The organism is Mesorhizobium sp. YIM 152430 (assembly GCF_029210365.1).
Lineage (GTDB): Bacteria > Pseudomonadota > Alphaproteobacteria > Rhizobiales > Rhizobiaceae > Aliihoeflea.
In genome coordinates, this window is record NZ_JARGES010000027.1 from 159,218 (window position 1) to 216,289 (window position 57,072).

A 57,072-nucleotide genomic window follows, 5' to 3' on the forward strand; every position below is an offset into this window, starting at 1 on the left:
GCTGACGCGAAGCGGCCGCGGCTTGGCGAAGAGTTCAGTGAAAATGCCCATGGATCGTCTCCGAAGTTTCGATCCTCCCGACTGTGAAGATGGCATCCGCGGCGCATGTCGTGCAGTGCGATTAATGCAGGGCTGCCATGCGGGCCGAACAGTCCGGGTGGGAACCTTTCTTAGGAAATGCCGGTTATCATCGACGTAACGATAAACGGCTGGGAGGCCACGATGTCCGGCGTGCGCGCCAAGAGCTTCGGCGATCTGCTCGACGATCTGATTTCGAGCGAAGAGGCGGAGCGTTTCGACGTCGGCCGGGCGCCGTCCTTGCAGGGCGACCTTCTCGACCAGATCGAACGGATTCAGGCATCGAACGCGCCCCTGTTCGAGCCGGCGGCCCGCCAGGCATATCACGAGCCGGTCCTGGCACCGGAAGTCATCGAAGCGCTCGATACGCTGATGCCCGAACTGTCGACCGACCCGCGAGACATCGCGCTCGAGCTCGGCATCGGCGGTCTGCGCACGATCGCCGATCTCGACCGCGCGCGTCGCCGTTTTGCCTTCGAGAACCACCCCGACAGGCTGGCGCCGCATCTTCGTGCGCGCGCAGCCGCGCGCATGGGCATCGCGAACGGGTTGATCGACACCGCCAAGAAGACGATGGCCGAGTAGCGGATTTCGGCAGATCGGCAGTCGGCACTTGCGACGCGTATTGCCCGATTGCCGACTGCCCCAATCCCTACCAGCTACCCGTATTCGCCATCGAAGCCCAGGGCTCCGCCTTTTCCTTGGCCGGGCCCTTCTGCAAAAGTTCGATCGAGATGCCGTCCGGCGACTTGATGAAGGCCATATTGCCGTCGCGCGGCGGGCGGTTGATGACGACGCCCTTGTCCGCGAGTTTCTGGCACGTCTCGTAGATATCGTCGACCTCGAAGGCAAGGTGGCCGAAATTGCGGCCGCCCTGATAGGTTTCGGGATCCCAATTGTAGGTCAATTCCAGTAGCGGTGCCTTTTTCGACTTGCCGGCCTCAACATCTTCCACTGCGGCAAGAAAGATCAGCGTGAACCGGCCCTGCTCGCTTTCGATGCGGCGAACCTCCTGCATCCCAAGTTTGTTGCAGTAGAAATCGAGTGATTCATCGACGTCCTTGATGCGGACCATCGTGTGCAAGTAACGCATTTCGCTATCCTTTTCATGCAGTCGGTCGATTTTTGGCCGGTGCGTTAGATATGTCCCCGACCGCGCCTTGGCAACCGCGCGACAACATGCCGTGCGAAGTGTCTTGCCAGTATTTCGCCATCCTTGCGACGAAAAAGCCACAAACGGCCCTTGCACCGACCCGAACGCCCGATGTTATCTTAGACGTCAAGAATCAGGTGTGGTGTATCTTGGAAAGGGTCGGGCATGGGGGAAAATGCCTCATCGGCGGGGAGCTTGGCGACGAAGGCGAACGCAGCCGACAGCGAAGGCGAAACGCCGGAACTGATCGAGGCTTCCGGTGCGATCAAGTGGTTCGACGTGGCCAAGGGGTATGGCTTCATCGATGCCGACGATCCCGCGCTCGGCGACATCCTGATCCATGTCACCTGCCTGCGCCGCGACGGCTATCCCACGGCCCTGGAAGGTGCGCGCGTCACCTGTATGGTCCGCCGCGGCGACCGGGGGCTTCAGGCATTCCGCATCCTTTCCATGGATGCGTCCACGGCCGTTCATCCATCCGAACAGCCGGGCGACCGAACCCATGTCGCAGTCGTCGCTGAAAGCGGGCTGGAGCGGGCGCTGGTCAAGTGGTTCAACCGCACCAAGGGCTTCGGTTTTCTGACGCGCGGCGAGGGCACCGAAGACATTTTCATCCACATGGAAACCCTTCGACGCTACGGGATTACCGAGTTGCGCCCCGGCCAGGTCGTGCTCGTGCGCTTCGGGCGCGGCGACAAGGGCCTTATGGCTGCCGAAGTTCACCCTGATATCGGAACTTTGCCGGTCGCGCATTGAAGGCTGTCCAGCCGCCATGCGGACCCGAAGCCGCAAAGGATCATCCGTGAACGCACGTATCGCAGCCATCGCCCTATCGCTCTTCCTTGCCGGTGCGCCTCTTGCCTTGACGCCGCCTGTCGCCGTCGCGCAGGAAGCGGTTCAGGGCGCACCGATGGAATTGCCCGTCGATGCCGCTCCGCTCACCTTCGAGGCGGATGGCGAGACGGTGTCCTTCGAAATCGAGATCGCCGATACGGCCGAGCGCCGCGCGCGCGGCCTGATGTTCCGCACCGACCTGCCGGAAGACAGGGGAATGCTTTTCGTATTCGAGGAGACGCGCCCGGTCGGATTCTGGATGAAGAACACGCCGTCGCCGCTCGATCTCGTCTTCATCGGCGAGGACGGACGGGTGATCGACATCCTTCCCGGCGAGCCGTTCTCCACGGCGTCGATCGCCCCCGATGGCCCGAGCCGTTTCGTGCTGGAACTCAACCAGGGAACGTCGCAGCGCGTCGGCCTCGCCCCTGGGACGCGCCTCAATCATCCGGCGATCGACGAGGTCGCAGGCAATTGAACCTCCCGCGTATGATGCAGCACTTCCAACATGACGGTTTCGACATCGCCTTCATCGACGAGGGCGAGCGCGACGCCGATCCGATCCTGCTGATCCACGGCTTCGCCTCCACCTACCGCATCAACTGGGTGCAGCCTGGCTGGGTCCAGACGCTGACGGGCGCGGGTTACCGGGTCGTCGCCTTCGACCATCGCGGTCATGGCGAGACGGCGAAGAGCTACGCCACGACGGACTACACCCCGTCGGCAATGGCTTCGGATGCCGTGGCGCTGCTCGATCATCTCGGCATTTCCCGCGCCCATGTCTTCGGCTATTCGATGGGCGCGCGCGTCTCGGCCTTCCTCGCGCTCGAACATCCGGGCCGCGTCGCGACGCTCATCTTCGGTGGTCTCGGCATGGGAATGGTCGAAGGCGTCGGCGACTGGGATCCCATCGTCGATGCGCTGCGCGCGCCGTCGCTGGCTGATGTCAGCCACCCGCGAGGGCGTATGTTCCGCGCCTTCGCCGACCAGACCAAAAGCGACCGCGCGGCGCTGGCGGCCTGCATCGAGACCTCCCGCCAGGAATTGTCGCCGCAGGATGTCGGCCGTATTGCCCATCCGACCCTGATCGCGGTCGGCACCACCGACGACATTGCCGGCGATGCGCATCGCCTCGCCGGTCTGATGCCGCAGGCCGAAGCTTTCGACATCGTCGGACGCGATCACATGCTGTCCGTCGGCGATCGCACGTTCAAGGCGCGGGCACTGGAATTCCTGAAGGAGCATCCCCTGTGATTGACGAAGCGGCCATCGCCTTTCGCGGCGCGGAGGACAATCGCCTCGCCGGCTCGCTCTGGGACGGCGGCGGCAAGCCCGTCATCCTCCTCCACGGCGGCGGGCAGACCCGGCACGCCTGGCAGAAGACGGCGATGCGGCTTGCCGACAGGGGAATGCGCGCGATCACCATCGACATTCGCGGCCATGGTGAAAGCGACTGGGTGGCCAGCGGCAATTACAGTTTCGCCCATTATGCCGGCGACGTGCGTGCGCTTTGCAATACGGTCGGCCGGCAGTTCGGCGAGACGCCGTCGATCGTCGGCGCATCGCTGGGCGGGCTCGCCTCGCTGCTCGCCGAATGCCGTGACGGTCCCTTGATGGACGCGCTGGTGTTGGTCGATATCGTGCCGCAGATGAATCCGGCCGGCGTCGCCCGCGTGATCGGCTTCATGGGGTCGCGCATGGACGAGGGCTTCGGTTCGCTGGACGAGGCGGCGGACATGATCGCCGCCTATCTGCCCAATCGCAAGCGCCCTCGCACGCTCGACGGGCTCGCCAAGAATTTGCGCCTGGGCGACGATGGCCGCTTTCGCTGGCATTGGGACCCCGCCTTCATGCGCGGTCCCGCCAGCATCGACGCCGATGCACGGACCTTGCTGGGCGATGTCCTCGGCCGGCTGCCGCAGCTCGACCTGCCGATCCTCCTCGTGCGCGGAATGCAGTCCGAACTGGTCGATGAGGCCGCCGCGCGCGCCTTCGTCGGCGAGGCGAAGAATGCCCGCTATGTCGATATCGGCGGCGCCGGCCACATGGTCGCCGGCGATCGCAACGACGTCTTCTCGCAGGCCGTCATCGACTTCTTCGACGCCCAGTCGGCCGCCGCTTCGACTTCGTAGAGCGTTCGTCCGGTTCTCAGGACCAGATGTTCTTGTCGATCGCCGGCGCGGCAAAATTCGCGTTTCCCCTGAAAATACGCCCGACGCCGTTAGCCGGACCTTAACCGAATCTGCAACTGCCTGAACGGGTTATCCACTCCGTTAATCTTGTTGGGCCAGGGTCGGCAGCACCAAAGCGGGGATATTCCAATGGTCAGGTTCTGGCGTTCCGAGGCCGGCAATTTCGGCATCATGACAGCGGTGCTTCTTCCGGCCTTGCTGGCCGGCGTCGGCGTTGCGGTGGACACCGCGAACATCATCAACGCGAAATCGCGGCTTCAGAACATCGTCGACGGCGCGGTCCTCGCCGCCTCGCGCGAGAATGCCTCCGACGCCGAACGCGAGCGCCTGTTCGATGACTTCGTTTCGAGCCAGATCGCCGGTTCGACCATCAGTTCCACGGTCACTGACCTGACGACACGCGAGGGGTTGAACTATGTCGAGGTCACCGGCCGCGTCGATGCCAAGGTCAGCCTGTTCCTGATGAACCGTTTCGGCAGCGACAGCGTGACGGTCTCGGCCACCTCGTTTCGCTCGACGAAAACGCTCGAGATCGCCATGGTCCTCGACAATACCGGCTCGATGGGCCAGGCCGGCATCAATGCTCTCAAGAAAGCTTCGAAGGCGCTGCTCGATGCGGTCGAAAGCGAGGGCGACCCTCGCCAGGACGTGCGGATCGGGCTGGTTCCGTTCGTCACGGCCGTCAACATCAAGGGCGAGGGGTTCGACGAATCCTGGATCGATAAGCACGGCGCCTCGATCTATAATGGCTGGAACTTCATCACCGATCCGATGCGCACTGCGCGCCAGACGCAAAATTCCATCGAGCGCCGCGCTGATCTGACCGACGCCCAGCGTGACGCGGTTGTCGCCAATTGGTCGCACTTCAAGACGGGTTGCTCGATCAATGGAAATTCGCAGGATGCTCAAGACATGCGCGCCATGTGCGCACGGGTGAAAAAGTATCCGCACCACATGCACCTGTTCGAGCAGGCCGAAATCGAATGGAAGGGCTGCGTCGAAGCACGCCCGATCCCCTACAATTTCGATTTGACGCCGCCGGACCCGGCAAGGCCCGACACCCTGTTCGTGCCCTATTTCGCTCCGAGCGAGCCGCGAGCCCGCATGACCAGCGGCGGCAATGACGGCTCGAACTTCAACAATGCCTGGCTCGATCACAAGACGAGCCACGACCAGTCCAAGACCGCCGATCAACATCTGATCCAGCGCTCCCCGATCAAGTACATGTACAAGGACACGCGCCTTGAAGTGCGCCCGACGAAAAGCGTGCAGGAAAATCCGAACCTGACGCTCGGGCCGAACCGCGCCTGCCCGACGCCGATCGTGCCGCTGACCAAGGACATGGCCAAGGTCCGCGCCGGCATCGATGCGATGCAGTTCTGGAACGGTTCGGGCACCAACATTTCCGAGGGTCTTGCCTGGGGCTGGCGCGTTCTGTCGCCGGAAGCGCCCTATACCCAGGCCGCGCCCTTCGGCAGCGACAGCGTGTCGAAATTCATGGTCCTGATGACGGACGGCACCAACGTCTCCTTCGGTGCGAGCAACACGATTAACAAGTCCGACTACGGTTCCTATGGTTTCCTGGGCACGAAGGGCGCCAACAACGCGGCCAGCCGCATCGACGGTAAGACGAGCCAGGGCGAGGCCGAGAAGGTGCTCAACACCTGGACCGGCAACATGTGCGCGCAAATGAAGAGCCAGGGCGTCGAGGTCTTCACCGTCCTCTACAATGTCACGAATGCGGCCGTGAAGACCCTGTTCGAGACGTGCGCCAGCAGGAAGGAAAACTTCCACATGGCCAGCAACACCACGGCGCTGGAAAAGGCGTTCTCCGACATCGGTCGCTCGGTGGCTGCGCTTCACCTGACCCATTGAGGCGTGGCGCGGAACGATACGATCTTTTGCGCATTTCTTCAGGTTGAACGCATCGTTTGATCCGGGGGAGTGCCATGACCGTCCGCGAGTTTCGCCGCGAGCGAATTTCGAAGCCGATTTTCGGATGGGCGAAAGGCGTCATGCCGCCCATTTCCGAAACCGAACGCGACGCGATCGATGCCGGCACGGTCTGGTTCGACGGCGAGATTTTCACCGGCACGCCCGATTGGGACAGGCTGGTCGCGATGCCGCCGGCAAGCCTGTCGTCCGAGGAGCAGGCTTTCATGGAAGGCCCCGTGCGCGAGCTTTGCGCAATGGTCGACGACTGGAAGCTCGTCTGGGAAGACCGCGATCTGCCGAAGCCGGTTTGGGATTTCCTGCGCGAAAAGAAATTCTTCGGCATGATCATTCCGAAGAAATATGGCGGGCTCGGCTTTTCGAACACCGCCCATTCGGAAGTGGTGCGGACGATCTCGTCGGCAAGCGTGACCGCCGGCGTCACGGTGATGGTGCCGAACTCGCTCGGTCCGGGCGAACTTCTGATGCATTTCGGCACCGAGGAGCAGCGCGATCACTGGTTGCCGCGCCTTGCCGACGGGCGTGAAATTCCCTGCTTCGGTCTGACATCGGCGGAAGCCGGCTCCGATGCGGCGGCGATGACCGATACCGGTATCGTCGAATATGGCGAGCATGAGGGCGAGCGCGTCCTCGGCATCCGCCTGAATTTCGAAAAGCGCTATATCACGCTCGGCCCCGTCGCGACGGTCATGGGGCTCGCCTTCAAGCTGTCCGATCCCGAAAATCATCTGGGCGGCGGGAAAGATCGGGGCATCACCGTTGCGCTGCTGCCGACCTCGACGCCGGGCGTCAGCCATGGCGATCGGCACGTCCCGCTCTTCACCTGGTTTCAGAACGGGCCTTTGTCCGGCAAGGATGTGTTCATCCCGCTGGAATGGGTTCTTGGCGGGCCCGAGCGCGTCGGGCAGGGCTGGAAGATGCTGATGACGGCGCTTGCGGCCGGGCGCGGCATCTCGCTGCCCTCGCAATCGGCGGCCTCTGCCGCCATGTGCGCGCGGGCGACCGGTGCCTATGCGCGCATCCGCACCCAGTTCAACGTTCCCATCGGCAAGTTCGAAGGCATCCAGGAACCGATGGCCGAAATTGCCGCGAATGCCTATCAGATCGACGCCGCGCGGCGGCTGACGGTCGCGGCGCTCGACGAGGATCACAAGCCCTCTGTCATCTCCGCCATCATGAAGTTTCACGCGACGGACCGGATGCGCCGGTCTGTCGAACATGCGATGGACATTCACGGCGGCAAGGCCATCATCGAAGGACCGAAGAACTATCTGGGGCCGCAATACCGGTCCGTCCCGATCGGCATCACGGTCGAGGGCGCCAACATCCTGACCCGCAACCTGATGATTTTCGGACAGGGCGCGATCCGTTCGCATCCCTATATGCTGAAGGAACTGCTGGCATTGTCCGATGAGGACGAAGCACGCGGACTGGAAGAATTCGACCGTCATTTCTGGGGCCATGCCGGGCATTCCGCGCTCAATGCGCTGAGGGCATTCTTGCGCGGCTGGACGGGCGGACTGGTTGCGCCGGCTCCGCGCAAGGCGGCACTGTCCGGTCACTGGCGCCAGCTTTCGCGCTACGCCGCCGCCTTCGCGCTCCTCTCGGACCTGTCGCTGCTCACCCTTGGCGGGGCGCTGAAACGCAAGGAGATGCTGTCGGCCCGGCTCGGCGATATCCTGGCCGAACTCTATCTCGGCGCCGCCGTTCTCAAGCGCTTCGAGGACGAGGGTCGACAGGAGGCCGACAGGCCGCTCGTCGATTTCATCATGACGCGCGGGCGCCAGCGCATGGGGGTTGCCTTCAAGGGCGTCCTTGCCAACCTGCCTGCGCGCTGGGCGGCTTGGATGGTCCGGGTCCTCGCATTCCCGCTCGGCGTGCCGAACCCCGAGCCGAGCGACGCCGCGCGCACGCGTCTTGCCGAAATGCTGATGGAGCCCGGAGCGCAGCGTGACCGGCTTGCACCCGACCTTTATCTTGGCGAAGGCCATGAGACCCATGCCTTGAAGGATCTGGAACACGCTTTCGAACTCCTCGCCAGCGTGGCCCCCATCGAGAAGAAGCTGCGCGATGCAAGGATAGGCGAGGTCGAACGCGCCGTTGAAACGGGCTTGCTCTCCGCCGACGAGCGCCGGCGTCTCGTCGAGGCGCAGGAGGCGGTGGCCAAAGTGGTCGCGGTCGACGCCTTCCCCATGGCCGATGTTTCACCGCTCTTCCGTCAGCACGATACTCAGGAGAAGAGTGATCTTCCCCGCGAGGCCGCGGAATGATCCACGGGCGAACGGAGCGTTGACACCGACGCCAAAACCGACGACCAAGAACTTGGGATCGGGTGCAGCCGCAAGGCCATCGAGGGGATATGCGTGTCGGCGCGAGACGGCGAAACTGACGGGAAGCGGCGTGACTTGCCGGAGGCATTTCATCGCCCGCTGGGAGCAGGCACGTTCGACTGGGATCTGACGGCGCTCGGCGCGCGGTCCGATTGGTCGCCCGCGCTTGTTTCTGCCTGCGACATCGTGCTGGCGTTGAACGCGCCTGCGCTCATTCTCTGGGGGCCCAAGCTCCGCCTCGTCTACAATGACGCCGCGACCGCGCTCATCGACCAAAGCCTCTATCCGACTCATCGCGGCGTGACGCTCGACGCGCTCGACCCGCAGATCGAACGACCGTTGCGCGAACTGGCGGAGACCGTTCGTCGAACGGCTTCGCCCGCCGGATTGTCGTTCGAGCGTGACGTCGTCGATTTGACGGGTATGGTCGCGCGGCAGTTCGCGGCGACGGCTGCCCCCATCGGTGACGGAAGCGTCCCCGTCGCGGGCATTCTGGTGACGCTGCTCGCGGATTCGGCTCCGGCCAGGCACGCGCCGGCTGCCTCGCCGCGTCTCGTGGACCAGGTGCGCCAGTTGGCGAACGGGTTGCCGCAGATGGTGGCCTTCATCGACACGCAGATGCGCTACACCTTCCGCAACGACGCCCATCGCCGGGGCGTTGCCCGTCCCGACGAACAGGTCATCGGCAGGACGATTGCCGAGGTGCTGGGCAGGCGCGCCTTTGCCGACATGCCATCACATGCGCAGGCCGCGCTTGCCGGCCAACAGGTCTCCTTTCCCACCGCGATCCCGCAGCCGGACGGACGGGTGCGCCATATAGAATCCGAGTATGTGCCCTATCGCGGCGAGGACGGCAGCGTTGTCGGCTTCTTCGCTGTCGTGCGGGATGTCACCGCAGCACGCGAGGCGGAGCAGGAGTTGATCCGCAGCCGCGAGCGCTCCCGCCTCATCCTCGACAGCGCGGTCGAATACGCGATCATCCTGATTGACGATTCCGGGCGGGTCCTGTCCTGGAACAGCGGCGCCGAACGTCTCCTGGGCTATTCTGAGGAAGAGATCATCGGAACCGATGCGGCGATCTTCTTCACGGCGCAGGATCGCGCGCAGGGTCTTCCGCAAAAGGAGCGCGCGCTGTCGCGTGCCACGGGACGCGCGTCCAACGAGCGCTGGCACGTGCGCAAGGATGGAACCCGCTTCTGGGGGTCTGGCGCCATTGTTCCGCTCGCGCGTGGCGGTGCGGGTGGTTTCCTGAAAATCCTCCGCGACCGGACCGAAGAGCGCGAGGCGCACGAGGCGACCTCGAAGGCGCGACAGCGCGCCGAATTGATTGCCGCCGAACAGGCAGCCCTGCTCGGTCAATTGAGTGAAGGCGTCATCGTCACCGATCCGAAGGGGCGCATCACCTTCATCAACCGGTCCGCCGCCGAAATCCACGGCGTCGCCCATCTTGACATTTCGCCGGACGAATATGCCTCCCGGTTCCAGCTTTTCCGGGAGAATGGCGAACCCTATCCCTCGAATGAACTGCCGCTTGCCCGCGCGGTGCTCAAAGGGGAGAGCGTCATCGAGGCGCGCTGGCGCATCCGCCGTCCCGACGGCGTCGAAATTCTGGCCATCGGCAGCGCCAAGCCGGTTCTCGGACCGGGCGGCGAGACGATCGGCAACGTGCTCACGATCCGCGACGACACCGCCAGGCAGGCGGCGGAGCAGGAACTGCGGGAGATTTCCCTGCGCAAGGATCTGGCTTTGTCGGCCGGGCAGATGGGCGTTTGGGAATGGAATGCACTGACCGACACGATGATCTGGGACGATGCGCAGTTCCGGCTGTTCGGCGTCTCGCCGGAAAACTTCGAGCCATCTTTGGCCTCCTTCCGCGAACTGACCATCGGCGAAGACTTTATGGGCATTGTCGACGCCGCCGAGCGTGATGGGCCGGCCGGGCGCATGGTCGAGGTCGATTTCCGCATCCAGCGGCCCGATAACGGGGAGATCAGATGGATGGGCTCGCGAGCGATCGCCATGCGCGACACGGCTGGAAGGCTGGAGCGCATGGTCGGTGTCAATTTCGACCTCACCGAGCGCAAGCGCGCCGAGGAACGCCGCAGCCTCCTGATCAACGAACTCAACCATCGGGTGAAGAACACGCTGGCGACCGTCCAGTCGATCGCCTCGCAGACCTTTCGCGGCCATGACGTGGCTCGCGACCTGCGCCAGCTTTTCGAGGCGCGTCTGGTGGCGTTGTCCAACGCGCATAACGTCCTGACCCGCGAAAGCTGGGAGGGCGCGCCGCTGTCGGAGATCGTGGCCCAGGCGATCCTACCCTTCGTTCAGAAGGACGCGCCGCGCATCCATTCGGGCGGCCCGGACGTGCGTTGCTCGACGAAATCCGCCCTGGCGCTGGCGATGGCGCTGCACGAACTTGCGACCAACGCCGTCAAATACGGTTCGCTGTCCAGTCCCGAGGGCCATGTGCGGGTCGGCTGGTCCGTCGACCGCGCCGAGGGGCGCTTCGACCTCGTCTGGCACGAACAGGATGGACCGCCGGTCGCCCAGCCGACGCGCCAGGGATTCGGCTCGCGACTCGTCGGGCGCAGCCTTGCCGGCGAGCTTGGCGGCGAAGTCCGCCTCGACTTCCGCCCCGATGGCCTGCGCTGCACCATCAGCGCGCCGCTTGCCGAAATCGGTACGCTCGTCTGAACCGCCGATATTTCAGCGATGCTGCAACCACCGCCGGGCCGGGCGCGTTTTGGGAGCGACGAATTCCAACAGGAGGCTCCCATGCCGGAAAACGAAAAGAAGCGTCATCTCGACATCGACAAGGAGGCCGAGAAGAAGCGTCGGGAAGAGGAATTGCAGGAGGGTCTGGAGGACACGTTTCCCGCGAGCGATCCCGTATCCACAACCGGATCGAGCATCACCGGCGCGCCCAAAAAGGAAAAATCGGACAAGAAATGAGCTGAAAACCGCTCGAAACGAGCTGGCTTTCGCGCAGAATCCCGATCTTTGAGCTCAAAAAGGCGGCCTTTGAGCCGCCTTTTTCGCGTTCGGGAGCCTAATAATCGCGTTCGAAGAACACGCCGAGGCTCGAATCCCCGTCCGACCCGACCGCCCCGCGCGCCTTCAGTTCGTCGGTGATGTCGAGATTGATCGTGCCCCGCGCCGTGCCGCCGGCGCCCGCTTCGACGCCCAGATAGATGTTGTCCTGGATATACCGCCCCGCCCGGACGGCGGCGTTGCCTTCGCTGTCGGTGACGATGTCGAGATCGTCGAGGCCGGTCGCGCTGCGCAGGCTGCCGAGCAGCGACGAGTTGCCGCCGCCGGCTAGTTCGGCCGCCGCCGCGGCGAGTTGGGCGATCTGGAAGGCGGAGAGTTCGCTCAAGGATCGGTTGAAGATCAGCCGTGCAAGCACTTCGTCTTCCGGCAGTTGCGGGGAGGAAGAGAAGGAGATGTCGAGGTCGGAGACGCGCCCGGACACTCTGATGAACACGGTGGTTCCGTCGCTTTGCGAACTCGCGACGAAGTTCAGCACCGGATCGAGATCGCCGACCAGCGTGATCGTGCCTTCCTCGAACTCGATGCGCTGGCCGAGAATGCTAAGCCGGCCGCGGATCAGCTCGAACGCGCCGACCGGCTGGACGTTGGTGACAGGACCCAGAACCCGCACGCTTCCGCCGAGTTCGGCGTCGAGGCCGCGCCCGCGCACGAAGATCTGGTTCGGCGCATTGACCGTCACATCGAGCTGGATGACGCTCGGCCGCGCGGTCGGGACCGGCGTGCCGTCATTGGCGCGCGCGCGTTCCAAAGTCGCGGCGACGCCGGGCGGCGGGTTGCGGTGGATGACGTCGATGCCGGCCGCGCCGCCGCCGAGATTCTCGGGCACGGAGATTTCCGCCCGCTCGATATTGATCGTGCCGGAAAGCCGGGCATCGGCGGCGAGCGGGCCGGTGAAGGCGAGGTTGCCCGAGACGGTCGCGGCGATCAGATCGCCGTCATTGTAGCGGGCCTGGTTGAGGGCGATGGTGATATCGGCGGGCAAGCCTTCACCGAGCGAGATCGTGCCGCCCGCGGTGACCGTGCCGCCGGCGCCGAGCGTCGCATTGGCCGACTGGATGGTGATCGTCTGGCCGTCGATGCTTGCCGAGACATTGATGCCGCGCAGAGAAATATTGGTCTCGGGGTCGACGATCTGGGCCCCTTGCGTCGAAACGGCGCCGCGGATCTGCGGGTCGGAGATCGAGCCGGTGACCTGGCCCTGGAGGCCGACGGTGCCGACGAGCTGCGTGCCGCGATCGATCAGGAAGCGGTTGGCGAGCGATAGCGGCGCTTCGCCGGAAAGGTTGACCGCGAGACCGGCGCCCTGAAGCGGGACCGTGCCGCTCGCGGAGAGGGACAAGCCCTGATTGCTGGAGACGTTGACCGAGGAGAGGGTGACCGTTTGATTGGCGAAGTTGCCGGCGGCGGTGGCGTTGAGCGCGCCGATACCGGCCTCGCTGAGGGGCCTCGCCGAAAGGCCGGAGGCACTGAGATTGAACGCGGCCTGCGGGTCGGACGTCGTGCCGGTCACGCGCGCGGTGCCGGACAAATTGCCGCCGAGATTCTGGTCGGGAACGACGGTGTTCAGGATGCCGAGCGGGAAGGCGGCAAGGGTAACGTCGAGCGCAAGCTGACCCTCGCCCAGCGGTGCGGAGCCGCGAACGCTCGCATCGAGTCCTTCGGGACTGGTCGCGCGGGCGTCGACATTGAGCCGCTCGCCGGAGGTGGTGCCGCGCGCGGTGACGCCGAGCGAGGACAGGCCGGCATCCCGCAAGGCAGCGGCCTGCAAGGCGGTTCCGCGAATGTCGAAGGCGACATCCGGCTGGTTGCGCGGTCCGGTGACGCGCGCGGTGCCGTCAATGGTGCCGCCAAGTTCGAGATCGGGGCGGACGGTGTTGGCGATCGACAGGGGCAGGGCGGCGATCGTCACGTCGAGGTCGATCCGTTCCGCGATGCGGCCGGTGGCGTCGATGCTGCCGCCGCCGACATCGAGCGCGAGCGCGTCGATGGTGATCGTCTCGCCGATGACGGTAAGGCTCGCCGGCTGGCGCAGGCGCGCGGCAAGCTGACCCTGCGCAAGGTCGATGCGCGTCAGGGCAAGGCGGAAGCCGTCTCCCTCGGGCGTCAACGAGCCTTCAGCGGCCGCCGTGGTGCCATTGTCGAGGCGTGCATTGGCGGAAAAGTCGGTTGCCTCGCCCCGCCGGCTGGCATTGGCCTGAAGCGTCGTCACGTCGACGCCGCCTGCCGAAATTCCGCTCGCATCGACCGAACCGTCGATGCGCGGAACGCCGAAGAGATCGTCGATCGCTGCCTGGATTTCGGCCGCTTCGATGCTGGTCTCGCCGAGCACGAAATCGTCGATCGTGCCTTCGAGCGTCGCGCGCTGTTCGTTCTCGACAGGCTCCAATCCGATGGACGCCTGAACGGTGCCGGATGCTTCCTGAAGCGCGAGCGCGGCGAGGGTGGAGATGTCGGCGGCATCGATGTCGAGCGAGCCGGTGAGGAGACCAGCCGAATCCTGCACCACATTGCCGGTCAGCCGCGCACCGCCTGCGGTGAAGACGAGGTCGGTCAGTCGCCGTTCTTCCTCAACGAGCGCTATGGCGGAGGAGAGGTCGACGCGCACGCCGTCGAGGAACGCGCTGCCCGCCAGCGAACCATCGAGGTCGCTTCCCTCCAGCGTGCCTTCGAAGGCGATGGCAGCATCGCGCAACTGCTTGTCGGCGAGGCGGCCGGACGGAACCGTGACGGATGTCGTCAGATTGATCAGCCCGTCGCTGCCGGCCGCGCGGCCTTCGGCTGTCAGCGCGCCGGAAGCCTGCGGCGAAACGAGCGCGAGATCGGTCAGGCCGAAGCGGAAATCGAAATCGGCCGCGCCCGTCGCATAGGTGCCATCGGCGAGCAGATCGAATTGCTGGTTTTCGACGCGCAGGTCGTCGGTAACGAGGCCGTTTTCTCCGCGTTCGATGCGTCCCGCGATTGTGGTGCGCCCGCCCATCAGATTGTCGGCGGCTTCCTGGTCGATACGCAACTCGTCGATCGTGCCGTCGAGCGTCAGGTTGAAGCCGCCGGAGATCGGCGCGACGCTGCCTCTCGCATCAAGCGCCAGCGCGCCGGAAAGATCGCGGCCGGCAAGGCCGGAAAAGGGGGCGAGGCTCGACGTTTCGACCCCGATATCGCCATCGAAGACGTATGCAGCGACCGTGCCGGCAAGGCGCAGGATCAGCGCTTCGGCCTCGATCTGCGTATCCGACAGGACGAGGGGCTGCGAGCTCGCCCATTGGCCGGAGGACGAGAGGTCGATGCGCGTGCCAAGCGCCTGGGCGATTTCCTCGTCCGGAGAGGTGACGCCGTCGATGGCGCCCGAAAGGTCGAAGGTGATGCGCCGGTCGTTCGGCTGGTCAAGGTTCTGCGCGAGACCGGAAAGATCGAGTTCCATCGTCTCGGCGGCAAAGCTTGCCGTGTCGAGGCCGCGAATGTCGAGCGACCCCGACCAGTCGTCATCTGCGCCCTCGCCATAGGAGAGCGTGAGCGACGCGCGCTGAACGGTGGTATCGCCGCCGGGGACCGGCAGGACGACGACATCGCCGCTCGGGTCCTCGACGGACGCGTCGATGGCAAGGCGACGCAGAAAGCTGTCTGCGGTCGTCTCCGCCGATGCCGAGAGCGCGAGAGCTGCACTTTGGAGGTCCAGTGCGTCGAGACGGAACCCGCCTTCGGCGCGGATGAAACCCTGCGCTTCGAGCGAGGTTTCCGCGCCGAAGAAATCGCGGAACTGCGCGGGGATCAACTGTGCAACCGGACCGGACAGCCGGGTCGAAAAGCCCCGTCCGCCACGCCCTTCACGCAGGATCGCGACGCCTGTCAGAATGCGTTCGTCGTCGGCGTCGAGCGTCAGTTCGACATCGAGATTGTCGAGTTCGCCATTGCCCGCCAGCGTAAGGTCGACCGGAGGCTTTCCCTCGATATTGAGAAGATTGGCGACGATGCCGTTTTCCGGCTCGCTCAATGAAAGATCGAGATCGACGATTTCGGTCGCGTTGGAATAGATGAAGGAGAGGCCGAGCTGGCCACCCGGCCCGTCGAGGCGCGTGACGTCGAGCGCGGTGTCGATCGAGCCGTCTTCAAGTCGAAGGCGGCCGGTGAGCGACAACTCGGATTCGAGTCCGAACACGGCCGGGCCGAAGGTCGCCACCGGTATTTCGAGACTTTCCAGATTGATCGCGACGGGCAGTTCGGGGACGGCGAAACCGGAGGATTCGGGCGGCGGCATTCCTTCCTCGGGAACCGGCCGGCGGATGACGTCAATCCGGTCGGCCCGAAGCGATGCGATTTCGAGCCGCTGACGCAGGAGGAGGGCGGTGCGGCTCCATTCAATCGAGGCATTGGTGATTCGCAGCCAGACGCCCTCGCGGTCGGCGACGGTGATCGAGGCGATCCGCGCATTGGACGACAGGGCGCCCTGAATGCCGCTGATCTGGATCTGACGGTTCGGCGTCGAAAGCTGGTTCTGGATGAAATTGGTGAAGAGCGAACGCGTCTCCGCTTCCGTTTCCTGCGCGCTGGCGGGGACCGCGAAGATGAGACATGCAAGGGCGACGAGAATTCGGATCAAAACGCCTGTCCTATCCCAACATAGAAGGCGACGGACGGATCGCCCGGCCTTGGATCGAGCGGCACCGCGACGTCGAGGCGGATCGGGCCTAGTCCGGTGAAGTAGCGCAGGCCCGCGCCGACGCCGATGCGAACGTCCTCGTTGAAATCGGGCACGGAGTCCGCGCCGACGAGGCCGGCATCGGCAAAGCCGACGAGCCCGATCGTATCGGTCACCTGCGCGCGTGCCTCGATGGAGCCCTCGATCAGCGACTTGCCTCCGACCACCGTGCCGAATGGACCTTCGACGCCGATATTGCGGAAGGCATAGCCGCGCACGGAGCCGCCGCCACCTGCAAAAAAGAGCTTGTCCGGCGGGGTTTCGCCGATCGACGGACCGACCAGCGTGCCGACCTTGGCGCGGCCGGCGAGGACGAAGCGGCTGTCCTGGCCGAATCCGTAATAGGTGCGCCCTTCGAGCGTCGAGCGGAAGGCGGCGTTGCCGTACTGAAACTCGTAGAAGGGTTCGACCATCGCTTCGCCGAAATAGCCCCGTGTCGGGTTCGGCACATCGTCGCGCGAATCGAAGGTGAGCGAGCCGAACAGGCCGGCGGTCGTGAACTGGCGCGTTCCGAAGGCGTCGTCCTCGAATTCGGCATGGCTGGCATTGACGGCGAAGCGGCCGGCCAGTTCCTCGGTGAAGACGTGGGAAAAGCCCGAAGTCGCGTCGACGCCGGTGCGGGTATAGGTGTCGAGCACCTCGCGCGTGCCGAAAAGGGAGGCGAAATAGTTGGTGTCCGGCGTGAAGACGCCGGGCTTTTCGAAACTGACCCCGACGCGATAGGTGAAGTCGCGCGGGTCGAATCCGTCACGGTCGAGCGACCTGCCGATGCCGGCGACGCGCGCGTCGAAACGCAGGCGCTCGGCGCGGCCGAAGAGATTGCGGTGCAGCCAATAGGTCTCGAAACCGAGGCCGTCGACCGTTGAATAGGAGCCGCCGATGCCGAAGCGGCGCAGTTCGCGCTCCTGCACGATGAGGTCGATCGGCAGGAGCCCGTCCGGGCCGATCGCATCGGCCTCCTGGAAGCGCGAGGCGCGGAAGACGTCGAGGCGGGCGAGCCGTTCGCCCGCGCGCCTGATGTCGTCCGGATCGTATTCGCGACCGAGCGGCAGCCCGGCCATGAAGGCTACGAACTCGGGGTCCATCCGTTCGGTGCCCTGGACCGTGATCGGGCCGTAATACGCCTTGCGGCCGGGCTCGAGCGTGATGCGGGCATTGACGATGTCGGCATCGTGCGCCGCTTCGACGCGGCGCTCGACGATTTCGGCCTTCGCATGGCCCTGCTGGCGCCAGGCCTCGACCGACAGACGCTCGGCGCGCAGGATGGCGGTGGAGCGGGCGACCTCGCCGGGCGCATAGCCTTCGTCGCGGGGGTCGTCGACCTCGTCGCGAAAGCTTTGCGGAGGCGGCGCCTCGTTGATGATCGACGCTTCGCCGAAACGGAATTCGGGGCCGGGGTCGATGGAGACCACGACGGTCGCAGGATTGGCGAGCGGCGTGTCGGGTGCGATGTCGGCCGCTTCCCGGCCATCGATGCGGATCGAGATGGTGCCGCCATAGCGGCCCTCGGTGTAGAGCGCGGCGAGAAGGCGGCGATAGTCGCCGCGCGCCTTGGCGAGCAGGCCGCCGGCACCCGAGGCCGGCTCGTCGCGGTCGTTCCAGAGCGTGGAGGAATTGCGCAGCTTGCGCTCGAGCGCGGTCTCGGCATCGAGCACGGTGACTTCGGCGGTATAGTTCTGCGGTTCGCCGATGACCTCGACCTCGTCGGCATCACGCGACCCGAACAGGCCGAAGAAGGCCGAGGCGCTGGAAACCTGCGTCATCGCGGTTGCAACCGCCAGCGAGGCGACAAGGAGCCGGTGACGCATCCCGAATTGTCCTGACACGGCTACTCCCCGAACTCTGCGACTGCCGGACCGCGAAGTGTTGAGTTCCCCCGGCGATCCGTCCGTTCAACGCCACCAACTCCGGCCGAGGCCAAGCTTGTGATATTGATAATGAATTCCTAACAAATCGCGACCAGTCGCGCCGATGCAACCTATCGGCTAGGTCCGCTCCTGTCCAATCGACAGCGTTGCGCCGAGGTCACAGGACGTATCAGAACGTCAGGAACATTGGGCGTCGGGAAGACTTTTGAGGGCGTGAACGGCTGAAGGAATTGACGTCATGCCAGCGAAATCGAAAGCCCAGCAAAAGGCCGCAGGAGCGGCGCTTTCCGCCAAGCGCGGGGATACCAGGAAGTCCGAATTGAAGGGCGCGTCGAAGCAGATGGTGGATTCGATGAGCGAGCGGCAACTGGAAGACCTCGCCGAGACGAAGCGCAAGAAATTGCCCGACAAGAAATCGTGATCGTCAGGCGACGTCGAGGGTGATGCCGTTCGGCGCAGCTTCCAGCGCGTCGAGAAATGCCTGCTGCCATGCGAGCGCGTCGCCCTCGGCAACGCGCCTGTAGAGCGCGGCGTGGCGTTCGAGGCGCTCCTCGATCGGCATGGTCAGGGCGCGGTCGATCGCCGTCGCCATCGCGTCGATGTCGTAAGGATTGACGATCAGCGCCTCGGCCAGTTCCTCCGCCGCGCCGGCGAATTTGGACAGGATGAGAACTCCCGGATCCTCCGGGTTCTGCGCCGCGACATATTCCTTGGCAACGAGGTTCATGCCGTCGCGCAGCGGCGTCACGAGCCCGGCACGGCTGACGCGGTAGAGCGCGGCGAGCTTCTCGCGCGCGACGGATCGGTGGATGTAGCGGATCGGCGTCCAGTTGAAATCGGCGAAGCGGCCGTTGATCGAACCGGACAGCGATTCCAGTTCGTGGCGAATGTCGGCATAGGCGTCGACATCCTCGCGCGTCGGCGGCGCGATCTGGAGGAAGGTGACCTTCTTCATGTGCTCGGGATAAAGATCGAGCAGGCGGCCGAACGCCTTCATCCGGTCCGGCAGCCCCTTGGAATAGTCGAGCCGGTCGACGCCGATGATCTGCTTGCGGTCGAGCACCATGCGCCGCATCGTGTCGACCTGAACGTCGTCGGCGGGCGAGGCGGCAAGTTCGGCGAAAGCTTCGGTGTCGATGCCGATCGGGAAGCAGGCAAGGTGCAGATCGCCCGCCGGTCCCGACATGCGCCCGTCCGCAAGCGGTGATAGCTGCATGTGGTCTTCGGCATAGTGCGCCAGATTGGCGACGTCGGTCTGTGTCTGGAACCCGACGAGGTCATAGGCAAGAAAGCTGTCGGCCAGCCATTTGTGACCGGGCGCGGCGGCAAGAACCTCCGGCGGCGGGAAGGGGATGTGGAGGAAGAAGCCGATCCGCTGCGTGCAGCCGCGCTTGCGCAACTCGGAAGCGAGCGGGATGAGGTGGTAATCGTGAATCCAGATCGTGTCGTCGGGCTTGAGCAGCGGTAGCAGGGCCTCGGCGAAGCGGCGATTGACCTTCCGGTAGCCGTCGAGGAACTCGGAGTGAAAATCGACGAGATCGAGCCGGTAGTGGAAGAGCGGCCACAGGACCGAATTGGCAAAGCCGAGATAGTAGTTGGCATAATCGTCCGGCGTCAGCGGGATGGTCGCCATCGAGACGTTTCCAGCTTCGGTCAGTTCGGGTGGGGCCTCATTGGCGTCCCCGCGCGTCTCTCCGCTCCAACCGACCCATAGCCCGCCCCGGCGCTTCAGCGCATCGGTGAGCCCGACCGCCAGTCCGCCCGACTGTGTCGATTTCGTCAGGTCCGCGACCCGGTTCGAGACGACCACCAGTCTTCCCACTTTCAAAATCTCCCTTGCTTGCCGTAAAGGCCAAACCCGTCAGGCGGCCGATTGATCCATTCGGCATGGCGATGATGTGCGCATGGTTTTAGCAACATCTCGTGTCGATGCAAATTTAGGCAAAAACAGCCAGCCGATCGAGCCAGATGCGGAACTGATCCGGGTCGTCCGCCCGCCAGCCTGCGGCCGTCTCGCCCGGTCCGATCTTGATCGCGATGCCGTCGAACTCGCGCATGGCCGCGAAGCCGAATTCGTCGGTAACGTCGTCGCCTGCGAAGAGCGGCACGCGTCCGGCGAACGGTTTCTCAGCCATGAAGGCGCGGATCGCGTCGCCCTTGTGGGCATGTCCGGCCTTCACCTCCACCACCATCTTGCCATGCAGGATGTCGAGACCTTCGAGGTCGCCGAGAACGTCATGGATTTTCTCGGCGATCGAACCGGCCAGATCGGGCCGGCGCCGGTAGTGGAAGGCGACGGAAGCCGGCTTGACCTCGATCATGGTGTCGGAAAGGTCGAGATGGAGGCGTGTCAGGCGTGCCTGCGCCTCGGCGAAGAGCGTGGCGTCGTGTTTCGTGTTATGCAGTGTTCCGTCGAAACTGCGGCGCGACATGCCGTGAACGCCCGCCACCGGCAGGATGAGCGGGGCGACCAGCGCGTCGATCTGCGCGATCGGCCGTCCCGTCACGATGGCGACCGCTCCCGATGTCCGGCTTTCGAGCCTGGCCAGGGATTCGGCCGTCTTCGGTGGAAGATGAACGTCGTCGGGATGGTCGACGATATCGGCAAGCGTGCCGTCGAAATCGAGGAAGACGGCGAGGCGCTCCGGCGCACAGGGAATGCCGAGGTCAGTCAATGGTCTCGTTGAAATGATGTTCACCCTTCGTTGAAGTCGCGGAACACGCGCCCGATCAGAGACGTTATCCGGCCATATAGGCAACACAATTCGAATACCAACGGGGCCGGCCACCAGCCGGCAGGGCACAAGATGACTTATTTCGAACGAGACATTCTCGACCAGTCGAAGGTCGTCGAGATCAGCAATGACGAAAATGGTGGACCGACGGTTCGCCTCACTCCGGCCGATGCGCCCAGCATCATGCTCGGTGACGGACGGGATTACGGATCTGGACCGGATATGAGCAACGGATTCAGCTGGCGGCCGACGATCATCGTGACGGGCGTGGTGCTGGTGATCTTTATCGCCGCGGCATTCTTGTAGGGTGTGTTGAGATTCACGTCTGTAGGCAGGGCCGAAACCGGATGGAGGAACGCGTCGTGACGAAAATCCCGATGGCAGCCATGATGATGGCGGCAATGATCGCAGGCGCTGCGGCGCAGGGGCGGCCGGACAGCCGCCAGATGTCGTGTGCGCAGGTGCAGGACCTGATCGTGCAGAGCGGCGCTGTGGTGCTGACCACGGGCCAGTTCACCTATGACCGCTATGTCGCTTCGCGCCAGTTTTGCAGCCATCCGAACATTCCAGTGATCGACTCGATCCAGACGCGGGATGCAAACCATTGTCCGGTCTATCGGTGCGGCCAGGATTTGTTCCTGTTCGACGACTGACGCCTACACCCGCACGCGTTCGGAGGCCGGGTCATACATCGGCTTGAGCGAAGCGGTTGTGGCGTAACGAATGCCGGCCACCTCGATCTCGTAGGTCGAGGCCAGAATGGCTTCGCCCGTCTCGTTCCGGCATGGCACATAGCCGAGGCCGATCGCCCCGCCCAGATGATGGCCATAATTGCCGGACGTGATCGTGCCGACGATCTGCCCGTCACGCACGATTGCCTCATTGTGGAAGAGCAGCGGCTGCGGGTCTTCCAGCCTGAACTGGACGAGCCGGCGCGACAGGCCGGCTTCCTTCATGCGCAGGACGGCCTCGCGGCCGATGAAGTCTGCCTTGGCCGGTTTCACGGCAAAGCCGAGCCCGGCTTCGAGGACGTGATCCTCGTCGGTGATGTCATGGCCGAAATGGCGGAACGCCTTTTCGATGCGGCAGGAATCGAGCGTGTGCAGGCCGCACAGTTTCAGGCCGACATCGGCGCCGGCCTGTTCGATCGCCTCGAAGACATGGGCGGCCTGGTCGGTCGGGACATAGAGTTCCCAACCGAGTTCGCCGACATAGGTGACGCGGTGGGCGCGGGCGAGGCCCATGCCGATCTCGATTTCCTGATATGTGCCGAACGGATTGGCGTCGTTCGAAAAGTCGTTCGGGCTAACCTTGGCGATGAGGTCACGCGATTGCGGCCCCATCAAGCAGAGCACCGCTTCGGCGGCGGTGACGTCGGTGATGACGACGAACTCATTCGCGAGATGCCGGCGCAGCCAGGCGAGGTCGCGCTGGAGGGTCGCGCCGGGCACGACGAGGAAGAATGCCGTTTCTGAGAGACGCGTGACGGTCAGGTCGCTCTCGATGCCGCCGCGCGCGTTGAGCATCTGCGTATAGACGATGCGGCCGGACTCGACGTCGATGTCGTTGGCGCAAAGGCGTTGCAGGAAGGCGCACGCGTCGCGGCCTTCGATGCGGATCTTGCCGAAGGAGGTCATGTCGAACAGGCCGACATTGTTGCGGACCGCCAGATGCTCCTCGCGCTGGTTGTCGAACCAGTTCTGGCGCTGCCATGAATAGCGGTAGTCGCTCTCCTGGCCCTTGCGGGCGAACCAGTTGGCGCGTTCCCAGCCGGCGACCTCGCCGAAGACCGCGCCGCGCGATTTCAGATGTTCGTGGATGGGAGAGCGCCTGACGTTCCGCGCGCTTTCCATCTGGCGATAGGGGAAGTGGTCGGCATAAAGGAGGCCGAGCGTTTCTGACACGCGTTCGCGCAGATAGGCCCGGTTCTTCTGGAAGGGCTGGGCGCGGCGGATGTCGACTTCCCAAAGATCGAAGGGCGGCTCGCCGTCGTTCATCCACTGGGCGAGCGCCATGCCGGCGCCGCCCGACGAGACGATGCCGATGGAATTGTAGCCAGCAGCGACCCAATAGCCGGCAAGTTCCGGCGCTTCGCCGAGATAGTAGCGGTCGTCGGGCGTGAAGCTTTCCGGCCCGTTGAAGAAGGTGTGGATGCCGGCGGAGGCCAGCATCGGCATCCGGTTGACGCCCATTTCCAGGATCGGCTCGAAATGCTCGAAATCCTCCTGCAACTGGTCGAAGCAAAAATCCTCGGCGATGCGCTCGCCGACCGGCGGCCAAGCCTTGGCCTTTGGCTCGAAGGCGCCGAGCATCATCTTGCCGGCGTCTTCCTTGTAATAGGCGCATTCGTCGGGAACGCGCAGGACGGGCAGGCGGCCGAGACCGGAAATCGCCTCGGTGATGAGGTAGAAGTGCTCGCAGGCATGGAGCGGGATGGTGACGCCCGACATGGCGCCGAGATCGCGCGCCCACATGCCGGCGCAGTTGACGACGATATCGGTTTCGATCGTGCCGCTCTCGCCATTCCCGTCCCACGAGACGCCGGACACGCGGCCGTTCTCCTTGTGGACGGCGGTGACCTTGACGTTCTCGGCGATGGTCGCGCCGTTCTGCCGCGCGCCTTTTGCCAATGCCATGGCGATGTTGGCGGGATCGGATTGGCCGTCGAGCGGCAGGTGGACGCCCGCCTTGACGCCGTCGATGTTGAGATGCGGGTACATCTCCTTGACCTCGGCGGGCGAAATCTCGCGCACGTCGACATCGAAGGCGCGCGCGAGGGAGGCTTGCCGGAAGATCTCTTCCTTGCGCTCGTCGGTCAGCGCGACGGTGATCGAGCCGACCTGCCGCATTCCGGTGGCGACGCCGGTCTCGGCCTCGAGTTTCGTGTAGAGATCGGCGGAATATTTCGCCAGCCGCGTCATGTTGCGCGAGGCGCGAAGCTGCCCGACGAGGCCAGCCGCGTGCCAGGTCGTGCCGGAGGTGAGTTGCTTGCGTTCCAGAAGCACCACGTCGCGCCAGCCGAGCTTCGCCAGATGATAGGCGACGGAACAGCCGGAAATGCCGCCGCCGACGATGACGGCGCGGGCGCGGGCGGGGAGGGTGGTCACGCCGCGTTCCTCTTGTACCCGGCGACGAAGCGTTTCAGCCGGACAGCGGCGTCGCGCAATATGTCGTCGGGCTGTGTCAGGCTGATGCGGATATGGCCGGCGGCGGCTTCGCCGAAGCTGGAGCCCGGCATGACGGCGATCTTTTCGGCTTCGAGCAGCGCCCACGCGAACGCCTCGCAGTCGGGGTCGACGGCGGAAATGTCGAGCATCACATACATGCCGCCTTCCGAGCCGCGCACCACGATGTCGTTGGCCCCCGCGAGTGCCTCGAGAAAGACCGCGCGGCGCGCGCCGTAGCGGGCGGCGATGTCGTCGACGCCGTAGCGGTTTTCCAACGCCTCGATCGCCGCGCGCGAGACGAAGTCCGGCAGGCCGTAGGTGGTGACCAGATTGAGGTTGATGAGGAGCGAGATCATCGGTTCGGGGCCGGTCAGCCAGCCGATGCGCCAGCCGGTCATTCCATGGCTCTTGGACATGGAATTGATGACGAGCGTGCGCTCTTCCATGCCGGGCAAAGCGCGGGGGGAAATATGTTCGCGTCCGCCGGTGATCGACCAGTAGACCTCGTCGGAGAGGAGCCACAGATCGTGGCGGATGCAGATGTCGGCGAGCCTTTCGAGGCTCTGGCGGGTGTAGATCGCGCCGGTCGGATTGTTGGGCGAGTTGATGAGAATCGCGCGCGTGTTCGGCTCGATCGCCTTTTCGATGGCGTCGATGTCGGGCTGGAAACCGTCCTCGGCGCGCGTTTCGACGACCGTGAATCCGGCGCCGGCGGCGCGGAACGTGCCGGGATAGGTTGCATAATAGGGCGCGACGACGATGGCGTGGCTGCCCGGATCGAGCGTCGCGGTTACGGCGGCGAAGAGGGCGGCCTGGCCGCCGGGTGTCGCAAGCACCTGGTCGGCCGTCGTCGCGATGCCGGTGGACTCTGTCGAGACGGCGGCCATCGCGCGGCGCAGGCGCGGCATTCCCGGCAGATTCGTATAATGGTGATGGCCGGCGCGGACCTCGCGCACGCACGCCTCGACCGTCTCGTTCGGCGTGTCGAAATCATGGTCGCCGACCGAGAGCATGGTGATCGCCTCGCCGGCCTGCTTGCGCGAATAGGCCGAGAAATGGACCTCCCAGCCATCCTTGCCGGAGGGGATGATGCCGGAAATGCGGGTGGACGGGGTGGGCATGTTTGAACCTTCAGGCTTTGAGTCTGGCGTTGGTCGGGTCCCAGAGGGGCGCGTCGCCGTGGACCGTGGCGGCGAAGCGCTCGCCGAAAATCTCGACCTCGACCGTGGTGCCCGGTTCTGCACAATCCGGACGCAGCATGGCAAGGGCGATCGACTGGTCCACGCGATGGCCGAAGCCGCCCGACGTCGTTTCGCCGACGATTTCGCCTCCGTGCCAGACGATCGACATGTAGGGCGCATCGCAGGGGCCGGGGGCGTCGAGGGTGAGGATGGCAAAGCACCTTGTGACGCCGCACTGTTTCTCGAAGGCCAGGGCCGCCTTGCCGAGGAAGTCGGGTTTGTCCCACTTCACGAAACGTTCGAGACCGGACTGGAGGACCGAATAATCGGTCGAAAGGTCCTGCTTCCAGGTGCGATAGCCCTTTTCGAGGCGCAGCGAATCGAGCGCGAACATGCCGAAGGGCTTGAGACCGTGCGCCTGGCCGGCCTGCCAGACGGCATCGAAGAGCGGAGCGGTGTCGTCGGCCCTGGTGTGGATTTCCCAGCCGAGTTCGCCGGCAAAGGAGACGCGGACGAGCTGGCACCAGTGGCCGGCGATCTGCGCGGATTGGTGGGTGAGCCAGGGTTGCGACAGGTCGGCATCGGTGATTTCGGACAGGATGGCGCGTGACGCTGGGCCGGTGAGGATCTGGCAGGAGAAGGCGTCGGTGACGTTTTGCAGCGATATCGCGGAGCCTTGCGGCAAATGGTTCGACAACCACTCGAAGTCGTGTCGTTCGGCTGCGGCGGCGGTGATCAGGAAAAAGAAGTCGTGGCCAAGCGCCATGATCGACATTTCGGTGACGAGCCGGCCGTTGGCGTCCGCGAAATAGGCAAGGCCGATGCGGCCGGGCAATGGGACATTGCCGATGACGAGTCTCGAGAGCCAGTCGCGCGCGCCTTCGCCCTCGACGCGGTAGCGGGAGAAGCCGGGCAGATCGAGGATGCCGGCGGCGTCGCGGACGGCGTGGCATTCCTCGCGGATGCGCCGGTGCCAGGGGCCGTCGCGCCCGAAGGTCTGGGTTGCGGCTTCGGATGTGTCGTCGCCGGGTTGCGCGTACCAGTTGGCGCGCTCCCAGCCATTATAGGTGCCGAACTGGGCGCCGAGCGCGGCGATGCGGTCGTGGATCGGTGAGAGTTTGCGGTTGCGGCCGGCCGGCCATGCGTGTCGCGGGAAGTGGATCGCGTATTCGTGGCCGTAGACCTCCATGCCCTTGGCCACCGCATAGTCGGGCGCGGCGGCGAAGGCGGTGAAGCGGCGCGGGTCGCAGGACCACATGTCCCACTCGGTCGCGCCTTCCGTGACCCATTCGGCCAGAACCTTGCCCGCGCCGCCCGCCTGCGCGATGCCGAAGGTGAAGACGCACGCCTCGAAGGCGTTCGGCAAGCCCGGCATCGGCCCGATCAGCGGATTGCCGTCGGGCGCATAGGGGATCGGTCCGTTGATGACCTTTGAAAGACCGGCGGTTCCGAGGATCGGCACGCGCTTGACGGCGTCGTCGAGATACCATTCGAGGCGGTCGAGATCGTCGGGGAAAAGCTGGAAGGAGAAGTCGTCCGGCATCGGATCGGCCTCGCTCGCCCAGTGCGCGCGACAATTGCGCTCGTAGGGGCCGAGATTCATGCCGGTCTTTTCCTGCCGCAGGTAATAGGAGGAATCGACGTCGCGCAGCAGCGGCAGCTTGCGCCCGGCCTCCTTCGACCATGCGGCGAGTTCGGGGATTTCCTCGAACAGGATGTATTGATGGCTCATCACCATCATCGGCACGTCGCGGCCGAACATGCGGCCGACTTCGCCAGCGCGATAGCCGGCGGCGTTGACGACGAATTCGCAGGCGATCTCGCCTTTCGCCGTTTCGATCTTCCATAGGCCGTTCTCTCGGCGAACGCCGGTAACGGGGCAGAAACGGGCGATCTTCGCGCCCCTATCGCGCGCGCCTTTCGCCAATGCCTGCGTCAGTTGCGCGGGATCGATGTCGCCGTCGTTGGGATCGTAGAGCGCGCCTTTCAGATCATGGGTTTCGAGGAAGGGATAGCGCGCCTTCAGTTCATCGAGCCCGAGAATGTCGATCTCCATCCCCTGATGGCGGCCCATCGATTTGACGCGCGCGAATTCCTGCATCCTCTCCTTCGTGTGGGCGAGGCGCACCGAGCCGGTGACGTGGTAGTTCATCGGATAGCCGACTTCCTCGGCCAGACCACGATAAAGCTGCGCCGAATAGCGCTGCATGTTCATCACCGACCAGGACGAGGAGAAGGTGGGAACGTTGCCGGCGGCGTGCCAGGTGGAGCCGGATGTGAGTTCGTTCTTCTCCAGAAGCACGCAGTCGGTCCAGCCGGCTTTCGCCAAATGAAAGAGCGCGGAAACGCCGACGGCGCCGCCGCCGATGATCACCACACGCGCCTGACCTGGCAATTCGCTCATCGTCTCCCCCTTTTTGACGGAAGGGTGCAAGGGGCGGTGGAAAAGGCAACAGCTTTCGTCATGCTGGCTCAAAGGATTTGCGCCCTGGCATGGCATGGCCTATGCGGGGCACGCAACCCCGGCGAACCGGGCGCGTCCGCGGTTGAGTCGCGCCCTGCAACGCAAGGAATCTCGGATGCTGGCTCCGGACATGAAGACTTCCGTCATCGATGAATCCGCAATCGTCGACGAGGCGATCAATTCGCGCAAATCGGTGCGTGCCTTTCTGCCGACGCCGGTCGACGAGCAGACGATCCGCGACATTCTCGAAATCGCCGCGCGCGCGCCGTCGGGAACGAACATGCAGCCCTGGAAGGTCTATGTCGTAACCGGCGCGAAAAAGCAGGCCGTGACCGATGCGATCCTGAATTCGGGAATCCGGGCCGAAAAGATCGCCTGGGACGAATACAAATATTATCCCGACCAGTTCTTCGAACCCTATCTGTCGCGGCGGCGCGCCGTCGGTTTCGCGCTCTACAGCCTGCTCGGGATCGGCAAGCGCGAGGTGGAGCGGATGCGTGCGCAGCACGACCGCAATTTCTCGTTCTTCGATGCGCCTGTCGGCATGATCTTTACCATCGACAGGCGGCTGAACATGGGGTCGTGGATCGACCACGGCATGTTCCTGCAATCGATCATGATCGCGGCGCGGGGCCGGGGACTGCATACCTGCCCGCAGGCAGCCTTCGCACCCTATCACCGCCAGATACGGCCGCTGCTCGACATTCCCGAAGAGGAAATCATCGTCTGCGGCATGGCGCTGGGGTTCGAGGACGAAACGAAGCCGGAAAATACGCTGCGGTCGGAGCGGGCGCCGTTGGAGGAGTTCGTTTCGTTCGTGCGGTGAGGGCTCCCGTTGAGAATTGGCGCTGTTCTGGACGAAAAAGCGAATTATTCGACCGTATAGCCGAATTCTTCCGCGCTGGCGCAGATGAGGTGCCAGAAGGAGCGTGCGAAGGAGCGGTAGACATAGAGTTCGAAGCGGTCGGCACCGGTGCGCTGGAGCAGCGTGAAGACGTCGTGGTGCGCGGTGGATTTCGCTTGGCCGACGGGGAAGGCGTCGATCGCGAAATCGAGTGCGAAGAGCTTCGACAGCACCCGCTCCGCCTTTTCGCCTTCGATGGAGATGGCCGTGCGGCCATGCGACAGATCGCAGACCGTGCCCAGATCGGTGCCGATCTTCTCGCGCAGGGTTTCACCGATGCCTTCGATCTGATCGACGACGAGCCAGCGGCCGGGGGCGAAGCCGAAGGCCGAGCGGTTTTCCTCCGCATGTCCCGTTCCCGGCGCTTGAGCGAGGCTGAAACCCGTCGCATCCCTGATCGCCGCGCGCATCGCATCCTCCCGGCCGGGCCATGCGGCGAGTTGGACGATGGAGCCGGGCCGGGTTTCGCAAAGCGTGACGGCCGAGCCGCCGTCGCGGTCGCCATGGGCGCCCCGGCGATAGACGGGTTCGAGCGGCGAGACGATATCAGCCATGCATACGGCTCCCTTCCGGATCGAAGAAGTGGTGGCTGACGATCTCGACCGGGCCGAATCGGTTGCGAACGGGGTCGGAAACGTAGGCGCGCTGGCCGTGACGGGCCTTGCCGCCCTTGACGATGGCGAGTGCGATATATTTGCCGAGTGCTGGCGAGAAGCAGAAGGCGGTGATATGGCCTATGGACCCGCGCGGCTCTTCGCCGAGCCTTTCGACGATATGCGCGCCGCCGTTGAGTGGCCGGTCGTCGAGCGCGACGATGCCGACCAGCCTGATCCGGTCGGCGGCGAGGAGACCTTCGCGGTCGACCATCGCCGAGCCGACATAGGGCTTCTTCTTCGACAGCATCCAGTCGAGATAAAGGTCGCGTGGGCTCGTGCGCCCGTCGATCTCTGCACCGGTGACATGGCCCTTTTCGATGCGCAGCGTGCCGAGCGCTTCGAGTCCGTAGGGGACGATCTCGAAGGTGCGGCCGGCCGCCATCAGCGCGTCCCAGACATGCTGGCCGTGGCCGGCGCCGCAATAGACCTCGTAGGCGAGTTCGCCGGAGAAGGAGAGGCGGCAGATCGTGACGGGCGCGCCGCCGATTTCGCCCCTGACGATGCCCATGAAGGGAAGCGCGTCGTTGTCGACGCGGGTTCCATCGACGCAGGATTCGAGCACATGCCGCGCATTCGGCCCGGCGACGGCCGCGCCCGCCCATTGATCGGTGACCGATGTGACGTGGACGCGCAGCTCCGGCCAGACGCAGTCGAGATAATATTCCAGATGCTGCATGACCTTGCCGGCATTGGCCGTGGTGGTGGTCATCAGGAAATCGTGCTCGCCGAGACGCCATGTCGTGCCGTCGTCGAAGGCGATGCCTTCCTCGCGCAGCATCAGGCCGTAGCGCGCCTTGTTGACGGGGAGCGTGGAGAACATGTTGGTGTAGACGCGGTCGAGGAATTCGGCCGCGTCCGGCCCCTGGACGGCGATCTTGCCGAGCGTCGACACGTCGACGATGCCGACGGTCTCGCGCACGGCCCTGGCCTCGCGCACATAAGCCTGCTCGACCGTTTCGCCGCCGGTGCCGTAGATCATCGGGCGATGCCAGAGCCCGGCGGCATACATCTTCGCACCACGGGCGACGTGCCAGTCATGCATCGGCGTCAGGCGTTCGGGCTTGAAATGCCCGTGACGGTCAGCCGCAAGCGCGCCGAGCGAGACGCCGGAGAAGGGCGGGCGGAACCGCGTCGTGCCGACTTGAGATATGGGCAGACCGCGCGCGGCGGCCATGATCGCAAGGCCGGGCACGTTGGACGACTTGCCCTGATCCGTCGCCATGCCGAGCGTGGTGTAGCGCTTCAGATGCTCGACCGACCGGAAGCCCTCGCGATGCGCAAGGCGGATGTCGGAGGCGGTGACGTCGTGCTGGAGATCGACGAACGCCTTGGCCGATTTCCTGCCAGAGGGACGGATTTCGAAGACCGGCGCAGGGTCGTATTCGATTTCGGGTTCGTTGACGGCGATGTCGTCGCCGAGCGCGGCGGCGGTGGAGAATGCGCCTGTGAAGGCGCCGGCGCCGGTCCAGCGCTGGGTAGGGGCAGGCGGCAGGAAGGCTTGCAGCGCCTCGTCCCATTGCGGCGCGTGGCCGGCCTGGCTGGCAAGGTGGATCGCCGGCGACCAGCCGCCCGAGACGGCGAGGCAATCGACGACGAAGGCGCGCGTGCCGCCTTCTCTTATTTTGCCGTCGGCGAAGGGCTGGACCTCGATCTCGCGCAGGCGCCGTGCGCCGGACGTGTTAGTGACCGCGTAGCCGAGGAGAAGTTCGCCGCCGGCCTCGCGGGCGAGTTCGCGCGCCGCAACCGAGACGCCGGCGCGCACGTCGATGATGACGGCGATCTCGGCGCCGGCGTCCTTCAGCGAAAGGGCGGCTTCGTAGGCGGAATCGTTGTTGGCGAAGATTGCGATCCGTTCGCCCGGCAGGACGCCATATTCGGTGGCATAGCGGGCTGCCGCGGAGGCGAGCATGATGCCCGGCCGGTCGTTGCCCGGAAAGACGATCGGGCGCTCGAAGGCGCCGGTGGCCAGCACGACGTCCTTCGCGCGGATGGTCCAGTGGCGATGGCGCGGTTCGCCGATGGCGGCGTGAGCCTTGTGGTCGCAAACGCGTTCGAGCGCGCCGAGCGCGTTGTCGTCGTAATAGCCCCAGACGGTGGTTCGGGGCAGCAGGGTGACGTTGGGCAGGGCGGCAAGCTCGGCGAGCGTGGAGGCGACCCAGTCGTCGGCGGGGCGGCCGTCGATGGCGGCCGATTTCCAGCGCAGCGTGCCGCCGAGTTCCGGTTCCTGCTCGGCGAGGAAGACCTTTTTGCCATCGGCGGCGGCGTCCCTGGCGGCCGTCAGCCCTGCCGGACCGGAGCCGACGACGAGCACGTCGCAAAAGCCGTACATCTTCTCGTAGCGGTCGGTGTCGGGCTCATGGCCGGCGCGGCCGAGGCCGGCGGCGCGGCGGATGAAATGCTCGCAGAACATCCAGAAGCGCGTGCCCTTCAGCGGGCCGGCGACCGGGCCCATGAAGGTCTTGTAGTAGAAGCCGGCCGCAAAGAGGTTGCCGGCAAGGCCGTTCGCCGCGCCGATGTCGAAGGCGAGCGAGGGAAAGCGGTTCTGGCTTTCGACGGTGAGGCCGTCATAGAGCTCGATCTGCGTTGCCGGGACGTTGGGCTCGCGCAGATTGCCCTTGATCACCGTGACGAGCGCGTTCGGCTCGTCGATGCCGGCGGAAAAGACGCCGCGCGGGCGATGATACTTGAACGAGCGGCCAATGAGCGAGATGCCGTTGGCGAGCAGGGCCGAGGCGAGCGTGTCGCCGGCATGGCCGGTCATCGCGGTGCCGTCGAAGGTGAAGCGCAGCGTCGTCGACCGATCGATGCGGCCGCCATTATGGGCGCGGCGCGGGCTCATTTCGCGGTCTCGCGGGCGAAGGCGACGGACTTGATCTCATGCGTGAGCGTCGAGCGGATAACGACGAGATGCGCGCGGCAGCCGCCGGAATGCTGCCAGAATTCGCGATGGTCGCCGGCCGTGTTCACGCGCTCATAGACATAGGCGTTCCACGCCGACTGGTCGTTCGACATCGGGTTCGGCCGCGTGCGGTTGGCATCGCCCTGATAGGTGAATTCGGACAGGTCGCGGGGGCCGCAATAGGGGCAGGCGATCAGCATGGGCGCACTTTCAATGCCATTTGGGCGTGGCGCCCTGGCCTTTTTCGTCGATCAGGATGCCGCGGGCGAAGCGGTCGAGCGTGAAGGCGGCGTTGAGCGGGTGGGCTTCACCCCGCGCGATGGTGTGCGCGAAGCACCAGCCGGAGGCAGGCGTCGCCTTGAAGCCGCCATAGCACCAGCCGCAGTTCAGGAACATCCCGGGGAGGGGCCCCGGCGTGATGATCGGCGAGCCGTCCATCGACATGTCCATGACGCCGCCCCATGAGCGCAGGAGCCGCACGCGCGCGAGGTTGGGGAACATGGCGAGAAGCTCGCTCATGACTTCTTCCACCAGCGGCAGGTTTCCGCGCTGGGCGTAGGTGTTGTAGCCGTCGAGATCGCCGCCGAAGACGAGGCCGCCCTTGTCGGATTGCGAGACGTAGAGATGGCCGCCGCCGAAGGTGACGACCTGATTGATGAGGGGCTTGAGCGATTCGGAGACGAAGGCCTGGAGGACGTGGCTCTCGATCGGCAGATTGTCGATGCCGGCGAGCTTCATGACGCGGCCGGTGGAGCCGGCGACGGCGACGGCGACCTTCTTGGCGCGGATTTCGCCGCGCGTGGTGGTGACGCCGACGACGCGCTCGCCCTCGCGCAGGAAGCCGGTGACCTCGCAATTCTCGAGGATGTCGACGCCGCGACGGTCGGCGCCGCGCGCATAGCCCCACGCGACGGCATCGTGGCGGGCGGTGCCGGCGCGCGGTTGCAGGAGCCCGCCGAGGACGGGGAAGCGCGCGGATGCCGACATGTCAAGGCCGGGCACCATGCGCGCGACTTCCTCGCGGCCGAGAAGGACGGCGTCGCCGCCTTCGTGGCGCATCGCGTTGCCGCGCCGCGCGTGCTCGTCCATCTGCGCCGGCGTGTGGGCGAGGTTGAGGACGCCGCGCTGCGAAAACATGACGTTGTAGTTGAGATCGTGGGAGAGGTTCTCCCACAGCTTCATCGAATGCTCGTAGAAGCGGATATTGTCCGGCAGGAGGTAGTTGGAGCGGACGATGGTGGTGTTGCGGCCGACATTGCCAGAGCCGAGATAGCCCTTTTCGAGCACCGCGACATTGGTGATGCCGTGCTCCTTGGCGAGGTAGTAGGCGGTCGACAGGCCGTGTCCGCCGCCGCCGATGACGATGACGTCATAGGAGGGGCGCGGGTCCGGCTTGCGCCAGGCCGGTTTCCAGTCCTCGTTTCCGGAAAGGGCGTTCCTCAGGAGGGAAAGGAACGAGTATTCGGCCATGCGGGTCCCCGCTCAGGATGAAGCGTTGCGACTGGGGACGGTATAGATCACGCCCGCCGGCCAACGCAAATAAAGCGCCATCGGCTTTCGCTATGCCGACCTTTGGCAATTCGAGATCGCCTGCGTCGCGGGGCGTTTCCGCGATGTCGCAAACAGGCCTGAAACCGGCTTTGGCGCCATCCTATTGTCCGCGAAATTCGATGCAGTCCGCACGATGAAAGATGCGCTGCCAATCACTTGTTCGGGGAGCAATCGGGACATGAAAGACAAAGCGCGTGCGGTCGTCATCGGCGGAGGCGTGGTCGGCGTCTCGACGCTCTACCATCTGGCGAAGAAGGGCTGGTCGGACGTCGTCCTGATCGAGCGCAAGGAATTGACCTCTGGCTCGACCTGGCACGCGGCGGGCCTCTTGCCGCTCTTCAACATGAGCTATTCGGTCGGCCAGATTCACCGCTATTCGGTGAAGTTCTATCAGGAGCTCCAGAAAGAGACCGGCATGAATGTCGGCTTCTCCCAGGTGACCAACATCCGCCTTGCCCGCACCAGGGACCGCTGGGACGAATACATGTATTACGCCGGCGTCGCCGAGACGCTGGGCATTCCCGTCAATGTGCTGACGCCCGAACAGGTCAAGGAAATCTGGCCGCTGTGCGAGACCGACGGGCTTCTCGGCGCGATCCAGCATCCCGACGACGGCTACATCCAGCCGGCCGATCTGACGCAGGCGCTGGCCAAGGGCGCGCGCGACCGCGGCGCCACGATCTACCGCAACACCACCGTTACGGCGATAGAGCAGACCTCCGACGGCAAGTGGCTGGTGAAGACCGACAAGGGCGACATCGAGGCCGAGCACATCGTCTCGGCGACCGGAAATTTCGCGCGCAAGACGGGCGAAATGGTCGGGCTCAACGTGCCGGTCATTCCGGTCGAGCACCAATACATCGTAACCGAGCCGCATCCGGCGATCGTCGAGCGCAGGAAAAAGGGCTTGCCGGAAATGGGCGTGCTGCGCGAGAGCGACTCGTCCTGGTACATGCGCGAGGAAAATGGCGGGCTGCTGCTCGGGCCCTACGAGCACGGAGCTCCGGTCTGCTATGTCGACGGTCCGTCGGACGATTCCGAATACGAGCTCTTCCAGGAAGATCTCGAGCGGCTGATGCCGCATATCGAAACGGCGATTGCGCGCGTCCCGGCCTTTGGCGAAGTCGGTATCAAGAAGGTCTATAACGGCGCCATCGCCTACACGCCGGACGGCTCGCCGATCATCGGCCCCGCGCCGGGCTTGAAGAATTTCTGGCTGAACGAGGGCCATTCCTTCGGCGTGACGGCGGCCGGCGGCGCCGGCTGGCAGTTGGCCGAATGGATTGTCGACGGCGAGCCGACCATCGACATGATGGGCGTCGATCCGCGCCGCTTCGGCCCCTACGCGACCGAGGGCTACCTGAAGGCGAAGAACGAGGAAGCCTATGCCAACGTCTTCACCATGCACTATCCCGACGAGGAGCGGGCGGCCGCCCGTCCGCTCAAGACGACGCCGGTCTATTCGCGGCTGAAGGAGATGGGCGCGGTGTTCGGCTCGGTCTATGGCTGGGAGCGCGCCAACTGGTTCGCGCCGGAAGGCTACGAGGTGCCGGCGGCGGAGCTTGGCGTCGGCGCGGACGTGCTGACCAGCCACAACCACGCGCCGGCGTTGGAAGACGGCCGGATCGTCGAGCGCTGGTCGTTCCGCCGATCCAACTATTTCGATCATGTCGGCGCCGAAGTGAAGAACGTTCACGAGAATGTCGGCGTGCTCGACATGTCGGCCTTCGCCAAGATGGAAGTGTCGGGGCCGGGCGCGCGCGCCTGGTTGGACTCGATCCTCGCCAACCGCATCCCCAAGAAGCGCGGCCGCATCGCGCTGACGCATCTTTTGACGAAGGCGGGCGGCGTGAAGAGCGAGTTCACGGTCTATGAGTGGAAGCCGGGCCGGTTCTACCTCGTCTCGGCCGGCGCCTACGAGGCGCACGACCATGACGTCCTCGCCAAGCTGGCGCCGACCGATGGCTCGGTCGTTCTCCAGCCGATCACGCAGATGTATGGCGTGCTGGTGCTGGCCGGCCCGAAGAGCCGCGACGTCATGAAGAAGCTTACCCGCACCAGCCTGACGAATGCCGACTTTCCATGGCTGTCGGGCAAGGAGATCGCGATCGGGACGGGAACGGCCCATGCGCTGCGCGTCAATTTCGTCGGTGAACTCGGCTGGGAACTGCATCATCCGATCGAGCAGCAGAACGCGATCTTCGATGCGCTGATGGAGGCGGGCGCCGAATTCGGCATCAAGCCGTTCGGCATCCGGGCGATGACGGCGATGGCCATCGAAAAGAGCTATCGCCTGATCCCGCGCGAGCTTTCGATCGAATATTCCGCCTGGGAAAGCGGGCTCGACCGTTTCGTCCATCCCGACAAGGGCGACTTCATCGGCCGCGACGCGCTGGTGAAGCTCAAGGAGACGGGCGCGAGCTGGAATTTTGTCACGATCGAAGTCCACGGCGTCACCGATGCAGACGCGCGCGGCAACGAGGCGATTCACAAGGATGGCACGCTTGTCGGCCGCGCGACTCATGGCGGCTATGGCTGGCGCATCGGCAAGAGCATCGCTCTGGCGATGGTAAAGCCGGAATTTGCCGGCGAGGGGACGGAACTGGAAATCCAGATCCTCGGCAAGAAGCACAAGGCGACGGTGATAGCCGAAAGCCCGTTCGACGCCGAAAACGCGGCGCTGCGCGCGGATGGGTGAAGGCCAGGTCTGGGCGTCATCCCGGCCGAAGTCCGAGCGTAGCGAGGTGGGAGCCGGGACCCACTCCGTGAACTTGCAAGGTCACGGGATGGGTCCCGCATAGCCTTCGCTTCGCTTCGGCTTGCGGGATGACGCCGATCTGAAACGACCACTCGCCCTGTATTCCGTAACGTCATCGTGAATGGAGAAGCCCGGCATGTCCGGGCTTTTCGCTTTGTGATCGGGGGATCGTGCGTATCCTCGTCACATGACCGTCACTGTTCGATCCATTCCTTCGATCACAGGCAGCGTCGCATTCGCGCTGGTGATGGCAAGCGCCCCGATCCAAAGCGCATTCGCCGAGCAGGAGATCGTCGACGTCCAGCTCGTGCTCGCTGCCGACGTCTCCCTGTCCATGTCCTATGAGGAACTGCGCATCCAGCGCGACGGCTACGTCGCGGCGCTGACCCATGAAAGCGTGATCCAGGCGATCAAGGACGGCGCCTACGGCAAGATCGCATTCGCCATGTTCGAGTGGGCGGGCAACGAATCGCACTATGTCGTCGTCCCGTGGACGATCATTGCCTCGCGCGAGGATGCCGAGGCGGTCGCGGCGCTGATCGCCCAGCAGCATACCAACAGCGCGCGCCGCACCTCGATTTCAGGGGCGCTGGACTTTGCCGGCGATCTTTTCGCCGAAAGCAACTATCGCGGCCTGCGCCGCGTTGTCGACATCTCCGGTGACGGCCCGAACAATCAGGGCGGCCCGGTCGTCGAGGCGCGCGACCGGCTGCTGGAGCAGGGGATCGTCATCAACGGCCTGCCCTTGATGACCGAGAGCGGCATGAGCACCGTTTTCGACGTGCCCGATCTCGATGAATACTACTCGTACTGCGTGACCGGCGGGCCGGGCTCCTTCGTCATCCCGGTCAATGAGTGGGATCAGTTTCCCGAGGCCGTGCGCCGCAAGCTGGTGCTGGAGCTTGCCGGGCCTTGGTCGCCGACATGGCGGGATTATGCCGCGCAGGCGCCGGTTGTCCGGGTGTCGAATGTCGAGGCGTATGATTGCCTGATCGGCGAGAAGCGGTGGATGAATCGCAGTTGGAACTGGCCGAGTCCGTAGCGGCATGGCCATTTTCGCGCCGGCTGGCCTGCAAGCGACAGCTTTCGACTCAGCCGACCCCGAAACTGACCATGCCGCGCGTCGAGCGTCGACCGTTATGCCACGAGCAACTGCCGCCGTTCGCCGCGCTCCTGCTGCGGGGAACGGGCGTAGACTTCGCGGTAGCACTTCGAAAAATGCGAGGCGGAGACGAAGCCGCAGGCGACCGCGACTTCGACGACCGGCATGGCCGACTGGAGCAGGAGGTGGCGGGCGCGGTCGAGCCGGATTTCGAGATAGTAGCGCGCCGGCGAGCGGCCCATCTCCTGCCGGAACAGCCTTTCGATCTGGCGGCGTGAAAGGCCGACATGGTCGGCGATCTCGATCAGCGACAGCGGCTCGGTCAAATTCGCCTCCATCAGTTCGATGATGGTCAGGACCTTGGAGTTCTGGACGCCCAGGCGGGCCCGCAGCGGCAGGCGCTGGCGATCCGTCGGGCTGCGCACGCGGTCGGTCAGGACCTGCTCGCAGACGCGGTTGACCAGATGCTCGTCGAAATCATCGCCGATCAGCTTCAGCATCATGTCGAGCGCGGCGGTGCCGCCGGCGCAGGTATAGATGTTCTGGTCGACCTCGAAGAGATCGGCGAACACGTTCGCTTTCGGGAAGGCTTCGGCAAATCCCGGCAGGTTCTCCCAGTGGATCGCGCAGCGGCGATTGGAAAGAAGCCCGGCGGCGGCGAGAACATGGGCCCCGGTGCAAAGTCCGCCGATTGCGACGCCGCGATTGTATTCCTCGCGCAGCCAGGCGAACGTCGTCTTGTTGGAATAGGCTTCGATGTTGACGCCCGAGCAGACGATGACCATGGACGGACGGTCGCCGCCCGTCATCTTGCGCCGCTCGACCTCGAGCGAGGTATCGACCGCGCATTCGACCGAATTCGACGCCTTGACGGGCTTGCCGTCGAGGCTGGCCAGCCGCCACTCATAGGCAGCGTAACCGAGCATCCGGTTGGCCGCGCGCAACGGCTCGATGGCCGTCGCGAAGGCGATCAAGGTGAAGTCGGGAACCAGAAAGAAAACGATCGAACGCTTGACGGTATTTCGGGCGTTCATTCCACACCTCGCCGCAGGCCCGTGACGCAGGCCGTCCATGTCGCTTTCCGGCCAGCCTCAACAGGAAAACCGTTAGCTGTCAATGGAATGCGACAGCTTGGTGACAGCAATTTGTTCGTGGGTTTCGGCGCAGCGGGCGCAACACGAAAAACCGTGCGGAACAGGCGTTCCGCACGGCATTATGTGTGGTGAAGCGTGATCAGACGAAATGGCCGAGACGCGAGGCGTTCAGGGCGCCGGTCTGACCGGGCATGGTGCGGCCGAGCCGCTGCCGCTCGAGCGCGGTGGCGATGTTGGACGAGCGCTTCCGGGGGAAAAATCGGTTCAGGAACTTCATGACACGTCTCCATTCGTTGATGACACGCGCAACGGCCTTCGCATCGTGGAGTGGGGTCGTTCGTCGTTGCCGCACATATAGGCACGCGCAACCGGTTTTTGCGCTGCAAAAGCGAAGTGCGACGATGCAAAAACGACATTCCTCATTTCCAGAAGAAGGTATTGCCTCCGTGCCTATCCAAGCCTGAGATTCGGGCAGGCGGGAAACCCCGCGCGCGCATTCTCCTCGAAGGCGTCGAAGAGGGACGGGCGCATCAGATCCGCCTGCATGTCGTGCGGCAGGTCGGAGAAGAACAGGAAGGCTTCCAGGCGCCGGCGGCGGGCACGGCGCACCGCCAGATGATCGCGCAAACGCGACAGGAGCGAGCGGTTCATCGGAAGTTCCTCCCGTCCCAGAAACGGTCGACCTCGTTGCCGGAGGCGAAGCGGTCCGGCCAGCCGATGTCGCGGCGCGTTTCGGGCGACAGGTTGCGCATCAGCGCTTCGCTGCGCTGGCGATGGTGGATGGCGCGCAGCCCGTCGACCAGATGCGAGAAGGCGGAGAGCGTGAACATGGCAAATCTCCTTTGGTTCGCTGGCTCTTCGATGGATTGACAATGCGCCCCTCCCGATATTCAATCAATCGAAATGAAATGATCCCATCATTCAGGAATGTTGATCATGAACGCCCCGCTCAACCACCCCATGCCGCTGCTCGATCTGGACGTGTTGCGCACCTTCGTCGCCATCGCCGAGACAGGCAGCTTCACCGCCGCGGCCAACGCGGTGTTCCGCACGCCGTCGGCGGTTTCGATGCAGATCAAGAAGCTGGAAGAAATTCTGGGGCGGTCGGTATTCTCGCGCGATGCAAGGTCCGTGACGCTGACCAATGACGGCGAGATGCTGATCGGCTATGCGCGGCGGCTGATCGCGCTCAACCGCGAGGCGGTGTCGAAATTCATCATTCCCGACATTTCCGGCGTGGTGCGGCTCGGCTCGCCCGACGATTACGGCGAGCGCGTGCTGCCGCATGTGCTCAAGCGCTTCGCGCAGACGCATCCGGCGATCGCCGTCGACGTCGTCATCGACCAGTCGGGCAATCTGAAGCGTCGGATGGCCGATGGCGGGCTCGACATCACGCTCTTCACCGTCTGCCGTTCGATTCCGGCGGAGGCCGAGGTTCTGCTGACCGAGCCGATCGTCTGGGGCGGCGCGAAGGGCGGCTGCGCCCATATGCGCGAGCCGCTGCCGCTGTCGATATGGGAAGAGGGGTGCGCGTGGCGCGCGGCGGCGCTGGAAGCGCTGGGCAGGGCGGGCCGCGAATACCGCATCGCCTATATGAGCGCACACACGGCGGGCCAGCGTTCGGCGATCCTGTCCGACCTGGCGGTGGCGCCGCTGCCCAAATCCTTCATTGGCGAGGAGATCGTGGCGCTCGGGCCGGAGGAAGGGCTGCCACTTCTGCCGACCTACAATCTGGCGATGATCGTCGCGCCGGACGCCTCGGCGCCGGTCAAGGCGGCGGCGGACCACATCCGCGCGACGTTCGAGAGTTTCCGCGAGACGGGGAAATTCTGACACGTGTTTCTGGCGGCCGAAGCCTTCAAACCGCCAGCCGTGTCGTGTGCTTGATGCTTTTCAGCACCAGATTGGTGCGCACGTTCGCAATGCCCGGCAGCCGGAAGAGGAAACCTTCGAGGAAGGCGTTGTAGGCGTCGAGATCGGCGCAGAGGACGCGCAGGTGATAGTCGGCTTCGCCGGTGGTCGAGAAACAGTCGAGCACTTCGGGCCGGCGCTGGACTTCGGCGATGAAGGTGTCGACATGGCCTTGCTCGTGGCGGGTGAGCGTGACGTGAACCATGGCGTGGAACTTGAGGCCAGCTTTGCCAGGGTCGAGCACGGCGCGGTAATCGCTGATGATCCCGGAATCTTCCAGCGCGCGGACACGGCGCCAGCAGGCGGAGGCCGACATGCCGGTCTGGTCGGCAAGTTCCTGGTTGGAGATGCGGCCGTTTTCTTGCAGGATCGAAAGCAGGCGGCAGTCCTGTTCTTCCAGTTGCATCGCAATATCCGAATGAATTGACCGAAAAAGAGCCATTGAGCGGTAGATGTTCGCGCATCTATGGCTTTTGGCCTCGAAAACGGCAAGCTCTTTCACCCGATCGGGCGTATCCTGTCGCCAGCCACATCGGGAGATCAGCCATGACTGCGCACGCGCCCATCCGCAAACTCGCCCGCTACCAGCTCAAGGATCGCTACGAGATGGAGCGAGGCCGCGTCTTCATGACGGGCACACAGGCGCTGGTGCGGATCGCGCTCGATCAATCACGGAGGGATCGCGATGCCGGAAGGAAAACCGGTGGGTTCATTTCCGGCTATCGCGGCTCGCCGCTTGGGGGGCTCGATCTCGAATTGTGGCGGATCGGCAGGAAGCTGAAGGATGCCCGGATCGAATTCCTGCCGGCGGTGAACGAGGATCTGGCGGCAACGGCTGTGCTGGGATCGCAGCAGGTCGAGACCAACCCGAAGCGCGAAGTCGATGGCGTCTTCGGCATGTGGTACGGCAAGGGGCCGGGCGTCGACCGTTCGGGCGATGCGCTGAAGCACGGCAATGCCTATGGCTCTTCGCCCCATGGCGGCGTGCTGGTGATCGCCGGCGACGACCATGGCTGCGTCTCGTCCTCCATGCCGCACCAGTCGGACGTCGCCTTCATGGCGTGGTTCATGCCGACGCTGAACCCGGCGAGCGTGGCCGAATATCTGGAGTTCGGCGAATATGGCTACGCGCTGTCGCGCTATTCGGGCATGTGGGTCGGCTTCAAGGCGATTTCGGAGACGGTCGAATCGGGCGCCTCGTTCGAGCTGAAGGCGGACCGGCAGTTCCAGGCGCCGGACTTCACCCCGCCGCCCGGCGGGCTCCACTATCGCTGGCCGGACCTGCCCGGACCGCAGATCGAGGAGCGGATGGAGGCGAAGAAGCAGGCGGTGTTCGCCTTCGCCGAGGCCAATCCGATCGACAGGCACATCTATGAGGTGCGCGACGCCAGGTTCGGCATCGTGACGACCGGCAAGGGCCATCTCGATTTGATGGAGGCGCTGCGGCTGCTCGGCATCGGGGAGGCAGAGTGCCGCGCGCTCGGTATCGACATCTACAAGGTCGGCATGGTGTGGCCGCTGGCGCGCCGCGATGCGCTCGACTTCGTGCGCGGCAAGGAGGAAGTGCTCGTCATCGAGGAAAAGCGCGGCATCATCGAAAGCCAGTTCAAGGAATATTTCTACGACTGGCCGGGCGACAAGCCGAGGCGGATGGTCGGCAAGCGCGACGAGGCGGGCGAGCGGCTGGTGCCATGGACGGGCGAACTGTCGCCGCGCCAACTCGTGCCGATCGTCGCGAAGCGGCTCGACGGGATTTTTCCGGGACATGGATTTATGGAGCGGGCGCGGCGGATCGAGAATGCGCCGCGCATTTCGCTGGCTGTCGAAGGCGCGACGCGCACGCCCTATTTCTGCTCGGGCTGCCCGCACAATACCTCGACCAAGGTGCCGGATGGCTCGCAGGCGTTGGCCGGTATCGGCTGTCATTTCATGGCGTCCTGGATGGATCGCGAGACGAGTTCGCTGATCCAGATGGGCGGCGAGGGGGTGAACTGGGCGGCGTCCTCGCTCTTCACCGGCAAGGGCCATGTGTTCCAGAATCTGGGCGAGGGCACCTATTACCATTCAGGCTCGATGGCGATCCGGCAGGCGATCGCGGCGAAGGCCAACATCACCTACAAGATCCTGTTCAACGACGCGGTGGCGATGACCGGCGGCCAGCCGGTGGACGGGCCGATCTCGGTCCACGCAATCGCGGCCGAGGTGCGGGCGGAAGGCGTGGAGCGCATCGCGCTCGTCTCGGACGATCCCGACAAGTTCTCGATGCAGGACTTCCCCGCCGGAACAACGCTGCATCATCGCCGCGAAATGGACGCCGTGCAGCGCGAACTGCGTGACGTGAAGGGCGTGTCGGTGCTGATCTACGAACAGACCTGCGCGACCGAGAAGCGGCGGCGGCGCAAGCGCGGCACGATGGAAGACCCGAAGAGGTTCGTCGTCATCAACGAGCTCGTCTGCGAGGGCTGCGGCGACTGCTCGGTCGAATCGAACTGCCTGTCGGTCGAACCGCTGGAAACGGAGTTCGGCACCAAGAGGCGCATCAACCAGTCGTCCTGCAACAAGGATTTCTCGTGCCTCAACGGTTTCTGCCCGAGCTTCGTGACCGTGGAGGGCGCGACGCGCAGGAAGAAGAGCGGCGTCGAGTTCGACCTGGCGGCGCTTGCCGCGGATATCCCGGCACCTGAAATCCCGGCGCTGGAAAAGCCCTTCGATCTGCTCATCACCGGCGTCGGCGGAACGGGCGTGGTGACGGTCGGGCAACTCGTCACCATGGCGGCGCATCTGGAGGCGAAGGGCGCGACCGTGCTCGACTTCACCGGCTTTGCGCAGAAATTCGGGCCGGTGCTGTCCTTCGTCAGGCTTGCGTCGAGCCCTCAGGCGATCCATCAGGTGCGGATCGACGGCGGAGCGGCCGACGCGCTGATCGGCTGCGACATCGTGGTCTCGTCGTCGCCGAAGGCATCCGCGACCTATCGCGCGGGCATGAAGGCGGCGGTGAACCTGGCGAAGATGCCGACCGGCGACATTGTGCGCAAGCGCGACGCAGATCTTGCCGTCGACCGGCGGCTGGAGGCGATTTCGGGGGTGGTGGGCGAGGGGGCGCTGACGGCGGTCGACGCCAATGCGCTGTCGGAAAAGCTGATGGGCGACACCGTGTTCGCCAATGTCATGATGCTCGGTTTTGCCTGGCAACTCGGACTGGTGCCGGTTGGCCATGAGGCGTTGCGGCAGGCGATCGAACTCAACGGCGTCGCGATCGAGGAGAACCATCGCGCCTTTCTGATCGGCCGGCTGGCGGCAGCGAAGCCTGAAGCGATTGCCGGCCTGTTCAAGCCGAAGCCAGTTTCGGGCGAAACGCTGGACCAGATCGTCACGCGCCGCGAGGCGTTTTTGACCGACTATCAGGACGCAGACTATGCGCGGCGCTACCGTGCGTTCGTCGACCGCGTGCAGGCGGCGGAGTCCGGTCTCGGCTCTCAAAAACTGACGGAAGCCGTGGCGCGTTCGCTGTTCAAGCTGATGGCCTACAAGGACGAATACGAAGTGGCGCGGCTGCATACGCAGACGGGGCTGAAGGAAAAGCTCGCGGCCGAATTCGAGGGCGACTGGAAGTTCGTTCATCACCTCGCGCCGCCGATGATGGGCGGGGAGAAAGATGCACGGGGACGGCCCTTGAAGCGCACATTCGGGCCGTGGATCAGGAAGCCGTTCCATGTTCTGGCGCGCATGAAGCGCCTGCGTGGCACGCCGTTCGATCCCTTCGGCTACACCGCCGAGCGGCGCATGGAGCGGGATCTGATCGTCTGGTATGAGGCGAAGATCGAGGAGGCGCTGGCGCGGCTTTCCCCGCAGACTCAGGACGCGATTGCCGCCGCGATGGCCCTGCCGATGCAGATTCGCGGCTTCGGTCCGGTGAAGGACAAGGCGGTGGCGGAGGTTCGGCCGAAGCTGGATGGGGTGCTGGCGGGGCTTTGATCGTGTGCGGCGTCGTGCGTCCTTCGAGGCTCGCCCGCCGAGATGTGTGCCTCCCATTTCAAGGTGTGCGAGCCTGCCGGCGGTAGAAGAGAAGAGCGCATTTGTGGCGGGCGAGCCTCGAAGGACGCACCGCCATCCCGCGCATCCTCACGATTTGTGACTGGCCCCCAAGGTTAGGCTTGCGTCCTCCGGGTCGCTGCGCTAACCCTCGCCGCGTTGCAACAAGGCCCATTGCCGATCCCGTTTCAGGCTGGCGAAAGTGTCGCGCTACTTCTCCTGGCGCCACCCCGCTATAATCAGGGATCGACGTTCAACGGGAAGTCGGTTCATGAACGAAGTGCTCGCGTCCTATCTGCCCATCGTGATCTTCATGGGTGTGGCGCTGATCGTCGGTCTGGCGCTGATCGCGGCGCCGTTCCTCGTCGCCTATCGCAACCCGGACCCGGAAAAACTGTCGGCCTATGAGTGCGGCTTCAACGCCTTCGACGACGCGCGCATGAAGTTCGACATCCGCTTCTATCTCGTCGCCATCCTGTTCATCATCTTCGATCTCGAAGTCGCCTTCCTCTTCCCCTGGGCGGTCTCGTTCGGCGAGATCGGGATGCTCGGCTTCTGGTCGATGATGATCTTCCTGGGCGTCCTGACGGTCGGCTTCATCTACGAATGGAAAAAGGGAGCGCTGGAATGGGATTGATCGATAACTCCCAGACGCTCGTCGCGCCGCAGCCCAAGGGTCTCGTCGACCCGCGCACGGGCAATCCGATCGGCTCGGACGATCCGTTCTTCCTCAACGTCAAGGAAGAACTGGACGACAAGGGCTTTCTGGTCACCTCGTCAGAGGCGCTGATCACCTGGGCGCGCTCCGGCTCGCTGATGTTCATGACCTTCGGCCTGGCCTGCTGCGCCGTGGAGATGATCCACACCTCCATGCCGCGCTACGATTCGGAGCGGTTCGGCGTCGCGCCGCGCGCATCGCCGCGCCAGTCCGACATCATGATCGTCGCCGGCACGCTGACCAACAAGATGGCGCCCGCTTTGCGCAAGGTCTACGACCAGATGCCCGAACCGCGCTACGTCATCTCGATGGGATCGTGCGCCAATGGCGGCGGCTATTACCATTATTCCTATTCTGTGGTGCGCGGCTGCGACCGTATCGTGCCGGTCGACATCTACGTGCCGGGCTGCCCGCCTTCGGCCGAAGCGCTGCTCTACGGCATTCTTCTCCTGCAAAAGAAGATCCGCCGCACCGGCACGATCGAGCGCTAGGACAGACGAATGAGCGAAGCTCTCAAAGACCTCGCCGCCTATATAACGGAGCGGCTGGATGCGCAGGTTCAGGACGCCATCGTCGCCTTCGGCGATCTGACGGTCCATGTCGAGCCCGCCGACCTGATCGATGTGCTCGAATTCCTGAAGAACGACGTGCAGTGCCGTTTCGTGTCGATCATCGACATCTGTGGCGCCGACTATCCAGCGCGCGAGAAACGCTTCGACGTCGTCTACCACCTGCTCTCGCCCTATACGAACCAGCGTATCCGCCTGAAGGTGAGAACCGACGAGGACAATCCGATCCCCTCGGCAACGGAGGTCTTCCCCGGCGCCGACTGGTTCGAGCGCGAGACCTACGATCTCTACGGCGTGCTGTTCACCGGCCACCCGGACCTGCGCCGCATCCTGACCGACTACGGTTTCGAGGGACATCCCTTGAGGAAGGACTTCCCGCTGACCGGCTTCGTCGAGGTTCGTTACGACGACGAGGTCAAGCGCGTGGTCTACGAGCCCGTCGAACTGAAGCAGGAATTCCGCAACTTCGACTTCCTCTCGCCGTGGGAAGGCACTGATTACGTGCTGCCGGGCGATGAGAAGGCGAAGCAGTGATGCGGCAGGTCGGCACTCGGCAATCGGCAGTCGGATGACAGACGAGAACGAAATTCGCTCGTATCGAGATCTTCGGGTATGGAATGAGGCAATGGAACTGGCGGCAGACTGCTACCGAATGACGACATCCTTTCCTCGTGATGAAATGTTTGGGATGACCGCTCAGATTCGCCGAGCAGGAGCGTCGATTCCGGCCAACATCGCGGAAGGTTATGGACGCGATAGTACGGGCAACTATGTGCAATTTCTGAAGACTGCGCAGGGGTCGCTGAAGGAACTGGAAACACACGTCTTGCTGGCTGCCAAGGTTGGTCTGGTGCCTCAGGAAAGATCAGCGCCCTTGCTTGAGCGAGCCGAAACCGTAGGAAAAATGTTGCGCGGATTGATGCGTTCGATCCGTCCGACCGGAGGTCAGGCTTAATGCGATTGCCGATTGCCGACTGCCGACTGCCGAAGAGCAAACGCCGATGACCGAGCATTCCGTCCGCAACTTCAACATCAATTTCGGACCGCAGCATCCGGCGGCGCATGGCGTTCTGCGCCTCGTGCTGGAACTCGACGGCGAGGTCGTGGATCGTGTCGATCCGCATATCGGGCTGCTTCATCGCGGCACCGAAAAGCTGATCGAACACAAGACCTATCTCCAGGCCGTGCCCTATTTCGACCGGCTCGACTATTGCGCGCCGATGAACCAGGAGCACGCCTTCGCGCTGGCGGTCGAGCGGCTGCTCGGCATCGAGGTTCCGAAGCGCGGCCAGATCATCCGCGTGCTTTATTCCGAGATCGGCCGGGTGATGTCGCACATCTTGAATGTGACGACGCAGGCGCTCGACGTCGGCGCGCTGACGCCGCCGCTCTGGGGGTTCGAGGAACGCGAGAAGCTGTGCGTTTTCTACGAGCGCGCCTCGGGCAGCCGGATGCACGCGGCCTATTTCCGCCCCGGCGGCGTCCATCAGGACCTGCCGGACCAGCTTGTCGAGGATATCGGCAAATGGATCGATCCGTTCCTGAAGATGATGGACGATCTCGACGATCTTCTGACCGGCAACCGCATCTTCAAGCAGCGCAACGTCGATATCGGCGTGGTTTCGCTCGAGGATGCCTGGGCCTGGGGCTTTTCGGGCGTCATGGTGCGCGGGTCTGGCGCGGCATGGGATCTGCGCAAGTCGCAGCCCTATGAATGCTACGCCGAAATGGATTTCGACGTGCCCATCGGCAAGAACGGCGACTGTTTCGACCGCTATCTGATCCGCATGGAAGAGATGCGCCAGTCGGCGAAGATCATCCGCCAGTGCGTCGATCTTCTGCTGGGTGCCGAGAAGGTCGGTCCCGTTTCGTCGACGGACGGCAAGATCGTGCCGCCGAAGCGGCAGGCGATGAAGCGTTCGATGGAAGCGCTGATCCACCACTTCAAGCTCTACACCGAAGGCTACCGCGTGCCGGCCGGCGAGGTCTATGCCGCCGTCGAGGCGCCGAAGGGCGAGTTCGGCGTCTATCTCGTCGCCGACGGCACCAACAAGCCCTATCGTTGCAAGCTGCGCGCGCCCGGTTTCGCGCATCTTCAGGCGATGGATTTCCTCTGCCGCGGCCATCTCCTGGCCGACGTCTCCGCCGTTCTCGGCTCCCTCGACATCGTGTTTGGTGAGGTCGACCGCTAAATGTCCGTACGCCGTCTCGCAGAACCAGAATTCCAGCCCGCCAGCTTCGCTTTCGCAGGCGAGAATGTGGCCTGGGCCGAACAGACCATCCGGAAATACCCCGCCGGGCGTGAGCAGTCGGCGGTCATTCCGCTTTTGATGCGCGCGCAGGAGCAGGATGGATGGGTGACGCGGGCGGCGATCGAGCATGTCGCGCAAATGCTCGACATGCCGCTGATCCGCGTGCTCGAAGTCGCGACCTTCTACACGCAGTTTCAGTTGAAGCCGGTCGGCACCAAGGCGCACATTCAGGTCTGCGGCACGACGCCGTGCATGTTGCGCGGCTCCGAGGCGCTGATGGATGTGTGCCGCTCGAAGATCCATCACGACCAGTTCCATCTGAACGAGACCGGCACGCTGTCCTGGGAAGAGGTCGAATGTCAGGGTGCGTGCGTCAACGCGCCGATGGTCATGATCTTCAAGGATGCCTATGAGGATCTGACGCCCGAGCGTCTGGCCGAGATCATCGACGAGTTCGACGCGGGTAGGGGCGATGCCGTTCCGACGGGGCCGCAGATCGACCGGGTCTTTTCCGCGCCCGAAAGCGGCCTGACCTCGCTGACCGACGAGAAGGCAGTGCTGAAGGCGAACCGCAAGGCGGAGCCGAAAAAGGCTGGCGGCGACCAGCCGGAAGTCGCCCCGTCCCAGGCCGCCAAGCCGAAGACCGCCGCGCCGGAGACCGATCCGTCGATCAAGTCGCCATCGCCGGTCAAGGCAGAACCGGCCGCCGAGAAGGCTGCGAGCGTCGAGGCGCCGAAAGAGGACGAGGCCGCCGCCGATCTGGCGGAGCCCTCCGTCGAGGGCGAGGTGACGGCACGCGAGCATCCCCACAAGAAGGACGGGACGCCCGCCGACTATCGCGCGCCGGAAGACATGGAGGGCGGGCCGATCGGCCCCGCCGGCCGGCGCCGGAAGTCCGAAAAGGCGGCCGAGCGGGGCAAGCCCTCGCCCGAAGGCACGGCCGAGGTGAAGAAGCCCGCGCGCGCGAAGAAGCCGAAAACCGACGATGAAGGCGGAGCGAAGTGATGCTTCAGGACAAGGACCGCATCTTCACCAACATCTATGGCCGCTTCGACCAGTCGCTGAAAGGCGCGATGGCGCGCGGCCATTGGGACGGCACGGCCGGGCTCATCGCCAAGGGGCGTGACTGGATCGTCCAGGAGATGAAGGATTCGGGCCTGCGCGGACGTGGCGGCGCCGGTTTCCCGACCGGATTGAAATGGTCGTTCATGCCGAAGGCGGCATCGGACGAGCGTCCGCACTATCTCGTCGTCAATGCCGACGAATCCGAACCGGGCACCTGCAAGGACCGCGAAATCCTGCGCCACGATCCGCACACGCTGGTCGAGGGCTGCCTGATCGCCGGTTTCGCGATGGGCGCGCATACGGCCTATATCTATGTGCGCGGCGAGTTCATTCGCGAGCGCGAGGCGCTTCAGCGCGCCATCGACGAAGCCTATGATGCCGGGTTGCTGGGCAAGAACAACAAGAACGGCTGGGATTTCGACGTTTTCGTTCATCACGGCGCGGGCGCCTATATTTGCGGCGAGGAAACGGCGCTGCTGGAAAGCCTCGAAGGCAAGAAGGGCCAGCCGCGCCTGAAGCCGCCATTCCCGGCCAATGTCGGCCTCTATGGCTGCCCGACGACGGTCAACAATGTCGAATCGATCGCGGTCGCGCCGACGATCCTGCGCCGTGGCGCGGGCTGGTTCGCGGGCTTCGGCCGTCCGAACAATGTCGGCACCAAGCTTTTCTGCGTCTCCGGCCACGTCAACACGCCCTGCACGGTCGAAGAAGAGATGTCGATCCCGTTCCGCGAATTGATCGACCGCCATTGCGGCGGCATTCGCGGCGGCTGGGACAATCTGCTGGCTGTGATTCCAGGCGGCTCGTCGGTCCCGCTGGTGCCGGCCGAGCAGATCATCGACACGCCGATGGATTTCGATTCCCTGCGCGACCTGAAGTCGGGCCTCGGCACGGCGGCGGTCATCGTGATGGACAAGTCGACCGACATCGTGAAGGCGATCGCGCGGCTCTCCTATTTCTACAAGCATGAAAGCTGCGGCCAGTGTACGCCGTGCCGCGAGGGCACCGGCTGGATGTGGCGCGTGATGGAGCGTCTGGTGCGCGGCGAGGCGCAGAAGCGCGAGATCGACATGCTGCTCGACGTGACCAAGCAGGTGGAAGGCCACACGATCTGCGCGCTGGGCGACGCGGCCGCGTGGCCGATCCAGGGTCTGATCCGGCACTTCCGACCCGAGATCGAGCGCCGTATCGACGAATTCACGCGCAACAGCCACCGCGCCGCGCCGGCGCTGGTCGCTGCGGAGTAGGAGGACGAAATGAACGTCTTGCTCACTAAAACCGCCACAGTATTAATACTGTTAAGCACCATGAACAATGTATCTGCCCAAGATATTGATCAAGGTACAATTGGATTGGATGCATTAATCCGAGCCGTTGTTAATGATGTGACATCTGCTGCAAATGCGCCTTCGAATCTGATAGGCGGAGGGGGGCAAGCCGTATTTGATCTTGGCGAAACGCATCTCGAACTTCAATTCACGCTTAGCCGGGATGCGGGTGGTAAGCTGGAAGCGAATTTTCTGGGTTTTGGTGGGGCAGGGGGCGTCAACATTAGTGACCAGAAAACTCAGAAGATCAGCATAAAGCTGATTCCATCGACGTCGGGTACGGAAGGTATTCAGTTTTCCTCCTTTGATCCTGCCAAACCAACGGTGCTGTTGGACTCTGCTAGTTTCGCTCGGCTGAACGAGCTAGGTGCTGCAAGTCCAATCCGCTTGGGAGTACCAACTGCCATCAATGCGGAAGCTTTGGGTATCGCAAACGAGGGCGTGGTGCTGAATGCAGATACCTACCGAGCTTGGCTCGACGTTATAGAACAAGCAAATCCCCAAGCGGACCTGGCTGAATTCGCAACCACGCCGCTTCAGGTAGAGTTGCCAAGCCAAACTCTTGATGTATCACCACGCCAGCAATAGCGCCGACCGTATACCTTTTAGGTTTGACAGGACAATGGCCGAAAAGAACCCGTCGGAGGACTTCGCCAAGTTGGGCCAATCGGTTGCGACCGATCCGTTCGCCGGCATGGCGAACCTGATGGCGCATCCCGTTGCCGGCATGGCGGCGGCATCCGCCATCGGCTTCGGCATGGCCAGCCACGCCTTCGGCCTCTGGATGGGGGCGATGGCCGGTGCGACGGAGGTTTCCCGGCGCATGTTGGCGGAGACCGAAGCGGAAGAAAAGACCGCGCCGGGACCGCGCCTGAAGCTGGTTTCGGTCAATGCGGCCGAGGAGGTGGCAAGCCTGGCGCGAACCGTCGAGGCCGATGTCGAGAAGATTGCGCTCGACGCGACGGTCGTATCGGCAAAGGCGGCCGAGGCACTGCTCGACGATGTGAAGAAGGGGACCGAAAGCGCGATGCGCGCGCCGGCGCGGAAGGCAAAGCCTGCTCGGCCGGACAATCTGAAGGCGATTTCGGGCGTCGGCCCGAAGCTGGAGCAGGTGCTGAACGGGTTCGGCATCTGGACCTATGGCCAGGTCGCGGCGCTGGTGGATGCGGAGATCGCGTGGCTGGACGAGCAATTGGGTTTTGGCGGCCGAATCGACCGTGACGGTTGGGTGGAGCAAGCGAAGAGCCTTGCATCCGGGCCCAACTCCGGTTCAAAGGGTGCGGGCCGCAAGCGGTCCTGAAATGTCCCGGCCGACAAGGACGGAACGGATGGGCGGCTGATGCCGCCGGGGTTAGAGGCAAGATGGCGAAGCTCAAGGTAGACGGCAAAGAGATCGAGGTTCCCGATCACTACACGCTGCTTCAGGCGGCGGAGGAAGCGGGCGCGGAAGTGCCGCGCTTCTGTTTCCACGAACGCCTGTCGATCGCCGGCAATTGCCGCATGTGCCTCGTCGAGGTGAAGGGTGGACCGCCCAAGCCGGCTGCCTCCTGCGCCATGGGCGTGCGCGACCTTCGCCCCGGCCCGAACGGCGAGGCGCCCGAAATCTTCACCAACACGCCGATGGTGCGCAAGGCGCGCGAAGGCGTGATGGAATTCCTGCTCATCAACCACCCGCTCGACTGCCCGATCTGCGACCAGGGCGGCGAATGCGATTTGCAGGATCAGGCGATGGCCTTCGGCGTCGACGCATCGCGCTATCACGAGAACAAGCGCGCGGTCGAAGACAAGTATATCGGTCCGCTGGTCAAGACGATCATGACGCGCTGCATCCACTGCACGCGCTGCGTGAGGTTCACGACGGAAGTGGCTGGAATCTCGGAGCTCGGCCTGATCGGCCGCGGCGAGGACGCCGAGATCACAACCTATCTCGAAAACGCCATGACGTCCGAATTGCAGGGCAACGTCATCGACCTTTGCCCGGTCGGCGCGCTGACCTCCAGACCCTATGCCTTCCAGGCCCGTCCGTGGGAACTCTCGAAGACCGAATCGATCGATGTGATGGACGCGGTCGGCTCGGCCATCCGCGTCGACACGCGCGGCCGCGAGGTCATGCGGATCATGCCGCGCGTCAACGAGCAGGTGAACGAGGAGTGGATCTCCGACAAGACCCGCTTCATCTGGGACGGCCTCAGGACGCAGCGCCTCGACCGCCCCTATGTGCGCCGCAACGGCAAGCTGACGGCGGCAAGCTGGGGCGAAGCCTTCGGCGCCATCAAGGATGCCGTGGCCAAGACCTCGGGCGACCGGATCGGCGCGATTGCGGGCGACCTTGCGACCGTCGAGGAAATGTATGCGCTGAAGGGCCTGATGACGGCGCTCGGCTCGGCCCATATCGACTGCCGCCAGGATGGCGCCAAGCTCGATCCGGCCAATGGACGCGCGAGCTACGTCTTCAACCCGACCATCGAGGGCATCGAGGATGCCGATGCGCTTTTGATCATCGGCGCCAATCCGCGCTTCGAGGCTTCCGTTCTCAATGCCCGCATCCGCAAGCGCTGGCGCATGGGCAACTTCCCGATCGGCGTCGTCGGCGACATCGGCGATTTGCGCTACGATGCCGAGCGCATCGGCGGCGGCGCAGAGACGCTGCGCGAACTGGTCGCCGGCAAGCTCGACTTCGCCAAGGTGCTGAAAGACGCGGCCCGTCCGATGGTCATCGTCGGCCAGGGCGCGCTCGCGCGCGCCGACGGCGCGGCGGTGCTGGCGCTGGCCGCGGAACTGGCGGCATCCGTCGGCGCGGCAAGCGCCGAGTGGAACGGTTTTGCCGTGCTTCACAATGCGGCCGCGCGCGTCGGCGGTCTCGATCTCGGCTTCGTGCCGGGCGAGGGCGGCAAGGATCTGGCCTCCATGATGGGCGCGCTCGACGTGGCGTTCCTGCTCGGAGCGGACGAGTTCGACATGGCGGGCCTCGGCTCGGCCTTCACCGTCTATATCGGCAGCCATGGCGACGCCGGCGCGCACCGCGCCGACGTGATCCTGCCGGGCGCGACCTATACGGAAAAGTCGGGCACCTACGTCAACACGGAAGGCCGGGTTCAGATGGCGAACCGCGCCGGCTTCGCGCCGGGCGACGCGCGCGAGGACTGGGCGATCCTGCGCGCGCTGTCGCACGTGCTCGGTCACAAGCTGCCTTACGATTCGCTGCCGCAGCTTCGCGCCGCGCTTTATGCGGAGTATCCGCATTTCGCCGCCATCGACGAGATCGCGGCGGGCGACGTGGCGGACATTGCGGCGTTGAAGAGCGGCAAGGCCGATTTCGACAAGGCGGCTTTCGTGTCGCCGATCAAGGATTTCTACCTGACCAACCCGATCGCGCGTGCCTCCGCCGTGATGGCCGAGTGCTCCGCGCTCGCGCGGGACGGTTTCAGGCAGGCAGCCGAATAGGGCAGGGCAATGGACACTTTTTTCTCCACCTATGTCGGACCCGGCCTGCTGATTCTGCTGCAATCGGTCGTGCTGATCGTCACGCTGCTGATCCTCGTCGCCTATCTTCTTTATGCCGACCGCAAGATCTGGGCGGCGGTGCAGTTGCGTCGCGGACCGAACGTCGTCGGCCCGTGGGGGCTGTTGCAGGCGTTCGCCGATCTGTTGAAGTTCGTCTTCAAGGAGCCGGTCATTCCGTCCGGCGCCAACAAGGGCGTGTTCCTGCTCGCCCCGCTGGTGACGGCGGTGCTGGCGATCTCCGCCTGGGCGGTGATCCCGGTCGCCAATGGCTGGGCCATCGCCGACGTCAATGTCGGCATCCTGTTCGTCTTCGCCATCGCATCGCTCGAAGTCTACGGTGTGCTGATGGGCGGTTGGGCCTCCAATTCGAAATATCCGTTCCTCGGCGCGCTGCGCTCGGCGGCGCAGATGGTATCCTACGAAGTTTCCATTGGCTTCGTCATCGTCACCGTCCTGCTTCTCGTCGGCTCTCTCAACCTGACCCAAATCGTTCTGGCGCAGCAGACGGGCGTCGGCACCATGCTCGGCCTGCCGGGATCGTTCCTCGACTGGCACTGGCTGGTGCTGTTCCCGATGTTCGTGATCTTCTTCATCTCGGCGCTGGCCGAGACGAACCGGCCGCCCTTCGATCTGGTGGAAGCCGAATCGGAACTCGTTGCCGGTCACATGATCGAATATTCGTCGACGCCTTTCCTGCTCTTCTTCCTCGGCGAATATGTCGCGATCGTCCTGATGTGCGCGCTGACCACCATCCTGTTCCTCGGTGGATGGCTGCCGCCCTTCGACTTCGCGCCCTTCACCTGGGTTCCGGGCGTCATCTGGTTCCTGATCAAGGTCTGCTTCGTCTTCTTCATGTTCGCCATGGTGAAGGCGTTCGTGCCGCGCTACCGGTACGACCAGTTGATGCGCCTCGGCTGGAAGGTGTTCCTGCCGATCTCGCTCTTCATGGTGGTCGCGACCGCGAGTTTCCTCAAGCTGTGGGAAGCGATGGCGGCATGAGCATCGCGCTGATCGGAGGCCTGGTGGGATTGGGGATCGCGCTCGTCGATCTCGCCTTCCTGCGGCTTCTGGCCACGCGCGTCGATCTCGCCGAGACGAAGACCGCACTCAATGTTGCCGGGTTCACCCAGTTGGTGCTGCTCCCGGTCATCGGCTACTTCGTAGCCCCGTACGTGTTCGGAGACTGAAGATGTCAGCTCTTGCCCAGGCCGCGAAATCGCTGCTCCTCCTGGAGTTCGTGCGCGCCTTTTTCCTGTCGATGCGCCAGTTCTTCGCCCCCAAGGGCACGCTGAACTATCCGTTCGAGAAGGGCCCGACCAGCGCGCGCTTTCGCGGCGAACATGCGCTGCGCCGCTATCCCAACGGCGAGGAGCGCTGCATAGCCTGCAAATTGTGCGAGGCGATCTGCCCCGCGCAGGCCATCACCATCGAAGCCGGTCCGCGCCGCAATGACGGCACGCGCCGCACCGTGCGCTACGACATCGACATGGTGAAGTGCATCTATTGCGGCTTTTGCCAGGAAGCCTGCCCGGTCGACGCCATCGTCGAGGGGCCGAATTTCGAGTTCGCGACGGAGACCCGCGAGGAACTCTATTACGACAAGGACAAGCTGCTGGCGAATGGCGACCGGTGGGAGCGCGAACTGGCGCGCAACATCGCGATCGACTCGCCCTATCGCTGAGGCTTGGAGAGTGGACGGAAGCACGCCTTCCGTCTAAGAGACACGCGGCTTCGGGCGCAGGCCGAACGCCAATGGCGGGGACCGGTCCCGGCCATCGATGAAATCCGGGGGAACCCATGCTGACAGGACTAGAGGCGATCTTCTTCTACGTGTTCGCCTTCATAATGGTGGGCGCGGCATTCATGGTGATTGCATCGCGCAATCCCGTGCATTCCGTGCTCTATCTGATCCTGACCTTCTTCAACGCGGCCGGGCTGTTCCTTTTGACCGGGGCCGAGTTCCTGGCGATGATCCTGCTCATCGTCTATGTCGGCGCCGTGGCGGTCCTGTTCCTGTTCGTCGTCATGATGCTCGACGTCGACTTCGCCAGTTTGAAGCGCGGCGCGCTGCACTATGCGCCGATCGGCGGCCTGGTCGGGCTGATCCTGGCGGCAGAACTGATCATCGTCGCCGGCGGCTATGCGTTTGCGCCCGAGATCGGCGCTGAGATCGCGCAGCCCATTCCCGACCCCGCGACGCGCCACAACACGGCTGCGCTCGGCGACATTCTCTATACGGACTACATCTACTTCTTCCAGATCGCCGGGCTGATCCTGCTCGTCGCCATGATCGGCGCGATCGTGCTGACGCTGCACCACAAGCCGGGCGTCAAGCGGCAGGACATCGCCACGCAGGTCCGGCGCACGCCCGAGACCGCGATCGAGGTCAAGAAGGTCGAATCGGGCAGGGGGCTCTGATGGAAATCGGCATCGCGCATTATCTGACCGTCTCGGCGCTGCTCTTCACGCTCGGCGTCTTCGGCATCTTCCTGAACCGCAAGAACGTCATCGTCATCCTGATGTCGGTCGAGCTGATCCTGCTCGCCGTCAACATCAATTTCGTGGCCTTCTCCGCGGCGCTGGGCGACATGGTCGGCCAGGTGTTCGCGCTGTTAATCCTGACCGTGGCCGCTGCCGAAGCCGCCATCGGTCTTGCAATTCTCGTCGTCTTCTTCCGCAACCGCGGCTCGATCGCGGTCGAAGACGTCAATCTGATGAAGGGCTGAGGGGCTCATGTATCACGCCATCGTCTTTCTTCCGCTTCTCGGTTTCCTGATCGCGGGCCTCGGCGGCCGCGCGATCGGCGCCAAGGCGTCGGAATATGTGACGTCCGGTTTCCTGGTGATCTCGGCGGTTCTGTCCTGGGTCGCCTTCTTCCAGGTCGCGCTCGGCGACACGGAAAGCTTCACCGTGCCGGTGCTGCGCTTCATCCAGTCCGGCTCGCTCGACGCGGCCTGGGCGCTGCGGATCGACACGCTGACGGCGGTGATGCTCGTCGTCGTGAACACGGTGTCGGCCCTCGTCCAC

Annotated in this window: 51 protein-coding genes (2 of these 51 only partly in view); 33 read left to right on the plus strand and 18 right to left on the minus strand. The window is 64.3% G+C overall.

The genetic code is table 11. The features are described 5' to 3' along the window. Positions 1-51: the 5' portion of a hypothetical protein gene (locus tag PZ895_RS08560; protein WP_275838601.1), read on the minus strand. The gene continues 123 nt to the left of window position 1, outside the view; only the first 51 of its 174 coding nucleotides appear in the window; it begins with the start codon at positions 49-51; its stop codon lies off the left edge, out of view. Between the two features lie 171 nt (positions 52-222). Here PZ895_RS08560 and PZ895_RS08565 point away from each other — a divergent pair, with 171 nt between their 5' ends. Then, complete coding sequence (locus tag PZ895_RS08565; RefSeq protein ID WP_275838602.1) at positions 223-663, plus strand: hypothetical protein; 441 nt, start codon at positions 223-225, stop codon at positions 661-663. A 67-nt stretch (positions 664-730) separates the two neighbouring features. On the opposite strand, the gene gloA is transcribed toward PZ895_RS08565, so the two are convergent. Beyond that, complete coding sequence (gene gloA / locus PZ895_RS08570) at positions 731-1,171, minus strand: lactoylglutathione lyase (protein ID WP_275838603.1); 441 nt, start codon at positions 1,169-1,171, stop codon at positions 731-733. A 225-nt stretch (positions 1,172-1,396) separates the two neighbouring features. Here gloA and PZ895_RS08575 point away from each other — a divergent pair, with 225 nt between their 5' ends. From PZ895_RS08575 to PZ895_RS08610, 8 genes are all read left to right on the plus strand, one after another. Next, positions 1,397-1,987: a cold-shock protein gene (locus tag PZ895_RS08575; RefSeq protein WP_275838604.1), complete on the plus strand. Its 591-nt coding sequence runs from the start codon at positions 1,397-1,399 to the stop codon at positions 1,985-1,987. Between the two features lie 46 nt (positions 1,988-2,033). Next, a complete protein-coding gene (locus PZ895_RS08580) occupies positions 2,034-2,543 on the plus strand; it encodes a DUF192 domain-containing protein (protein ID WP_275838605.1) in 510 nt (169 codons plus the stop codon). 14 nt (positions 2,544-2,557) lie between these two features. Beyond that, complete coding sequence (locus PZ895_RS08585; protein WP_275838913.1) at positions 2,558-3,319, plus strand: alpha/beta fold hydrolase; 762 nt, start codon at positions 2,558-2,560, stop codon at positions 3,317-3,319. After that, positions 3,316-4,197, plus strand: a complete 882-nt coding sequence (locus PZ895_RS08590) for an alpha/beta hydrolase (RefSeq protein WP_275838606.1) — start codon at positions 3,316-3,318, stop codon at positions 4,195-4,197. The genes PZ895_RS08585 and PZ895_RS08590 overlap by 4 nt, the downstream gene beginning before the upstream one ends. Before the next feature lie 189 nt (positions 4,198-4,386). Continuing rightward, positions 4,387-6,132, plus strand: coding sequence for a pilus assembly protein TadG-related protein (locus PZ895_RS08595; RefSeq protein WP_275838607.1), 1,746 nt, complete (start codon positions 4,387-4,389; stop codon positions 6,130-6,132). Between the two features lie 74 nt (positions 6,133-6,206). After that, positions 6,207-8,480 carry an acyl-CoA dehydrogenase gene (locus tag PZ895_RS08600; RefSeq protein WP_275838608.1) on the plus strand — a complete coding sequence of 758 codons (2,274 nt, stop codon included), beginning with the start codon at positions 6,207-6,209 and terminating at the stop codon, positions 8,478-8,480. Positions 8,481-8,615: 135 nt separating this feature from the next. Then, entirely contained in the window at positions 8,616-11,237 is a 2,622-nt protein-coding gene (locus tag PZ895_RS08605; RefSeq protein WP_275838609.1) for a PAS domain S-box protein, read from the plus strand. An 81-nt stretch (positions 11,238-11,318) separates the two neighbouring features. Then, positions 11,319-11,495 (plus strand): hypothetical protein, encoded by a 177-nt coding sequence (locus PZ895_RS08610; RefSeq protein WP_275838610.1) that lies wholly within the window; start codon positions 11,319-11,321, stop codon positions 11,493-11,495. Positions 11,496-11,592: 97 nt separating this feature from the next. On the opposite strand, the gene PZ895_RS08615 is transcribed toward PZ895_RS08610, so the two are convergent. Continuing rightward, positions 11,593-16,188 carry a translocation/assembly module TamB domain-containing protein gene (locus PZ895_RS08615; protein WP_275838611.1) on the minus strand — a complete coding sequence of 1,532 codons (4,596 nt, stop codon included), beginning with the start codon at positions 16,186-16,188 and terminating at the stop codon, positions 11,593-11,595. After that, complete coding sequence (locus PZ895_RS08620; protein ID WP_275838612.1) at positions 16,185-18,095, minus strand: autotransporter assembly complex family protein; 1,911 nt, start codon at positions 18,093-18,095, stop codon at positions 16,185-16,187. The genes PZ895_RS08615 and PZ895_RS08620 overlap by 4 nt, the downstream gene beginning before the upstream one ends. Positions 18,096-18,393: 298 nt before the next feature. Between PZ895_RS08620 and PZ895_RS08625 the strand changes: the two genes are divergently transcribed. After that, positions 18,394-18,576 carry a DUF3008 family protein gene (locus tag PZ895_RS08625; RefSeq protein ID WP_275838613.1) on the plus strand — a complete coding sequence of 61 codons (183 nt, stop codon included), beginning with the start codon at positions 18,394-18,396 and terminating at the stop codon, positions 18,574-18,576. A 3-nt stretch (positions 18,577-18,579) separates the two neighbouring features. Here the strand turns inward: PZ895_RS08625 and otsA are convergent, their stop codons facing one another. Together otsA and otsB are read right to left on the minus strand one after the other, a co-directional pair. Continuing rightward, a complete protein-coding gene (gene otsA / locus PZ895_RS08630) occupies positions 18,580-19,977 on the minus strand; it encodes an alpha,alpha-trehalose-phosphate synthase (UDP-forming) (protein ID WP_275838614.1) in 1,398 nt (465 codons plus the stop codon). 115 nt (positions 19,978-20,092) lie between these two features. Then, complete coding sequence (gene otsB, locus PZ895_RS08635; protein WP_275838615.1) at positions 20,093-20,830, minus strand: trehalose-phosphatase; 738 nt, start codon at positions 20,828-20,830, stop codon at positions 20,093-20,095. 132 nt (positions 20,831-20,962) lie between these two features. Between otsB and PZ895_RS08640 the strand changes: the two genes are divergently transcribed. Together PZ895_RS08640 and PZ895_RS08645 are read left to right on the plus strand one after the other, a co-directional pair. Further along, positions 20,963-21,196 carry a hypothetical protein gene (locus PZ895_RS08640; RefSeq protein ID WP_275838616.1) on the plus strand — a complete coding sequence of 78 codons (234 nt, stop codon included), beginning with the start codon at positions 20,963-20,965 and terminating at the stop codon, positions 21,194-21,196. Positions 21,197-21,252: 56 nt separating this feature from the next. Then, a complete protein-coding gene (locus PZ895_RS08645) occupies positions 21,253-21,543 on the plus strand; it encodes a hypothetical protein (protein ID WP_275838617.1) in 291 nt (96 codons plus the stop codon). Between the two features lie 3 nt (positions 21,544-21,546). Here the strand turns inward: PZ895_RS08645 and PZ895_RS08650 are convergent, their stop codons facing one another. From PZ895_RS08650 to PZ895_RS08660, 3 genes are read right to left on the minus strand one after another with little or no spacing between them, the layout of a single operon-like run. Beyond that, a complete protein-coding gene (locus tag PZ895_RS08650; RefSeq protein ID WP_275838618.1) occupies positions 21,547-23,997 on the minus strand; it encodes an FAD-dependent oxidoreductase in 2,451 nt (816 codons plus the stop codon). Continuing rightward, entirely contained in the window at positions 23,994-25,178 is a 1,185-nt protein-coding gene (locus PZ895_RS08655) for a pyridoxal phosphate-dependent aminotransferase (RefSeq protein WP_275838619.1), read from the minus strand. The genes PZ895_RS08650 and PZ895_RS08655 overlap by 4 nt, the downstream gene beginning before the upstream one ends. Positions 25,179-25,188: 10 nt before the next feature. After that, positions 25,189-27,642 (minus strand): FAD-dependent oxidoreductase, encoded by a 2,454-nt coding sequence (locus PZ895_RS08660; protein WP_275838620.1) that lies wholly within the window; start codon positions 27,640-27,642, stop codon positions 25,189-25,191. A gap of 175 nt (positions 27,643-27,817) precedes the next feature. Between PZ895_RS08660 and PZ895_RS08665 the strand changes: the two genes are divergently transcribed. Continuing rightward, positions 27,818-28,528: a nitroreductase gene (locus tag PZ895_RS08665; RefSeq protein ID WP_275838621.1), complete on the plus strand. Its 711-nt coding sequence runs from the start codon at positions 27,818-27,820 to the stop codon at positions 28,526-28,528. A 44-nt stretch (positions 28,529-28,572) separates the two neighbouring features. Here the strand turns inward: PZ895_RS08665 and soxG are convergent, their stop codons facing one another. Genes soxG through PZ895_RS08685 form a run of 4 tightly spaced genes read right to left on the minus strand, consistent with a single transcriptional unit; the run spans position 28,573 to position 33,631 of the window. Then, positions 28,573-29,160 (minus strand): sarcosine oxidase subunit gamma family protein, encoded by a 588-nt coding sequence (gene soxG / locus PZ895_RS08670; RefSeq protein WP_275838622.1) that lies wholly within the window; start codon positions 29,158-29,160, stop codon positions 28,573-28,575. Further along, entirely contained in the window at positions 29,153-32,101 is a 2,949-nt protein-coding gene (locus PZ895_RS08675; RefSeq protein ID WP_275838623.1) for a sarcosine oxidase subunit alpha family protein, read from the minus strand. The genes soxG and PZ895_RS08675 overlap by 8 nt, the downstream gene beginning before the upstream one ends. Beyond that, entirely contained in the window at positions 32,098-32,361 is a 264-nt protein-coding gene (locus PZ895_RS08680) for a sarcosine oxidase subunit delta family protein (RefSeq protein WP_275838624.1), read from the minus strand. Before PZ895_RS08680 ends, PZ895_RS08675 begins: the two co-directional genes overlap by 4 nt. 10 nt (positions 32,362-32,371) lie before the next feature. Then, complete coding sequence (locus tag PZ895_RS08685) at positions 32,372-33,631, minus strand: sarcosine oxidase subunit beta family protein (protein WP_275838625.1); 1,260 nt, start codon at positions 33,629-33,631, stop codon at positions 32,372-32,374. A 259-nt stretch (positions 33,632-33,890) separates the two neighbouring features. Here PZ895_RS08685 and PZ895_RS08690 point away from each other — a divergent pair, with 259 nt between their 5' ends. Next, positions 33,891-36,410, plus strand: coding sequence for an FAD-dependent oxidoreductase (locus PZ895_RS08690; RefSeq protein ID WP_275838626.1), 2,520 nt, complete (start codon positions 33,891-33,893; stop codon positions 36,408-36,410). A 307-nt stretch (positions 36,411-36,717) separates the two neighbouring features. Beyond that, a complete protein-coding gene (locus PZ895_RS08695) occupies positions 36,718-37,512 on the plus strand; it encodes a DUF1194 domain-containing protein (protein ID WP_275838914.1) in 795 nt (264 codons plus the stop codon). Between the two features lie 95 nt (positions 37,513-37,607). Here PZ895_RS08695 and PZ895_RS08700 read toward each other — a convergent pair whose 3' ends face one another. The 4 genes from PZ895_RS08700 to PZ895_RS08715 form a co-directional block, all read right to left on the minus strand. After that, positions 37,608-38,606 (minus strand): GlxA family transcriptional regulator, encoded by a 999-nt coding sequence (locus PZ895_RS08700; protein ID WP_275838627.1) that lies wholly within the window; start codon positions 38,604-38,606, stop codon positions 37,608-37,610. Positions 38,607-38,805: 199 nt separating this feature from the next. After that, positions 38,806-38,943 (minus strand): hypothetical protein, encoded by a 138-nt coding sequence (locus PZ895_RS08705; protein ID WP_275838628.1) that lies wholly within the window; start codon positions 38,941-38,943, stop codon positions 38,806-38,808. A 173-nt stretch (positions 38,944-39,116) separates the two neighbouring features. Further along, positions 39,117-39,317 carry a hypothetical protein gene (locus PZ895_RS08710; protein ID WP_275838629.1) on the minus strand — a complete coding sequence of 67 codons (201 nt, stop codon included), beginning with the start codon at positions 39,315-39,317 and terminating at the stop codon, positions 39,117-39,119. After that, positions 39,314-39,496 (minus strand): hypothetical protein, encoded by a 183-nt coding sequence (locus PZ895_RS08715; protein WP_275838630.1) that lies wholly within the window; start codon positions 39,494-39,496, stop codon positions 39,314-39,316. The genes PZ895_RS08710 and PZ895_RS08715 overlap by 4 nt, the downstream gene beginning before the upstream one ends. A 106-nt stretch (positions 39,497-39,602) precedes the next feature. Between PZ895_RS08715 and PZ895_RS08720 the strand changes: the two genes are divergently transcribed. Next, positions 39,603-40,499, plus strand: coding sequence for a LysR substrate-binding domain-containing protein (locus PZ895_RS08720; protein WP_275838631.1), 897 nt, complete (start codon positions 39,603-39,605; stop codon positions 40,497-40,499). Positions 40,500-40,524: 25 nt separating this feature from the next. On the opposite strand, the gene PZ895_RS08725 is transcribed toward PZ895_RS08720, so the two are convergent. Continuing rightward, positions 40,525-40,983: an Lrp/AsnC family transcriptional regulator gene (locus PZ895_RS08725; protein WP_275838632.1), complete on the minus strand. Its 459-nt coding sequence runs from the start codon at positions 40,981-40,983 to the stop codon at positions 40,525-40,527. Positions 40,984-41,123: 140 nt separating this feature from the next. Here PZ895_RS08725 and PZ895_RS08730 point away from each other — a divergent pair, with 140 nt between their 5' ends. The 17 genes from PZ895_RS08730 to nuoL all read left to right on the plus strand — a co-directional run. Then, entirely contained in the window at positions 41,124-44,552 is a 3,429-nt protein-coding gene (locus PZ895_RS08730) for an indolepyruvate ferredoxin oxidoreductase family protein (RefSeq protein ID WP_275838633.1), read from the plus strand. 328 nt (positions 44,553-44,880) lie between these two features. Continuing rightward, on the plus strand, positions 44,881-45,246 hold the full coding sequence (locus PZ895_RS08735) for an NADH-quinone oxidoreductase subunit A (protein WP_275838634.1): 366 nt from the start codon (positions 44,881-44,883) through the stop codon (positions 45,244-45,246). Beyond that, entirely contained in the window at positions 45,237-45,818 is a 582-nt protein-coding gene (locus tag PZ895_RS08740) for an NADH-quinone oxidoreductase subunit B (RefSeq protein WP_275838635.1), read from the plus strand. The genes PZ895_RS08735 and PZ895_RS08740 overlap by 10 nt, the downstream gene beginning before the upstream one ends. A 9-nt stretch (positions 45,819-45,827) precedes the next feature. Next, complete coding sequence (locus tag PZ895_RS08745; protein ID WP_275838636.1) at positions 45,828-46,430, plus strand: NADH-quinone oxidoreductase subunit C; 603 nt, start codon at positions 45,828-45,830, stop codon at positions 46,428-46,430. A 34-nt stretch (positions 46,431-46,464) separates the two neighbouring features. After that, positions 46,465-46,851: a four helix bundle protein gene (locus tag PZ895_RS08750; protein WP_275838637.1), complete on the plus strand. Its 387-nt coding sequence runs from the start codon at positions 46,465-46,467 to the stop codon at positions 46,849-46,851. Positions 46,852-46,897: 46 nt separating this feature from the next. Beyond that, positions 46,898-48,088, plus strand: a complete 1,191-nt coding sequence (locus PZ895_RS08755) for an NADH-quinone oxidoreductase subunit D (RefSeq protein WP_275838638.1) — start codon at positions 46,898-46,900, stop codon at positions 48,086-48,088. Then, positions 48,089-49,153 (plus strand): NADH-quinone oxidoreductase subunit NuoE, encoded by a 1,065-nt coding sequence (nuoE, locus tag PZ895_RS08760; RefSeq protein WP_275838639.1) that lies wholly within the window; start codon positions 48,089-48,091, stop codon positions 49,151-49,153. Further along, the gene (nuoF, locus tag PZ895_RS08765; RefSeq protein WP_275838640.1) at positions 49,153-50,460 is read left to right on the plus strand and encodes an NADH-quinone oxidoreductase subunit NuoF; all 1,308 of its coding nucleotides are present in this window, start codon (positions 49,153-49,155) and stop codon (positions 50,458-50,460) included. Before nuoE ends, nuoF begins: the two co-directional genes overlap by 1 nt. 9 nt (positions 50,461-50,469) lie before the next feature. Beyond that, positions 50,470-51,129 carry a trypco2 family protein gene (locus PZ895_RS08770; protein ID WP_275838641.1) on the plus strand — a complete coding sequence of 220 codons (660 nt, stop codon included), beginning with the start codon at positions 50,470-50,472 and terminating at the stop codon, positions 51,127-51,129. 34 nt (positions 51,130-51,163) lie between these two features. Beyond that, entirely contained in the window at positions 51,164-51,841 is a 678-nt protein-coding gene (locus tag PZ895_RS08775) for an NADH-ubiquinone dehydrogenase (RefSeq protein WP_275838642.1), read from the plus strand. A gap of 62 nt (positions 51,842-51,903) precedes the next feature. Next, positions 51,904-53,985 carry an NADH-quinone oxidoreductase subunit NuoG gene (gene nuoG / locus PZ895_RS08780; protein ID WP_275838643.1) on the plus strand — a complete coding sequence of 694 codons (2,082 nt, stop codon included), beginning with the start codon at positions 51,904-51,906 and terminating at the stop codon, positions 53,983-53,985. A gap of 9 nt (positions 53,986-53,994) precedes the next feature. After that, positions 53,995-55,044, plus strand: coding sequence for an NADH-quinone oxidoreductase subunit NuoH (gene nuoH, locus PZ895_RS08785; RefSeq protein ID WP_275838644.1), 1,050 nt, complete (start codon positions 53,995-53,997; stop codon positions 55,042-55,044). Further along, positions 55,041-55,232 carry a hypothetical protein gene (locus tag PZ895_RS08790; RefSeq protein ID WP_275838645.1) on the plus strand — a complete coding sequence of 64 codons (192 nt, stop codon included), beginning with the start codon at positions 55,041-55,043 and terminating at the stop codon, positions 55,230-55,232. Before nuoH ends, PZ895_RS08790 begins: the two co-directional genes overlap by 4 nt. Before the next feature lie 2 nt (positions 55,233-55,234). Then, positions 55,235-55,726 carry an NADH-quinone oxidoreductase subunit NuoI gene (nuoI, locus tag PZ895_RS08795; protein ID WP_275838646.1) on the plus strand — a complete coding sequence of 164 codons (492 nt, stop codon included), beginning with the start codon at positions 55,235-55,237 and terminating at the stop codon, positions 55,724-55,726. A gap of 116 nt (positions 55,727-55,842) precedes the next feature. Continuing rightward, positions 55,843-56,463, plus strand: coding sequence for an NADH-quinone oxidoreductase subunit J (locus PZ895_RS08800; protein ID WP_275838647.1), 621 nt, complete (start codon positions 55,843-55,845; stop codon positions 56,461-56,463). Then, a complete protein-coding gene (nuoK, locus tag PZ895_RS08805; RefSeq protein WP_275838648.1) occupies positions 56,463-56,771 on the plus strand; it encodes an NADH-quinone oxidoreductase subunit NuoK in 309 nt (102 codons plus the stop codon). The genes PZ895_RS08800 and nuoK overlap by 1 nt, the downstream gene beginning before the upstream one ends. A gap of 7 nt (positions 56,772-56,778) precedes the next feature. After that, on the plus strand, positions 56,779-57,072 hold the start of the coding sequence (nuoL, locus tag PZ895_RS08810) for an NADH-quinone oxidoreductase subunit L (protein WP_275838649.1). The gene runs 1,692 nt beyond the window's last position; only the first 294 of its 1,986 coding nucleotides appear in the window; the start codon lies at positions 56,779-56,781; the stop codon falls past the right edge of the window.

What these genes read in the sequence shown, in the direction of transcription:
- PZ895_RS08565 (WP_275838602.1), top strand. Translation starts at nt 223, where the DNA reads ATGTCCGGCGTGCGCGCCAAGAGCTTCGGCGATCTGCTCGACGATCTG.
- gloA (WP_275838603.1), bottom strand. Translation starts at nt 1,171, where the DNA reads ATGCGTTACTTGCACACGATGGTCCGCATCAAGGACGTCGATGAATCA.
- PZ895_RS08575 (WP_275838604.1), top strand. Translation starts at nt 1,397, where the DNA reads ATGGGGGAAAATGCCTCATCGGCGGGGAGCTTGGCGACGAAGGCGAAC.
- PZ895_RS08585 (WP_275838913.1), top strand. Translation starts at nt 2,558, where the DNA reads ATGCAGCACTTCCAACATGACGGTTTCGACATCGCCTTCATCGACGAG.
- PZ895_RS08595 (WP_275838607.1), top strand. Translation starts at nt 4,387, where the DNA reads ATGGTCAGGTTCTGGCGTTCCGAGGCCGGCAATTTCGGCATCATGACA.
- PZ895_RS08600 (WP_275838608.1), top strand. Translation starts at nt 6,207, where the DNA reads ATGACCGTCCGCGAGTTTCGCCGCGAGCGAATTTCGAAGCCGATTTTC.
- PZ895_RS08610 (WP_275838610.1), top strand. Translation starts at nt 11,319, where the DNA reads ATGCCGGAAAACGAAAAGAAGCGTCATCTCGACATCGACAAGGAGGCC.
- PZ895_RS08620 (WP_275838612.1), bottom strand. Translation starts at nt 18,095, where the DNA reads ATGCGTCACCGGCTCCTTGTCGCCTCGCTGGCGGTTGCAACCGCGATG.
- PZ895_RS08625 (WP_275838613.1), top strand. Translation starts at nt 18,394, where the DNA reads ATGCCAGCGAAATCGAAAGCCCAGCAAAAGGCCGCAGGAGCGGCGCTT.
- PZ895_RS08640 (WP_275838616.1), top strand. Translation starts at nt 20,963, where the DNA reads ATGACTTATTTCGAACGAGACATTCTCGACCAGTCGAAGGTCGTCGAG.
- PZ895_RS08655 (WP_275838619.1), bottom strand. Translation starts at nt 25,178, where the DNA reads ATGCCCACCCCGTCCACCCGCATTTCCGGCATCATCCCCTCCGGCAAG.
- PZ895_RS08660 (WP_275838620.1), bottom strand. Translation starts at nt 27,642, where the DNA reads ATGAGCGAATTGCCAGGTCAGGCGCGTGTGGTGATCATCGGCGGCGGC.
- PZ895_RS08665 (WP_275838621.1), top strand. Translation starts at nt 27,818, where the DNA reads ATGCTGGCTCCGGACATGAAGACTTCCGTCATCGATGAATCCGCAATC.
- soxG (WP_275838622.1), bottom strand. Translation starts at nt 29,160, where the DNA reads ATGGCTGATATCGTCTCGCCGCTCGAACCCGTCTATCGCCGGGGCGCC.
- PZ895_RS08675 (WP_275838623.1), bottom strand. Translation starts at nt 32,101, where the DNA reads ATGAGCCCGCGCCGCGCCCATAATGGCGGCCGCATCGATCGGTCGACG.
- PZ895_RS08680 (WP_275838624.1), bottom strand. Translation starts at nt 32,361, where the DNA reads ATGCTGATCGCCTGCCCCTATTGCGGCCCCCGCGACCTGTCCGAATTC.
- PZ895_RS08685 (WP_275838625.1), bottom strand. Translation starts at nt 33,631, where the DNA reads ATGGCCGAATACTCGTTCCTTTCCCTCCTGAGGAACGCCCTTTCCGGA.
- PZ895_RS08690 (WP_275838626.1), top strand. Translation starts at nt 33,891, where the DNA reads ATGAAAGACAAAGCGCGTGCGGTCGTCATCGGCGGAGGCGTGGTCGGC.
- PZ895_RS08695 (WP_275838914.1), top strand. Translation starts at nt 36,718, where the DNA reads ATGGCAAGCGCCCCGATCCAAAGCGCATTCGCCGAGCAGGAGATCGTC.
- PZ895_RS08700 (WP_275838627.1), bottom strand. Translation starts at nt 38,606, where the DNA reads ATGAACGCCCGAAATACCGTCAAGCGTTCGATCGTTTTCTTTCTGGTT.
- PZ895_RS08705 (WP_275838628.1), bottom strand. Translation starts at nt 38,943, where the DNA reads ATGAAGTTCCTGAACCGATTTTTCCCCCGGAAGCGCTCGTCCAACATC.
- PZ895_RS08710 (WP_275838629.1), bottom strand. Translation starts at nt 39,317, where the DNA reads ATGAACCGCTCGCTCCTGTCGCGTTTGCGCGATCATCTGGCGGTGCGC.
- PZ895_RS08715 (WP_275838630.1), bottom strand. Translation starts at nt 39,496, where the DNA reads ATGTTCACGCTCTCCGCCTTCTCGCATCTGGTCGACGGGCTGCGCGCC.
- PZ895_RS08720 (WP_275838631.1), top strand. Translation starts at nt 39,603, where the DNA reads ATGAACGCCCCGCTCAACCACCCCATGCCGCTGCTCGATCTGGACGTG.
- PZ895_RS08725 (WP_275838632.1), bottom strand. Translation starts at nt 40,983, where the DNA reads ATGCAACTGGAAGAACAGGACTGCCGCCTGCTTTCGATCCTGCAAGAA.
- PZ895_RS08730 (WP_275838633.1), top strand. Translation starts at nt 41,124, where the DNA reads ATGACTGCGCACGCGCCCATCCGCAAACTCGCCCGCTACCAGCTCAAG.
- PZ895_RS08735 (WP_275838634.1), top strand. Translation starts at nt 44,881, where the DNA reads ATGAACGAAGTGCTCGCGTCCTATCTGCCCATCGTGATCTTCATGGGT.
- PZ895_RS08740 (WP_275838635.1), top strand. Translation starts at nt 45,237, where the DNA reads ATGGGATTGATCGATAACTCCCAGACGCTCGTCGCGCCGCAGCCCAAG.
- PZ895_RS08745 (WP_275838636.1), top strand. Translation starts at nt 45,828, where the DNA reads ATGAGCGAAGCTCTCAAAGACCTCGCCGCCTATATAACGGAGCGGCTG.
- PZ895_RS08750 (WP_275838637.1), top strand. Translation starts at nt 46,465, where the DNA reads ATGACAGACGAGAACGAAATTCGCTCGTATCGAGATCTTCGGGTATGG.
- PZ895_RS08755 (WP_275838638.1), top strand. Translation starts at nt 46,898, where the DNA reads ATGACCGAGCATTCCGTCCGCAACTTCAACATCAATTTCGGACCGCAG.
- nuoE (WP_275838639.1), top strand. Translation starts at nt 48,089, where the DNA reads ATGTCCGTACGCCGTCTCGCAGAACCAGAATTCCAGCCCGCCAGCTTC.
- nuoF (WP_275838640.1), top strand. Translation starts at nt 49,153, where the DNA reads ATGCTTCAGGACAAGGACCGCATCTTCACCAACATCTATGGCCGCTTC.
- PZ895_RS08770 (WP_275838641.1), top strand. Translation starts at nt 50,470, where the DNA reads ATGAACGTCTTGCTCACTAAAACCGCCACAGTATTAATACTGTTAAGC.
- PZ895_RS08775 (WP_275838642.1), top strand. Translation starts at nt 51,164, where the DNA reads ATGGCCGAAAAGAACCCGTCGGAGGACTTCGCCAAGTTGGGCCAATCG.
- nuoG (WP_275838643.1), top strand. Translation starts at nt 51,904, where the DNA reads ATGGCGAAGCTCAAGGTAGACGGCAAAGAGATCGAGGTTCCCGATCAC.
- nuoH (WP_275838644.1), top strand. Translation starts at nt 53,995, where the DNA reads ATGGACACTTTTTTCTCCACCTATGTCGGACCCGGCCTGCTGATTCTG.
- PZ895_RS08790 (WP_275838645.1), top strand. Translation starts at nt 55,041, where the DNA reads ATGAGCATCGCGCTGATCGGAGGCCTGGTGGGATTGGGGATCGCGCTC.
- nuoI (WP_275838646.1), top strand. Translation starts at nt 55,235, where the DNA reads ATGTCAGCTCTTGCCCAGGCCGCGAAATCGCTGCTCCTCCTGGAGTTC.
- PZ895_RS08800 (WP_275838647.1), top strand. Translation starts at nt 55,843, where the DNA reads ATGCTGACAGGACTAGAGGCGATCTTCTTCTACGTGTTCGCCTTCATA.
- nuoK (WP_275838648.1), top strand. Translation starts at nt 56,463, where the DNA reads ATGGAAATCGGCATCGCGCATTATCTGACCGTCTCGGCGCTGCTCTTC.